At 55.9% G+C, this 57,671-nt stretch carries 50 protein-coding genes and 1 tRNA gene (1 of these 51 running past the window's edge); 37 read left to right on the plus strand and 14 right to left on the minus strand.

From position 1 onward, the window contains the following. Positions 1 to 713 precede the first annotated feature (713 nt). The 8 genes from K9N21_12470 to K9N21_12505 all read left to right on the plus strand — a co-directional run bounded on the left by K9N21_12470 (position 714) and on the right by K9N21_12505 (position 8,158). Complete coding sequence (locus tag K9N21_12470; GenBank protein ID MCF8144723.1) at positions 714 to 1,094, plus strand: DUF433 domain-containing protein; 381 nt, start codon at positions 714 to 716, stop codon at positions 1,092 to 1,094. Next, a complete protein-coding gene (locus tag K9N21_12475; protein ID MCF8144724.1) occupies positions 1,091 to 1,441 on the plus strand; it encodes a DUF5615 family PIN-like protein in 351 nt (116 codons plus the stop codon). Before K9N21_12470 ends, K9N21_12475 begins: the two co-directional genes overlap by 4 nt. Positions 1,442 to 1,791: 350 nt before the next feature. Further along, entirely contained in the window at positions 1,792 to 3,420 is a 1,629-nt protein-coding gene (hcp, locus tag K9N21_12480; protein ID MCF8144725.1) for a hydroxylamine reductase, read from the plus strand. Positions 3,421 to 3,549: 129 nt separating this feature from the next. Next, positions 3,550 to 4,251 (plus strand): HD domain-containing protein, encoded by a 702-nt coding sequence (locus K9N21_12485; protein ID MCF8144726.1) that lies wholly within the window; start codon positions 3,550 to 3,552, stop codon positions 4,249 to 4,251. A 4-nt stretch (positions 4,252 to 4,255) separates the two neighbouring features. After that, positions 4,256 to 5,005, plus strand: a complete 750-nt coding sequence (locus tag K9N21_12490) for a 4Fe-4S binding protein (protein ID MCF8144727.1) — start codon at positions 4,256 to 4,258, stop codon at positions 5,003 to 5,005. Positions 5,006 to 5,140: 135 nt separating this feature from the next. Then, entirely contained in the window at positions 5,141 to 5,338 is a 198-nt protein-coding gene (locus tag K9N21_12495; protein ID MCF8144728.1) for a copper ion binding protein, read from the plus strand. Further along, on the plus strand, positions 5,331 to 7,808 hold the full coding sequence (locus tag K9N21_12500; GenBank protein ID MCF8144729.1) for a heavy metal translocating P-type ATPase: 2,478 nt from the start codon (positions 5,331 to 5,333) through the stop codon (positions 7,806 to 7,808). Before K9N21_12495 ends, K9N21_12500 begins: the two co-directional genes overlap by 8 nt. 32 nt (positions 7,809 to 7,840) lie before the next feature. Then, entirely contained in the window at positions 7,841 to 8,158 is a 318-nt protein-coding gene (locus K9N21_12505; protein MCF8144730.1) for a cupin domain-containing protein, read from the plus strand. A gap of 75 nt (positions 8,159 to 8,233) precedes the next feature. Here the strand turns inward: K9N21_12505 and K9N21_12510 are convergent, their stop codons facing one another. Further along, complete coding sequence (locus K9N21_12510; protein MCF8144731.1) at positions 8,234 to 9,112, minus strand: HEAT repeat domain-containing protein; 879 nt, start codon at positions 9,110 to 9,112, stop codon at positions 8,234 to 8,236. A 333-nt stretch (positions 9,113 to 9,445) separates the two neighbouring features. Here K9N21_12510 and K9N21_12515 point away from each other — a divergent pair, with 333 nt between their 5' ends. From K9N21_12515 to K9N21_12530, 4 genes are all read left to right on the plus strand, one after another. Next, positions 9,446 to 9,646, plus strand: coding sequence for a cold-shock protein (locus K9N21_12515; protein MCF8144732.1), 201 nt, complete (start codon positions 9,446 to 9,448; stop codon positions 9,644 to 9,646). Positions 9,647 to 9,944: 298 nt separating this feature from the next. Then, complete coding sequence (locus K9N21_12520) at positions 9,945 to 11,768, plus strand: hypothetical protein (GenBank protein MCF8144733.1); 1,824 nt, start codon at positions 9,945 to 9,947, stop codon at positions 11,766 to 11,768. Continuing rightward, a complete protein-coding gene (locus K9N21_12525; GenBank protein ID MCF8144734.1) occupies positions 11,756 to 13,534 on the plus strand; it encodes a hypothetical protein in 1,779 nt (592 codons plus the stop codon). Before K9N21_12520 ends, K9N21_12525 begins: the two co-directional genes overlap by 13 nt. Before the next feature lie 242 nt (positions 13,535 to 13,776). Continuing rightward, positions 13,777 to 14,301 (plus strand): HNH endonuclease, encoded by a 525-nt coding sequence (locus K9N21_12530; protein MCF8144735.1) that lies wholly within the window; start codon positions 13,777 to 13,779, stop codon positions 14,299 to 14,301. Positions 14,302 to 14,307: 6 nt separating this feature from the next. On the opposite strand, the gene K9N21_12535 is transcribed toward K9N21_12530, so the two are convergent. The 4 genes from K9N21_12535 to K9N21_12550 are packed head-to-tail and all read right to left on the minus strand — an operon-like array spanning position 14,308 to position 17,060. Next, a complete protein-coding gene (locus tag K9N21_12535) occupies positions 14,308 to 14,736 on the minus strand; it encodes an HIT family protein (protein ID MCF8144736.1) in 429 nt (142 codons plus the stop codon). Next, the gene (locus K9N21_12540) at positions 14,736 to 15,068 is read right to left on the minus strand and encodes a hypothetical protein (protein MCF8144737.1); all 333 of its coding nucleotides are present in this window, start codon (positions 15,066 to 15,068) and stop codon (positions 14,736 to 14,738) included. The genes K9N21_12535 and K9N21_12540 overlap by 1 nt, the downstream gene beginning before the upstream one ends. Positions 15,069 to 15,114: 46 nt before the next feature. After that, positions 15,115 to 16,161, minus strand: a complete 1,047-nt coding sequence (locus tag K9N21_12545) for a phosphotransferase (GenBank protein MCF8144738.1) — start codon at positions 16,159 to 16,161, stop codon at positions 15,115 to 15,117. Next, positions 16,158 to 17,060, minus strand: a complete 903-nt coding sequence (locus tag K9N21_12550; protein MCF8144739.1) for an NDP-sugar synthase — start codon at positions 17,058 to 17,060, stop codon at positions 16,158 to 16,160. Before K9N21_12550 ends, K9N21_12545 begins: the two co-directional genes overlap by 4 nt. A gap of 96 nt (positions 17,061 to 17,156) precedes the next feature. Here K9N21_12550 and nagZ point away from each other — a divergent pair, with 96 nt between their 5' ends. The 5 genes from nagZ (at position 17,157) to K9N21_12575 (ending at position 25,958) form a co-directional block, all read left to right on the plus strand. Continuing rightward, a complete protein-coding gene (gene nagZ, locus K9N21_12555) occupies positions 17,157 to 18,242 on the plus strand; it encodes a beta-N-acetylhexosaminidase (protein MCF8144740.1) in 1,086 nt (361 codons plus the stop codon). Positions 18,243 to 18,485: 243 nt separating this feature from the next. Then, positions 18,486 to 19,697, plus strand: coding sequence for a type II secretion system F family protein (locus K9N21_12560; protein ID MCF8144741.1), 1,212 nt, complete (start codon positions 18,486 to 18,488; stop codon positions 19,695 to 19,697). 9 nt (positions 19,698 to 19,706) lie between these two features. Then, positions 19,707 to 21,431, plus strand: a complete 1,725-nt coding sequence (locus K9N21_12565; GenBank protein ID MCF8144742.1) for a PAS domain S-box protein — start codon at positions 19,707 to 19,709, stop codon at positions 21,429 to 21,431. Between the two features lie 238 nt (positions 21,432 to 21,669). Further along, a complete protein-coding gene (locus K9N21_12570) occupies positions 21,670 to 24,192 on the plus strand; it encodes a TIGR03960 family B12-binding radical SAM protein (GenBank protein ID MCF8144743.1) in 2,523 nt (840 codons plus the stop codon). 224 nt (positions 24,193 to 24,416) lie between these two features. Then, complete coding sequence (locus K9N21_12575; protein MCF8144744.1) at positions 24,417 to 25,958, plus strand: Rne/Rng family ribonuclease; 1,542 nt, start codon at positions 24,417 to 24,419, stop codon at positions 25,956 to 25,958. On the opposite strand, the gene K9N21_12580 is transcribed toward K9N21_12575, so the two are convergent. Then, positions 25,955 to 26,182, minus strand: coding sequence for a hypothetical protein (locus tag K9N21_12580; protein ID MCF8144745.1), 228 nt, complete (start codon positions 26,180 to 26,182; stop codon positions 25,955 to 25,957). The two genes, K9N21_12575 and K9N21_12580, sit on opposite strands and share 4 nt — an antisense overlap. 322 nt (positions 26,183 to 26,504) lie before the next feature. On the opposite strand from K9N21_12580, the gene K9N21_12585 reads away from it, so the two are divergent. The 11 genes from K9N21_12585 to K9N21_12635 all read left to right on the plus strand — a co-directional run bounded on the left by K9N21_12585 (position 26,505) and on the right by K9N21_12635 (position 39,110). Then, a complete protein-coding gene (locus K9N21_12585) occupies positions 26,505 to 27,290 on the plus strand; it encodes a YdcF family protein (protein ID MCF8144746.1) in 786 nt (261 codons plus the stop codon). Between the two features lie 118 nt (positions 27,291 to 27,408). Continuing rightward, the gene (locus K9N21_12590) at positions 27,409 to 28,140 is read left to right on the plus strand and encodes a TVP38/TMEM64 family protein (GenBank protein ID MCF8144747.1); all 732 of its coding nucleotides are present in this window, start codon (positions 27,409 to 27,411) and stop codon (positions 28,138 to 28,140) included. Positions 28,141 to 28,158: 18 nt separating this feature from the next. Then, positions 28,159 to 30,165 (plus strand): transketolase, encoded by a 2,007-nt coding sequence (gene tkt, locus K9N21_12595; GenBank protein MCF8144748.1) that lies wholly within the window; start codon positions 28,159 to 28,161, stop codon positions 30,163 to 30,165. Positions 30,166 to 30,787: 622 nt separating this feature from the next. After that, positions 30,788 to 31,768, plus strand: a complete 981-nt coding sequence (locus K9N21_12600) for a MoxR family ATPase (protein ID MCF8144749.1) — start codon at positions 30,788 to 30,790, stop codon at positions 31,766 to 31,768. Between the two features lies 1 nt (position 31,769). Next, positions 31,770 to 32,645, plus strand: a complete 876-nt coding sequence (locus tag K9N21_12605; protein ID MCF8144750.1) for a DUF58 domain-containing protein — start codon at positions 31,770 to 31,772, stop codon at positions 32,643 to 32,645. Beyond that, the gene (locus K9N21_12610; protein MCF8144751.1) at positions 32,642 to 33,631 is read left to right on the plus strand and encodes a hypothetical protein; all 990 of its coding nucleotides are present in this window, start codon (positions 32,642 to 32,644) and stop codon (positions 33,629 to 33,631) included. The genes K9N21_12605 and K9N21_12610 overlap by 4 nt, the downstream gene beginning before the upstream one ends. Continuing rightward, positions 33,628 to 34,623, plus strand: coding sequence for a VWA domain-containing protein (locus K9N21_12615; GenBank protein ID MCF8144752.1), 996 nt, complete (start codon positions 33,628 to 33,630; stop codon positions 34,621 to 34,623). The genes K9N21_12610 and K9N21_12615 overlap by 4 nt, the downstream gene beginning before the upstream one ends. Beyond that, the gene (locus K9N21_12620; protein MCF8144753.1) at positions 34,620 to 35,624 is read left to right on the plus strand and encodes a VWA domain-containing protein; all 1,005 of its coding nucleotides are present in this window, start codon (positions 34,620 to 34,622) and stop codon (positions 35,622 to 35,624) included. Before K9N21_12615 ends, K9N21_12620 begins: the two co-directional genes overlap by 4 nt. Before the next feature lie 54 nt (positions 35,625 to 35,678). Continuing rightward, positions 35,679 to 36,542 (plus strand): tetratricopeptide repeat protein, encoded by an 864-nt coding sequence (locus K9N21_12625; GenBank protein ID MCF8144754.1) that lies wholly within the window; start codon positions 35,679 to 35,681, stop codon positions 36,540 to 36,542. Between the two features lies 1 nt (position 36,543). Next, positions 36,544 to 38,301 carry a BatD family protein gene (locus K9N21_12630; protein MCF8144755.1) on the plus strand — a complete coding sequence of 586 codons (1,758 nt, stop codon included), beginning with the start codon at positions 36,544 to 36,546 and terminating at the stop codon, positions 38,299 to 38,301. Further along, complete coding sequence (locus K9N21_12635) at positions 38,298 to 39,110, plus strand: tetratricopeptide repeat protein (GenBank protein MCF8144756.1); 813 nt, start codon at positions 38,298 to 38,300, stop codon at positions 39,108 to 39,110. The genes K9N21_12630 and K9N21_12635 overlap by 4 nt, the downstream gene beginning before the upstream one ends. 144 nt (positions 39,111 to 39,254) lie before the next feature. On the opposite strand, the gene K9N21_12640 is transcribed toward K9N21_12635, so the two are convergent. Further along, positions 39,255 to 40,073, minus strand: coding sequence for a response regulator (locus K9N21_12640; GenBank protein MCF8144757.1), 819 nt, complete (start codon positions 40,071 to 40,073; stop codon positions 39,255 to 39,257). Positions 40,074 to 40,272: 199 nt separating this feature from the next. Between K9N21_12640 and K9N21_12645 the strand changes: the two genes are divergently transcribed. After that, entirely contained in the window at positions 40,273 to 40,566 is a 294-nt protein-coding gene (locus tag K9N21_12645; protein ID MCF8144758.1) for a hypothetical protein, read from the plus strand. Between the two features lie 51 nt (positions 40,567 to 40,617). On the opposite strand, the gene K9N21_12650 is transcribed toward K9N21_12645, so the two are convergent. Next, the gene (locus K9N21_12650; protein ID MCF8144759.1) at positions 40,618 to 42,441 is read right to left on the minus strand and encodes a PAS domain S-box protein; all 1,824 of its coding nucleotides are present in this window, start codon (positions 42,439 to 42,441) and stop codon (positions 40,618 to 40,620) included. 60 nt (positions 42,442 to 42,501) lie between these two features. Then, entirely contained in the window at positions 42,502 to 43,215 is a 714-nt protein-coding gene (locus K9N21_12655; protein MCF8144760.1) for a CBS and ACT domain-containing protein, read from the minus strand. A gap of 869 nt (positions 43,216 to 44,084) precedes the next feature. On the opposite strand from K9N21_12655, the gene K9N21_12660 reads away from it, so the two are divergent. The 4 genes from K9N21_12660 to K9N21_12675 are packed head-to-tail and all read left to right on the plus strand — an operon-like array spanning position 44,085 to position 48,517. After that, complete coding sequence (locus K9N21_12660; GenBank protein MCF8144761.1) at positions 44,085 to 44,879, plus strand: biotin--[acetyl-CoA-carboxylase] ligase; 795 nt, start codon at positions 44,085 to 44,087, stop codon at positions 44,877 to 44,879. A gap of 9 nt (positions 44,880 to 44,888) precedes the next feature. After that, positions 44,889 to 45,449 (plus strand): biotin transporter BioY, encoded by a 561-nt coding sequence (locus K9N21_12665; protein MCF8144762.1) that lies wholly within the window; start codon positions 44,889 to 44,891, stop codon positions 45,447 to 45,449. Positions 45,450 to 45,485: 36 nt separating this feature from the next. Beyond that, entirely contained in the window at positions 45,486 to 46,427 is a 942-nt protein-coding gene (locus K9N21_12670; protein MCF8144763.1) for a methyltransferase domain-containing protein, read from the plus strand. A 32-nt stretch (positions 46,428 to 46,459) separates the two neighbouring features. Further along, entirely contained in the window at positions 46,460 to 48,517 is a 2,058-nt protein-coding gene (locus tag K9N21_12675; GenBank protein ID MCF8144764.1) for a molybdopterin-dependent oxidoreductase, read from the plus strand. Positions 48,518 to 48,686: 169 nt separating this feature from the next. Here the strand turns inward: K9N21_12675 and K9N21_12680 are convergent, their stop codons facing one another. Both K9N21_12680 and K9N21_12685 read right to left on the minus strand, forming a co-directional pair. Further along, positions 48,687 to 49,397, minus strand: a complete 711-nt coding sequence (locus K9N21_12680) for an outer membrane beta-barrel protein (protein ID MCF8144765.1) — start codon at positions 49,395 to 49,397, stop codon at positions 48,687 to 48,689. A gap of 172 nt (positions 49,398 to 49,569) precedes the next feature. After that, a tRNA-Val gene (locus K9N21_12685) sits at positions 49,570 to 49,644 on the minus strand. Between the two features lie 309 nt (positions 49,645 to 49,953). Here K9N21_12685 and K9N21_12690 point away from each other — a divergent pair. The 3 genes from K9N21_12690 to K9N21_12700 all read left to right on the plus strand — a co-directional run bounded on the left by K9N21_12690 (position 49,954) and on the right by K9N21_12700 (position 51,757). After that, complete coding sequence (locus tag K9N21_12690; GenBank protein MCF8144766.1) at positions 49,954 to 50,427, plus strand: SH3 domain-containing protein; 474 nt, start codon at positions 49,954 to 49,956, stop codon at positions 50,425 to 50,427. Between the two features lie 84 nt (positions 50,428 to 50,511). After that, positions 50,512 to 51,408, plus strand: coding sequence for a M48 family metalloprotease (locus K9N21_12695; GenBank protein ID MCF8144767.1), 897 nt, complete (start codon positions 50,512 to 50,514; stop codon positions 51,406 to 51,408). Positions 51,409 to 51,427: 19 nt separating this feature from the next. Further along, positions 51,428 to 51,757 (plus strand): hypothetical protein, encoded by a 330-nt coding sequence (locus K9N21_12700; GenBank protein ID MCF8144768.1) that lies wholly within the window; start codon positions 51,428 to 51,430, stop codon positions 51,755 to 51,757. Positions 51,758 to 51,951: 194 nt separating this feature from the next. Here K9N21_12700 and K9N21_12705 read toward each other — a convergent pair whose 3' ends face one another. Next, a complete protein-coding gene (locus K9N21_12705) occupies positions 51,952 to 53,130 on the minus strand; it encodes an MBL fold metallo-hydrolase (protein ID MCF8144769.1) in 1,179 nt (392 codons plus the stop codon). Between the two features lie 286 nt (positions 53,131 to 53,416). Here K9N21_12705 and malQ point away from each other — a divergent pair, with 286 nt between their 5' ends. After that, positions 53,417 to 54,985 (plus strand): 4-alpha-glucanotransferase, encoded by a 1,569-nt coding sequence (malQ, locus tag K9N21_12710; protein ID MCF8144770.1) that lies wholly within the window; start codon positions 53,417 to 53,419, stop codon positions 54,983 to 54,985. 84 nt (positions 54,986 to 55,069) lie between these two features. Here the strand turns inward: malQ and glgB are convergent, their stop codons facing one another. Continuing rightward, on the minus strand, positions 55,070 to 57,298 hold the full coding sequence (gene glgB / locus K9N21_12715; GenBank protein ID MCF8144771.1) for a 1,4-alpha-glucan branching protein GlgB: 2,229 nt from the start codon (positions 57,296 to 57,298) through the stop codon (positions 55,070 to 55,072). Between the two features lie 11 nt (positions 57,299 to 57,309). After that, positions 57,310 to 57,671: the 3' portion of an alpha-glucan family phosphorylase gene (glgP, locus tag K9N21_12720; protein MCF8144772.1), read on the minus strand. It continues 2,191 nt past the right edge of the window; 362 of the gene's 2,553 nt are visible here — the last part of the coding sequence; its start codon lies off the right edge, out of view; the stop codon is at positions 57,310 to 57,312.

Consider the following 57,671-nt stretch of genomic DNA (forward strand, 5'->3'; position numbering starts at 1 on the left):
CTCAATCAAGCACCATATGCCAATAGCCGAGGCTAAGAGCCCTTGGGTGTGACGACCTAACCGCTGGAATCGCCCAGTCAGAAAAATGAGCCCAGCGTCAGCACCAAATTAGGGCTCTAAGCCCGACAGGCTGCTAGAGTCGCACGCTTAGATACCCCCGGTCTTCTTTCCCGCGAGCCGCGGGATCATGATCCGGGGGATAGAAAGACGAAAGATCTTCAGGGACGATGGTGATCGTGAAGAGTTTATCGAACGGCTTTCCGATCTTCTGCCAGAAACCCGGCCCCAATGCCACGCGTGGTCGTTTTTATCGAACCATGCCCATTTCTTGTTTCGAAGCGGCCCTCAGGGGGTGGGGGTTGAGGGCCGGGATGGTATCTGACTTGGCGGAGCTGGATGGGTGTCCCTATTGCGGGCACAGCGCCTTGCTGGGAATAAGGAAGATGACGCCGCAGCATGGCCGCCTGCCTGGGGAAAAAGATCATCTGCCTGCCATCGGGGTCCCTTTCCCCAATAGCCCTCAAAAAAATCCGACAATTTAAACATGCAGGGTGTGCGGCAGTACGCCCGGTATTATCTGTGGCCGGCCCCTTGAAATGCCAGGCAACCATTGACATACTTTGAACGACATCGTAATATTATGTCATACATATTTCATACAATTCGGAGGCAGTATGGCAAGTATACAAAAAAGCATGCGGATTCCCGAGGAAATGTTGGAAGGAATTCAGGTAATTGCACGGGAAAGGAACATGGATTTCTCTACGGTAACAAAGGAACTTCTGGAGGAAGCGATCAAAATGCATCGCTGTCCGGGTATTGTATTCAATGCGGGGGTCCACGGACGAAGGGCCCGAATTGCAGGGACCGGTATAGAGGTTTGGGAAATTATTGCAGCCCACAAGAGCCTGGATGAGGACTATGACCGTCTTCAAGCTGCCTTTCACTGGCTGTCCGAACCCCAGCTGAGAAACGCTCTGGCATACTATCGGCTATATCCTGATGAAATCACGCATCTTATCGAGCAAAATGAAGCATGGACGCCGAAACACGTTTCCGAGACGTTCCCCTTCCTCGCTGGAAGCGTAGCATGAAATATTATCTCGATGAGGATATCAGCCCAGGGGTTGCCGATATATTGAGAAGCCTCCAGATTAGTGCGATCAGCACTCATGAGGTGCAAATGAAAGGGGCATCCGACCATGAGCAACTGAGGTATGCGGACTCCAAAGGCATGGTTATGGTCACCCGAAACAGAAATGACTTTATTCAATTGACGATCCAGTTTTTCAATGAAAACCGCCCCCATTTCGGGGTGCTAATCATTCCCTATTCCATCCCCGGCGACAAGTTTGATCTTATGGCGCAGGCTCTCAGGAGGTATGCCTCAAAACATCCCTCAGGGATGGAGGCTTACACGATTGATTTTTTAAATGTTTGAAAGCAACTGTGTGCTCGTGAGGTCCAAGGGCAAAAAAGGCTGGCAGCCACGCCCCAATCCCAATAAAATAGGCAATCGTCTCCATAAGTCCCTCATCCGGGGGAGTCTTTGAGAGGCGCGAACAAAAACATCCAGCCGGTGCAGAAGGAAGCGTTTTCACTCACCCGACAACACACCTGACAGGCATGCGGCGAAGCCGATGCGATGAAAAAAAAACGAAAAAATCGACATGAATTGACTTAAGTCAATGCACATCTCTTTCTCACCCCTCATAATGGGGGCAAGCTCGAACAAGAACCAGGAAGCATCACAACCAAAAACCAACCATAGCGCGTGAAAGGAGAAAAGCAATGTTTTGTTATCAGTGTGAACAAACGGCAAAGGGCGAGGGGTGTACCAAGATAGGGGTTTGTGGGAAACAACCTGATGTGGCAGCGCTCCAGGACCTGCTGATCTATGCCCTCAAAGGTCTGTCGCTTTATGCGGTGGAGGGTCGGAAGGTCGGCATCACTGACCGGGATGTTAATATTTTTACCTGCGAGGCCACTTTTTCCACGCTTACCAACGTGGATTTTGACCCGGAGCGATTTGTCCCGCTTATCCGTCGCTGCGTGGAATTGAGGGAAGGTCTTAAGGAGAGGGTGAAGGCCGCCGGCGGGAAGGTGGATTTTTCCGATGCGGCTGCCAGCTTGAAACCCGCTGCAACCCTGGAAGAGATGGTGAAGCAGGGCGAGGGGGTGGGGATCACCTCTGATTCCGAACCCAACGCGGATATCCATGCCCTCAAGTGGACCCTTGTTTTCGGCCTCAAGGGGGTTGCTGCGTACGCCGATCATGCCCGGATATTGGGCCAGGAAGACGACACGGTCTATGCATTTATCCACGAGGGCCTGGCCGCTACCCTCAACAAGGATCTGTCTCTGGAAGACTGGGTGGGTTTGGTCCTGAAATGCGGCGAGATTAACCTGAAGGCCATGGAACTGCTGGACGCCGCCAATACCGGTACCTACGGGCACCCTGTCCCAACATCCGTCCCATTGGGCGCTAAGAAAGGAAAGGCCATCCTGGTGTCAGGGCACGATCTCAAGGACCTGGAAGACGTGCTCAAACAATCCGAAGGAAAAGGGATAAACGTGTATACCCACGGAGAGATGCTTCCCTGCCACGGGTATCCTGAGTTGAAAAAATATCCCCATTTTTATGGGCACTACGGCACGGCCTGGCAGAACCAGGGAAAGGAGTTTGCGGAATTTCCGGGCGCGATCCTCATGACGACCAACTGCATCCAGAAACCGAAGGACACATACAAGGATAACATATTCACCACCGGCCTGGTGGGATGGCCCGATGTGACGCATATCAGCAATAAGGATTTCTCACTCCTTATTGAAAAGGCGCTTTCCCTGCCCGGATTTGAAGAAGACAGCGACAAGGGATCTGTCATGGTCGGGTTTGCCCGCAATGCCGTGATGGGTGTGGCAGACAAGGTGATCGAAGCGGTTAAGGGAGGTGCCATCAGGCACTTTTTCCTGGTCGCCGGATGCGACGGTGCGAAACCGGGTCGAAACTACTATACCGAGTTTGTGGAGCAGGTTCCGAAAGACTGCGTGGTCCTGACGCTCGCATGCGGCAAGTTCCGGTTTTTTGATAAGAATCTGGGCGACATCGGGGGTATTCCAAGGCTCCTGGATGTCGGCCAGTGTAATGACGCCTACTCTGCCATCCAGATCGCGGTGGCACTGGCAAAGGCCTTTGACTGCGGGATCAACGACCTGCCGCTTTCCATGATCCTTTCATGGTACGAACAGAAGGCGGTCGCCATCCTCCTGACCCTTTTTTACCTGGGGATCAAGGACATCCGATTAGGACCGAGCCTGCCGGCGTTCATCACGCCGAACGTGCTGGACGTGCTGGTCAAGAACTTCAACATCATGCCGATCAGTACGCCGGAGGAGGATCTGAAGGCCATCCTGGGGTAAGGCCCCGGGCAGAATCTGCAGGGTCACGGGGATGGTGGAAATGCGCTATCCCTGTGATCGTTCCAAAGGCCGGAGGGCTTAACGTTCAATCGGCCATATGAATGGTTCAGTTGAAAAAAGGGGGGTATCATGAAATGTCCGGGACAGGACAGCCAGTATTGGAAACCGGGGGCCATTTTTGAGGTCAAGTGCCCCAAATGCGGCAATGAGGTGGAATTTTTCAGGGATGACCCCACCCGGAAGTGCCCCAAGTGCGGTCATCGCTTTCTCAATCCGGACCTGGACTTCGGATGCGCCTCCTACTGCCCGCATGCGGAGCAGTGCATCGGGAATCTCCCCCCTGAACTCCTTGCCCAGAAAGAAAACCTGCTCAAAGATCGGGTCGCCATTGAGATGAAGCGCCATCTGAGACAGGACTTCAAGCGGATCGGTCATGCCAGCCGTGTGGCCCGGTACGCCGAGCAGATCGGCCGGGAAGAAGGGGGCAATCTGGCGGTCGTTTTGTGTGCGGCATATCTTCAGGACCTGGGGGCCGGTTCCGAGGAAAAAGAAGCGACCGCCCTGGCACGGGAGATCCTGACCCGACTGGGGGCCAAGGAGGCGCTGGTGGATGAGGTGTGCGACCTGATCGCCCTTGGCCGTGAGCCGGGGGGAAAAGATGCGATCAACCTGAAAGTTCTCCATGATGCCGATATGATTGCGCGGCTGGAGGAAAGGCAAAAGGAACATCCGGACGATGAAGCGGAACTGACCCGTGTCCTGAAGACGTCGTTTCTGACCGGGAGCGGCCGCAGGCTTGGAGAAAAAAGACTTTTGGAAACGAAAGGATAGTCCCATGAAGGTGATGCGAAAGATAATCGAAATCGATGATGAACTCTGCGACGGGTGCGGCCAGTGTGTGCCTTCCTGCGCCGAAGGGGCCATAGAGGTGATAGACGGCAAGGCCCGTCTGGTGGCGGAAAAATACTGCGACGGCCTGGGCGCCTGCATGGGGGAATGCCCTACAGGGGCGCTCAGGATTGTGGAGCGCGAGGCAGAAGACTTTGATGAGGAGGCGGTGGAGCAGTACCTCAGTGAAAAGCCAGGCAATGCGGAGCCGGTGCCCATGGCCTGCGGATGTCCCTCCAGCCAGATCCAGACCTTCATCCCGGAGGCTCCCTCCGGGGAGCCCTCGGCAACGGAACCGCAGGCCGGGACAGGGTCGGCCCTCAGCCACTGGCCGGTTCAGATCAATCTGATCCCGGCCAAGGCGCCATTTTTAAAGGGGGCCGATCTGCTGATTGCCGCGGATTGCGTCCCGGTGGCCTCCCCTAATTTTCACCGGGATTTTGTGAAAGGAAAGGTGGTGATGGTGGGGTGCCCCAAGTTCGATGATGTGGCGGGATATATCAATAAGTTTACGGATATATTCAAGATTGCGGGCATTCGAACGATCACCGTCGTGGTCATGGAGGTCCCCTGCTGTTCAGGACTGCCGATGGTGGTGAAACGGGCGCTTGAGGCATCCGGGAAAGAGATTCCGATGGAGGAGGTGGTGATCAGTACGCGGGGGGAGATTTTGAAAAGAAGAAAGATTGCCACGTAGCGATTTGACCTTATATTATCTAGAAATACTCAGACTTTTTTTGGATGTTTGATATCCCAAGGTCTATTTGAGACCGAATCTGAGTATCACCCAAATTCGGAATGCGCCGATTCAACAGGAAAGGGAGGTAGTGTTATGGCCACTGTCAAGATCAAGGGGATGTCCTGCAACCACTGCGTCATGGCCGTTCAGAAGGCATTGAGCGGGGTCGAAGGGGTGACGAATATCAAGGTGGATCTGGAGAAGGGTGAGGCCACATTTGATGAAGCCGCTCCCGTTGATACGAATACCATAAAGGAAGCGATCCAAAAGGCAGGGTATCAGGTTGGCTGACAAGGTCCAGCTCCAGATCTCAGGGATGTCCTGTGCGGCCTGCGTGCGACGGGTCGAGCAGGGATTGTCAGACCTGAAGGGCGTGTCATCGGCCTCGGTCAATTTTGCCACCCAGAAGGCCACCCTGGAGTATGACCCGGCAGAAGTGGGCCCGGATCAGATGGCCGCAAAGGTCAGGGACCTGGGGTACGAGGTGATCGGACGGGATGTGGGAGGGGAACCTGCGCTTCAAAAAACCACCGTTTCCATAGGAGGAATGACGTGCGCCGCCTGCGTCCGGCGTGTGGAATCCGCCCTCGGAAGCATCGAGGGTATTACCGACGCCGCCGTCAACCTGGCCACCGGGAGGGCGACAGTCCTCCACCGGCCGGATTGGGCCGGGCTTGAGGCGGTCCGGAAGACGGTATCCGATGCGGGGTATGAGTTCCTGGGCGCCTCTGAAGCGCTGCTCGAAGATCCGGTGGAGTCGGCCCGAATTACAGAAGTCAGGGACTTGAAGATCCGATTTTGGACCGGGGTGGTCCTGAGCATCATCATTTTTATGGGTTCCATGCAATCATGGTTCCCCTTTCTTCGTCCCATTCCCAGGCAGATCATGCTGGTGGCCCTTTTTGTTCTGACCACGCCTGTGGTCTTCTGGGTGGGTAGCCGGTTTATCGTCGGGGCGATCAAGGCGGCCCGGCAGAAGACCACGGATATGAATACCCTGGTGGCGGTGGGGGCCCTGTCCGCCTATTTCTACTCATCTTTGACGACCTTTGCGCCCCGGCTGTTCGTCGAGGCCGGCATGTCCTTTCATGTCTATTTTGACGGCGCTGCCATGATCATTACCCTCATCCTGTTAGGCCGGCTTTTAGAGGCCAAGGCCAAGGGAAAGACCACTTCGGCCATCAAAAACCTCATGGGGCTCAAGCCCCGGACGGCCCGCGTCATCCGAGAGGGGAATGCCACGGACATCCCGATAGAGTCGGTCATCCCGGACGATCTGATCATGGTACGACCCGGTGAAAAAATCCCCACCGACGGGGTGGTGGTTTCCGGATCTTCGGCCGTTGACGAGGCCATGTTGACCGGTGAAAGCATCCCGGTCTCCAAGGAAGCCGGGAGCGAGGTCTTTGCCGCCACCATCAACAAGAGCGGCAGCTTCACCTTCAGGGCCACCCGGGTGGGGGCTGAAACGGCCCTGGCACAGATTATCCGGCTGGTGGAGGAGGCACAGGGTTCCAAGGCCCCCATACAACGCCTTGCGGACAAGGTCGCATCCATCTTTGTCCCGGTGGTTTTCGGGATTGCCGTTCTCACCTTTGTGATCTGGTATGTTCTGGTCCCGGAACCCATCTTCAGCCGGGCCCTCCTCAATTTTGTATCGGTCCTGATCATCGCCTGTCCCTGCGCCATGGGCCTGGCCACGCCGACGGCGGTTATGGTGGGGACCGGCATCGGGGCCGAACGCGGGATCCTGATCAAGGGGGGTGAAAGCCTGGAAAACGCCTACAAACTGACCGCCATCGCCTTTGACAAAACCGGCACCCTCACACAGGGAGCGCCAGCGGTCACGGATGTGGTATCTTATGGGGAAAGAACCGAAGCGGATATCCTGAAGATTGCGGTTTCCATTGAATCGGTGTCTGAGCATCCCCTGGCCCAGGCGGTGGCAGCAAAGGCGGCGGAACGCCATATCTCACCCAGGGAAATTGCTGATTTTGAGGCCCTGTCAGGCCTGGGGGCCCGGGGCGTGATTGACGGAAAGGAATGCATTCTGGGCAATCGCCGACTGATGGATAAAGAAGGTATCGGTGTGGAGGGGCTTGAACAGACGGCCGATCGGCTTGCCGGCGGGGGCAAGACCTGTGTATTTGTGGCGGAGGAAGGCCGCGTGGCCGGTCTTATCGCGTTTCTGGATCCGCCCAAGGCATCTGCGGCAGGGGCTATCGCCGACCTCAAAGCCATGGGGCTTCGAACCGTCCTGATTACCGGGGATAACCAGAGGAGTGCCCGGGCCATCGGTGAACCCCTCGGCATGGATCAGATATTGGCGGAGGTGCTGCCGGCCGGAAAGGTCGATGCGATCAAGGGGTTGCAGGCAGAGGGGCACGTGGTCGGGATGGTGGGAGACGGTATCAACGATGCCCCGGCCCTGTCAACCGCGGATATCGGCATTGCCATCGGCGCAGGGACGGACGTGGCCATGGAGGCCAGCGACATCACCCTCATGAGGGATGACCTCCAAACCGTGCCAGAGGCGCTCAGGCTTTCATTCGAGACCATGAAGGTCATCAAGCAGAATCTCTTCTGGGCATTTTTCTACAACAGTCTGGGAATTCCCGTTGCCGCAGGGATTCTGTATCCCTTTTTCGGCATCCTGCTGAACCCTGTGTTTGCAGCCGGTGCCATGGCCATGAGTTCGGTTTCAGTGGTGAGCAATTCCCTGAGGCTGAGAAGAAGGGCGGCATTAAGAAGAAAAGAGTGACGCCCGGCGTTCGTTGAAAGGAGCAGAATATGATGAAAAAAATTGAGCTTTTCAAGGAAAACGAGTTTAACGATCTGCACATGAGCAGACTGCTGGTGCATGATTCCCCTTATTTCAAGATCCTCAATTTCAACTTCAAGGCCGGACAGGAACTCCCGATACACTCCCACGAGATAGATGGCCAGGTGAGCATCGCCGTGCTTGAGGGGGAGGGGGAATTTCTGGCAAAAGAGGGGGCGACCCTCCCTGCCCGTCCCGGGGATGTCCTCGTTTCCGATATCAGCGAACCCCACGGCATCCGGGCCAGGAGCGATCTGCGCGTGCTGGTGACTATTGTGCCCCCCATATGATGCGAAACCCGCCGGATGATTCACGTCAGGATGGACGGTGAACAGGGAACGGACCCGTATGCGAGAGGGTTTGCGCTACAGCTTCCTCAAGACCGCCATGGCCGCCCTCTTGACCCCCATCTCCGGATCCGAAAGCATCCCTTCGATCATCCCCTTAAGGGGTGAAAGGTCTTCTTTCCCGAATTCAGCCAGTTCTCTCAGGGCAAGGGCGCGGATCCGGGGGTCCGGATCCGAGAGGGACCGGACATACACCTCCAGATGGGACTTTGCGTCGGTTACCAGTCCAAGGAGCACCAGGGCATCAAAGCGGAGATCGTCATCATCATGATTTAGATATTCCAGATAAACAGAGACCACCTGGTTTCTCCTGGAATAGAATCGCCACAGGTTGAACAAAATGGCCCGCTTCTGGTCCCGCGACCCATGTTCCAGTCTTTCCAGCATGAGATTGAGGATCCGGTCATCGCGCAGATTGGCAAGAGCGTTGACCGCATTCTGCTGGACCCGGGTGTCCGGATCGTAGAGGCGTTCAATCAAGGGGATGGCGGCCTGGGCGTTTCCTTCCCAGCCCAAGGCAAAGGCGGCGTTCAACCGCATGAGGGGATCCTCCCGGGTCAGGTCTTGAAGGAGGCGGTCGATGATCGGCTGGGGATCTTTCAAAAACGGGAAGATGACGCTCAATTGAATGGAGGCGTCGTGCCGACTGCCCTCGGATTCATGGGGATCGATCATCATTTCGTAAAGGGGCCACGCCGCTTCCTGTTTGGCAAAGCTGCCGAGGAGCAGCATGATCTCGTGTTTCACACTGCGGTCGGCATGCTTCATTGCCTTTAGAAGCAGAGGGACCGCCTTATCCCGTTCCTCCAGAAACAGCTCTACGGAATCCAGATAGGGTTGGGCATGCTGGAGGACCTGCTCCCGGGTTTCAAAGGGTATCACCTTGATTCTGTTCATCTCAGCTCGTTTAGAAAGAGTTTGTTTCCGGATATCACATTGCCACCGAGGAAAACACCTCATATATTTTGGACCGCTACAGGGAATCGGATGCTGTTTTGGGCGAACATATGGTATTTTATTTTATTCCGCAACCCATTTTTCTTGGGCAAGACATAACAAACCACTCCTTTCTGCTTGACTTTTCGTGAAAATGGGTTTATTATTCATTTTAATCATAAATGGCCCGCCTTTTTTCGGTGGGTCGGTTTCGCTCTGAAGGAAAGCTCCATTTGCTAAAGTGGCAACCTGAAGTCTGGAACTATGAAAATTCTTTGAAAGGAGGGTGTCACAATGGCTAATGGAACTGTAAAGTGGTTCAGCGACCAAAAAGGTTTTGGATTTATCGAGCAGGAAGATGGGCCGGATGTTTTTGTCCATCATTCGGCGATCAATGCGTCGGGTTTCAAGTCCCTCAATGAGGGCGATCGCGTTACCTTTGATGTAGAGCAGGGTCAGAAGGGGCCGGCTGCGGCGAATGTCACAGTAGTTTAGACCCGAATTTGATTTTTATTTAAAGCGGAGGCATTCCATTGATATGATGGAATGCCTCTTTTTTTTGAAGGGCAATTGGTCTTGATCGGTTCCGATCAGAGCGGTTGTCCCACGGGATCCAGGTCCACGGTTTTGCCTGCCCTGTCTTTTTAGCGTAGCGTATCTTTGAATCCGCCCGGCTCTCCGGATGGGCGCTGCAGTACGGACATGGGATAAGGCAGGCGCAGAGGTGTGGACTTATGCCCGTTTGAAAGGCATAATGACCCCGGTATCCTGAGAATCAAATTCGTTGGTATTGATGAAAAGATCTCTTCTCCTCATTTCAATCTGCCTGGTAGGCGTGGTGCTGATCCTCAAGGAGGGCCGGATCGAGCGACCCTCCGGGGTATTGAAGGATGGGTGTCTCTTCTGCCATAAGGAGATGACAGATCCGGACCCCTCTCACCCGGTTCCTATCTTTGGATGTGCGGTGTGTCACCTGGGAAACAGGTATTCATCCGACCGGGAAAGGGCCCACTTCGGCATTGTTCGCAATCCGGGCGATCTCCGCATCGTAGACAGAACCTGCGGGAAATCCGGCTGTCACCCGGATATGGCGGATCGGGTGAAAAAGAGCGTCATGGCCACAAACAGCGGGATGATCCAGATTATTCAAGAACAATGGCTTGAGAGGGCCGGCCCGGAAGATGCCTCTCCCATGGTTTCAGGCCTTCATGTCAGCGACCTCTACGAAAATACGCCGCCGTGGAACCTTGCCATTGACCATTATCGAAAGATGTGCGGGGGATGCCACCTTTGGAAGCCAAGGGGAGACGGAGGGGGGGAAGTCGCCAGGCGGGGCGGCGGGTGCAGCGACTGTCACGCCCTGGATCAAGTGAAAAGGGAAGATCCAAACCTGAAAATGAACCAGCATCCTGTGATTACAACGAGGATCCCGTCAGCCAACTGTACCAAGTGTCACAACCGGTCTGCGAGGATCGGCCTCTCCTATTTCGGAAGATTCGAATCCGCGGGATACGGGACCCCCTACGAGGGGAGCGGCCTGAATCGCAGGAGGCTTTCCGGAAATCGATTTTTTATGGAACTTCAGGCAGATGTCCATTTCAGAAAGGCCGGCATGGAATGCATCGATTGTCATACGGCCACCGGATTGATGGGGGACGGAAATGCCTATGATCGCATGAAAGACCAGCTGGACATTACCTGTGAGGCGTGTCACTCTCCTATGTTTTCCCTGATTGAAACCAGTGACTCTCTCGCCGGACGACTGGCCTTTCTCAACAAACGAGTCCCGGGCGTTGCGGGAAGATCGGTGGGCTTCACCAAAAAGGGAACCCCCATCTACAACCTGCAGGAAGAAGGCGAGGGGATCTTTTTCTACCGTAAAATGGATGGCTTCCCCATTGAAATGAATGTGCCATCGCCGGAGAAGCCGCATCATCGTCTAGGGGGGCATGAACGTCTCTCCTGCCAGGCGTGTCACGCCGCCTGGATACCCCAGTGCTACGGATGCCACCTGACATACACGGAATCGGAAGCGCAGACAGACTGGCTGACCAGGGAAAAATCGCCCGGTAGATGGAAAGAGTCCCGTTCCTATATCCGGTTTTCAAGGCCTTCCCTCGGCATCAGAGATGATCGGGAGGCCTTCCCCCTCTCCCCATGCCAGATGTTTGTCTCTGTTATTGACGAGACAGGCGAATACCGGAAGGAGCGATCCTTCAAGGTCATTAATCTGTCGGCATTTGACCCCCATACCACCGCCGCAAAATCAAGGACCTGTATTGAGTGTCATGAAGATCCAAAGGTCATGGGTTTGGGTGAGGGCATCCTTCATCAGAAAAATGGGAGGCGTGTATTCAGACCGACCGGTGATGCCGCCGACTCCGGCATGGGGCTTTCACATCCTTTAGACGCTTACGTGAATCTAGACGGGAAACCCCTCCAGACGGGTTTCAAGAACGGCGTAAGGCCTTTCACCGGAGATGAGATCGATCGGATCCTCGGGGTGGTGCCATGCCTGGGATGTCATCCGGCCTATGATGACCCGATCTACCGGAACTTTCAGGAATCCAAGAGACGATTCCAAAGAGAAGAGGCGGGACTCCCATGTTTGAAATAAGGCCCCATCCCAGCAAGTCCGCCCTGAGGATCATGGCGTTCTGGCTGGCGGTGACAGGGATTATTTTATGGAGTTCCGGCACCTTTCCCCAGACCCCGGCCCCGGAAAAAATCGACTATGCCGACTGCCTGAGGTGCCATCAGGGGATTGAATCCATCAGTGACAGGCACCCGTTTCCATGTGCTGACTGCCACCTGGTGCCCGGGGACAGAGACGCCAAGTCCCTCCCGGGGCATCAGAAAATCGTGCGGAATCCTTCGGCCCCTGACCGGGCAGCGGTGTTCTGCGGTCCATGCCATGAAACCGAAATCAAGATGGTTCGCAATTCCCTTCATTCGACCATGGCCGGGGTGATCAATCAGACGCGTTACCTTTGGGGGGCACAGGAGACGGCGGCCCCGGCCGCTTACGGGCTGAGCGGGCCCCTCAAGCCGTTGCCGGCTCCCCAATCCCTGGTCTATCCGGAAACCCCGGCCATGCTGGTGGATGATTTTTTAAGAAGGCGATGTCTCAGGTGTCACATCCACGGAAAAGGCCCGGAGGGCCCAGGACTCTACAGGGCAACCGGCTGCGCTGCGTGTCACGTGCTGTACAATAACCAGGGTCGATATGCGGGTGGCGATCCGGCCATCGGTTCCTCCAGACCCGGATACCCTGCCAGGCACGCCTTTACCACCCGGATCCCCAACGATCAATGCCTCCACTGCCACGCCCAAAACCATGTGGGCGCTGATTACGAGGGGCTGTTCCAGCATGACACCAGCGACGTGTACCGGTCGCCCACGATAAACGGGAGCCCCGGACCGATGACCCATGGGCTGGATCATCACCGACTGGCCAGGGACATCCACGCGGAAAGGGGCCTCTGGTGTATCGACTGTCACACCCGGAGCGATGTCATGGGGGACGGCCGCGTGTACAGTTGCCAGATGGAGGTCCCGAAACGGTCGTGCAGTGACTGCCACGGCGGATTTGGTGAAAAGGCCGCGGATATGACGAACCCGGCGATCCGGAAGGAGCCCTCCGGGCATCTGTTTATTTCCAAGAGTCATGGAAGAGAACACCGGCTGCCGAGTTTCCGTCCGGATTCCACCGGCCACAGGATCGAGGCCCACTCCAGGGTCCGGTGCAGCGCCTGCCACGCCCAGTGGTCGTTTCAGGATTATGGACTGAGCGTCATACGTGAAGACCGGATCCATGACTACAAGTGGCGGGATCTCAGCAACCAGGGGGATCCCCGGCTTCAGAAGAAATTGAAGGCCTATGCCGAGGGCCCGGATACAGCCTATCCGACATCTGTCGATTATCTGTCCGATTCGGAAAGGGAAGGGATCTGGTCTGTGGGATGGCGCTTCAGGCGGTGGGAACCGATGCCCCTGGGCGTGGACCATGCCGACACATATGCCGTCCTGCGCCCCTTGTACCAGTACCTCATCTCCCACGTGGACCGCTGGGGGAATGTTCGTTTGGACAGCGTGGCCCCGCAAAGGGGGGACGGCTCAGGAAAGGGCTGGGCGTTCATGCCCCATGTGCCCCATACCACCGCCCCGTTCGGGCGGGCATGTACGGCCTGCCACATGAACCGCACGGCGGCAGGCCTCGGGATCCAGGATGCGCTGACCATGGACACGATCCTTTCGGTCCCTTCGCCCCCGCCGGTAAAGGGGATGCGCCTGTTGAGTCCGGAAGAGCAAAAAAGACTGATCTCGCCGCCGGTCCGGTGGCATCGAGAGAGACTGAAGGCCCTTGCCGGCCGAAACAGGTGACCGAAGTAAATGCCCTCACGGGGCCACATTACAGACTTTACGCACAAAATACCGGGGGGCGCTGCAGTCATGAACGGGCACTCGAATTTTATACTTGTCTTTTGGTTCCATTTGTGCTAAACTTATGTGTATCTATACCAAATGCATGTATGAAGGGGTATGTTTTGTATTACGTGGTTGCTGTCCGGTAAGGGGCACATGGTTTTTTTCAGCATTGGCACCGATTCGGCGGGTACAGGTATATGGAACAGGTCTTGCTTTTGAACATCACCTATGAGCCTCTCAAGATCATCAACTGGAAGAAGGCGATCACCCTCTCCATGCTGGGCAAGGTGGAGGTGCTTGAGGAATACGGGAGGGAGATCCATTCGGTCAGTTTTACCATCAAACTGCCGTCCGTGGTCCGGCTCCTCAGGATGGTCAAGAAGCCGAAAAACGCCGTGAAATTCTCAAGGCAGAATATATACGCCAGGGACAAATACCAGTGCCAGTATTGCGGCCGCAAACTCCCTGTGGAAGAGTTGAGCTACGATCATGTGATCCCCAAGTCCCGGGGAGGGAGGACCCTCTGGACCAATATCGTCACCTCCTGCATGGACTGCAACCGGAGAAAGGGGGGCCGCACCCCAAATGAAGCCAATATGACCCTGATCCGCCAGCCTGCCAGGCCCACATGGCTCCCCTCTCTCAGGATCACCATCGGGTTCAGGGAGGTCCCCACATCGTGGCGGGATTACCTCTACTGGAATGTTGAACTGATGGAATAAGGGAATTTATAGGGACTGTTTGATGGCCGCGGCAATTTTGGCCGCAGTCCCTTTGATCGCCTCCATGTCGCCCGGTTTAAGGTCCCAGGCTGCCACAGGAAGCTCAGGTCCTCCGGGGACCCTGGGGACCAGGTGAAGGTGATAGTGCAACACCACCTGGTTGGCACCGGGGCCGTTCAATTGAACGCAGGCCACCCCTGAAGGATTCAGGACCTTCCCTATCCCCTGAATCACCTTTTTGGATGCCAGATGAATGGCCGTCAGGTCATCGTCTGAAATCTCCCACAGATCTCTGGCGTGTCTCCTGGGAATGATGAGGGTGTGACCGGGTGAGATCGGATTGATGTCCTCAAAGGCCAGGACCTTCTCATCCTCATACACCTTGAAGCTGGGGATCTCGCCCTTCACAATTTTGCAGAAGATACACTCGTCCATTAACCTTCCTCCTTGTCAGAGGGCTCCTGTTGCCCTTTCAGCGTACCCATCATCCCTTTAAGGTGAGATTTTATTGCATCGGTCAGGTCGGGGGCCTTCTTGATGTTCATGGCTCTCATCACATCATATGTCCCATCCTCGAACAGGACCGGCACCTGAACCACATAGTCGGGATGACGGCAGCAGCCGGGTGCAAAATAGTGCCCCGGCCGTTTTCCTTGCTTTCGTCTGCTTCCGGCCGTTGCGAGCATTGCCTCGGAAATCACTATTCCGGGCTGTCCCGTAAATGCGGTTACCATGTCCCCTGTCTCGAACAGTCTCTTTTTCGCCATCAATCCTCCTTTCCGAGAGTAGTCTCCCGTCACCGACAAAAAAATCTTACCCCGATGGTCGAGGGATGTCGAGGATTTTCTTGTGGTGCGTCACCTCCCTTACCAGATGCCTGAGAGGGGAGATTTCCCGGTCGCTGATCTGATGGAGCAGGCCGTCAAGGGTATGTAACGCCGGGGGGATGTATGCCTCGAAATAAAGCTTGTTCATTACCTGTATCAGATGGGAAAAGGCTCCCAGCATCTGGAGGTTCCGTTGAACGGCGAGATAGGGATAGTATCTCTCAACTGCCCCGGCCCATGTAGAACTGTGGCCCTTGACCATGTCCAGATAATGCTCATAGATGGTTTGCTGGTGCACTCGGGAAAGCCGGGTGTAGGGATCGATGATCAGGGAGGCCAGATCATAGCCAAGGGGACCCAGGCGCCCCCCCTGCCAGTCCACAAAACCGATTTCCCCCTTGTTAATCATGATGTTCCGTGACTGGAAGTCGCGATGGAGAAAAAAGCATGAATCCGCCCTGGAAGCGGTTTCCGCCAGATGGCGAAATCCGTGATCCAGCCCCGGCACGTCTCCGGAGAGCCCCAGATAGCGGCCCAGAAAGGCGTCTTTGAAGTAGTCCGCCTCATATCGCAGCATGACGGTCCGGTCATAACGCCCGGTCTGGCAGCACCACGAAGGGTCAAAGCCCGCTGCCCCCTCGACCTGGAGGAAAAAAAGATGCCCCAGCACCTTTTCGTATATGGGCAGGGGGTCCTCTCCGGAGGTGGCCGCATCCTGCAGGTGCGTTGATCCCAGGTCTTCCATGATGAACCAGCCGGAGGTAAGATCGTATTCATAGATCTCCGGGACCGGAATCCCCTTCTGTCGGAGGTGCATGCCGATATTGAGATATGCATGGTTTTCGGCCCTGGCAGCGGGGTCATCAGGGGGATTGGACATGGCGATGAGAGAGATCCCCGGGTTCTGCGTGGCGATCCGCCAGAAGATGCGCCTGGAGCCGTCCCCGGCAAGCCGCTGGAACCTGATCCGGTCCGGGGCATGGCCCCATGCCGTCAGGCGGCTCAGGAAGGCGTTTTTCAAGTCGGAGTTCACAGGACGCCCCCGATGAGGTTTTCCGTCACTGTCCGGGATGACATCACCACGCTGTCCATCACCCGGACGCCCTTTTGGACGGTTACCCCTTCCCAGAGAACAGACCGGCCTATTTCCGCCGCCGCTTCGAGTATGGTTCCATGGCCCATGACCGCCCAGTCCGTAACCACGGCAGAGGGATGGATCCGGGAACCCGATCCGGACAGCCGGCGATTGCCGTGCAACGCCTCCTGGTTGGCGAGGAGATAACTGCGGATGGTCCCCACATCCCGCCAGTAATGCCCCTTTGAGACATGGGCCCGGATCGGATATCCCTTCCTGATCAGCCTCAGGTAACAATCGATGATGCTGGAGAACCCGGTCGCCGGGATATGGGAGAGAAGGCCCGGTTCCATGATATGAATCCCTGTAAAGGCCAGTCTGTCGGGGCCGGGGGCCGCAGCGATATCCAGAATGTCAAGATCATGGTTTATGCGCACCTGGTTGAAAGGTTGGCAGTCATGAAGGATGAGGGTGGCCAGGTTGCCTTTCTCCTGATGGAATCGGAATGCCCGGACCAGGTCGATATCGGTCAGAACGTCGCTGTTCATGACGATAAAGGGCGCATGATCCCAGAATCCCTCGGTGTTTTTGATGCCCCCGCCCGTTCCCAGGATGCGTGTTTCCGCCTTGACCTGGATCTTGAGCCCGAAAGGCCGCCCGCTGTCCAGATGGGCCGCCAGCTGCTCTTTGTGATGATGGGTGTTCACGATGAGTTCGTGAACACCGTATCGCCTGAGGTATTGGATGACCCGGTCGATCATCGGCCGGTTGCCCACCGGCATGAGGGGCTTCGGCCTTTTCAGGGTCAGGGGTCTCAGCCTCGTCCCGAGGCCGGCCGCGAGGATCATTGCCTTCATGACGTCTTTTTCCGTTGCATTTATGATGAAGTGATTATACACCATAAACAGGCATGTCAATGAATATTCCTCAAAAAATCGGAGGAACACCGATAGATGCATTCCACACTGGACCTGTCGGAATTGAATAGCTGGATCGGCAGGTTGTTCATGTCAGGAATCCCCGGACCCGAGATGGACAAAGGGACGGAGGCACTGATCCGGGACCGCGCTCTGGGGGGTGTCATCCTGTTTGCAAGGAATATCGAAACCCCCATCCAGGTCGCCACCCTTTGCAGCCGTCTGCAGGAGGCCGCCATGGACAGCCAGGGGATCCCCCTCTTTCTGGCCGTTGATCAGGAGGGGGGCCGGGTTGCCCGGTTGCAGGAACCGTTTACCCGGTTCCCCGGCAACAGCGTCATCGGAAACGACCCCCATGCCACGGAACGGGCCTTGGAATTCGGAAAGACAACCGCGAGAGAGATGGGACTGGTCGGCCTGAACATGGATATGGCACCGGTGGTTGACGTCCGGATGGGAGCGCTCGAACAACACCTGGACGGTCGGATATTCAGCCACGACCCCAAGAAGGTCGCCATGCTGGGACAGTGCGTGGTGAAAAGCCTCCAGGAAAACGGGGTGATGGCGGTGGCGAAACATTTCCCCGGCCTGGGCAGGGCCACCCGCGATCCCCACCACGACCTGCCCACCATCGAGGCGGATATGGATGAGATAGAGGAATCCCATCTCCTTCCGTTCAGGGCGGCCATGGAACAGGGGGTTTCCGCGGTCATGACCTCTCATGCCCTATATCCGGCACTCGATCCTGAATACCCGGGCACCCTGTCCCACAGAGTTGTCACCGGGCTGATGCGGGAAAGGTTGGGGTTTGACGGTCTTGTCGTCACGGACGACCTGGAGATGGGAGCTATTCAGAAGGGATGGGGCGTGGCTGCAGGCGCTGTGGCCGCATTTGTGGCCGGCTGCGATATCCTTTTGATATGTAAGGATCAGGGGGCTGTCTTGGAAGGGATGGCACGACTGAGGGATGGTCTCCTCCGCAAAGAAGTGCCTTTGGAGCGGCTCCATCAGTCGGTGAGAAGGGTGATGACGGCAAAGGACCGGTTTCTTGGCAAACCGCCCCATATCTCTCTGGATAGGGTTAGAGCGTATTTCAAGCGCAAGACGCCGGACAGGGCATAGGGTGGAGAACTTCCGGATCCGAGGCGACAGACCCGGATACCCAGCAATACCCAAGGCCGGTTTCAGCGTTCATATTCAGGTCCGTCGACAATGATCCGCCCCGGGAGGCTGGTCAGGTCCCTTGACAGAAGGGGCTATATTATCTATTCTCGGCCAAATTTTTCGGGGCTTAAAGGAAACCAAAGAGAATACAGCGGTGCTTGAGTATCCTGTCGGCTTGGAACCCTTTAAGGGAGGAGAGGAATGCCGGTCTATACCTGGGTTGCGGAGACACGGAAAGGTCGGGTGATAAAAGGAGAACTGGAGGCCGTGGATGAAAAATCGGCAGCCCTCCAGCTAAAACGGCGTAATCTTACGGTTAAGAAGCTTAAGGTCAAGCCGAAGGATCTCTTTGAAAATCTCTCTTTTATGAAGCCGAAGGTGACCAGCAAAGACATCGTCATCTTCACCCGGCAGTTTTCAACCATGATCGACGCGGGCCTTCCTCTTGTGCAGGGCCTTACCATTCTTGCGGACCAGACCGAAAACAAGACCTTTAAGGGCATCCTTAAGCAGGTTGTGAAAGACGTGGAAGGGGGATCGAGCCTTGCCGAGGCCATGGAGAAGCACCCCAAGGTGTTCGATGACCTCTTCGTCAATCTGGTCGCGGCCGGTGAGGTGGGAGGGATTCTGGATACGATCCTCCAGCGCCTGGCAACGTACATAGAGAAGGCGGAAAAACTCAAGTCCCGGATCAAAGGGGCCATGACCTACCCCATTGTCGTGGTCGCAATTGCCGTCATCGTTATCGCCGTGATCATGATCTTTGTCATTCCGGTATTTCAGGAGATGTTTGCAAGCTTTGGCAAGGCCCTCCCCATTCCCACGCAGATGGTGGTGGCGATGAGCAATTTTACCAAAGGCAATATTCACTACATGGTCGGTGGCTTCGTGGTCCTGGCGTTCTTGTTTAAAAGATACCGGGCCACGGCAAGCGGCAGGAAGACCACGGACACCCTGGCACTCAAGCTGCCCATATTCGGCCCCTTGCTGAAAAAGGTGGCGGTGGCCAGATTCTCCAGGACCCTGGGGACGATGATCAGCAGCGGGGTCCCTATCATAACCGCCCTGGAAATTGTTGCCAAGACATCGGGCAATGTGGTGCTCGAAGAGGTGATACTCGAGGTCCGTTCCAGCATCGCCGAGGGACAGCCCATTGCCGAACCCCTTTCAGAAAATGAGATATTTCCCAGCATGGTCGTTCAGATGATCGCGGTGGGCGAGGCGACGGGGGCGCTGGACACGATGCTCGGGAAGATCGCAGACTTCTATGACGACGAAGTGGATGCCGCTGTGGAGGCGATGACCTCCTTGCTGGAACCCTTGCTCATGGTATTCCTCGGGGGATCTATCGGTGGGCTGGTCATCGCCATGTACCTGCCCATCTTCAGTATGGCTGCTGCCATGGGATCGTAATTCCTGAACATGATCAGCCCCAAACAGAAAACACCTCAAGAGGAACTCCTGCGGGAACTTCAGATTCTGATGCTCTTGAGGGTGCTTTGCATTTCCTTTCTTTTGGGCGCCCTCATTTTTATCCAGGTTCGGGCGAGCCGCACCTATGTCGGGGACATCCATACCTCCCACTACCTTCTTCTGGCAAGTGTCTATTCTATCAGCATTATTTATGTATTTCTGTTGAAGCGGTCGAAGAATATCAGGCTGCAGGCATATCTTCAGCTGCTTGTGGACACCTTCATTATCACCGTCCTCATATACACGACCGGCGGCATTGAGAGCATCTTTTCCTTCCTTTATATCCTGAGCATATTCAGCGGAAGCATCCTCCTCTACCGGAGAGGCGGCATGATCGTGGCCTCCAGCAGCAGCATTTTTTACGGACTGCTGCTGGATCTTCATTATTATGGCGTCGTTCACCCCTTATCCAGCCGGTTGAGCTATCCTGATCAGTATCAGAGTTCCTACCTCTTTTTTACCATTGCTGCAAACATGGCCGCCTTCTATCTGGTTGCGTATCTCAGCAGCTTTCTCTCGGAGCAGACGAGAAAAAGCCGGGCCGCCTTGCGGGTCAGAGAAAGCGACCTCACCCGGCTGGAGGTCCTCAATGAAAGCATTATCGGGAGCCTGATGTCGGGGTTGATCGTTCTGGATGAGGAGGAAAGGATTATCCTATTTAATCCAGCGGCGGAAAAGATGTTCGGTTTAACAGCGGCCCGGGTCTGCGGGCATCCCATCCGTGACCATCTGCCCCGTTTGGCCACACACCTGGCCAGCCCCTTCTTGATTTCGGGTCCATCCGGCCTACAAACACAGCTGATCGATATCAGCTGCCCGAGGCCGGATGAAGAAGATATGCATCTACAGGTCTCCATCTCCCCTCTCCGGTATGCGTTGAGTGAGCAGAAAGGATGGATCCTCACCCTCCAGGACGTGACGCGAATGAAACAGATCCAGGAAGAGATGAAAGAGGTGGAAGGGCTGGCCCTTATCGGCGAACTTGCCGCGGGAATGGCCCATGAGATCCGAAACCCAATGGCATCCATCAGCGGATCCATCGAAATGCTGAGAGATGAAATCGAACAGACCGATGTCAACAGCCGGCTCATGGATATCATATTGAGAGAGACCGCGCGGCTGAACGATCTGGTGGCAGACTTCCTCCTCTTTGCCAGGGCCCAGAGGCCGAGGTTGACCGAATTCGATCTGAATCAATTGATCACTGAATCCCTGGAGTTGTTTAAGAACAGCCAGCGATTTCATCCGGGAATCGCCGTGGTCACTGATTTTCAAGATCCGGCGGTGATAGAATCGGATTCAGGACAGCTCAAACAGGTTTTCTGGAATCTCCTGCTCAATGCATCCGAGGCAATGGGCAAGGGCGGGACCCTCACCGTCACCACATCGTTGAACCGTAGATCGGCTGGCTCCGGAGCCACTCAGGTCACTGTGGTTATTCGGGATACCGGAGAAGGATTTAACGGAAAAGACCTTCCTCGCATTTTTCTCCCCTTTTTCACCACCAAGGAAAGGGGGTCCGGTCTGGGCCTGGCCATTGTGAAGCGGATCATTGACCGGCTGGAAGGGAAGGCTTGGGGCCGAAATCATCCCGGGGGCGGTGCTGAAATTACGATCGTGCTCCCTCTCCGATCAACGCTGAGTGAGGCGCAAGGCGTGAGGCGTGAGGCGTGAGGAAAAGGCGTGTTTTTATGGGCTTGCGCGCTGGACGTAGTTTCCAGCAACGAGCAACCAGTAACAGGGCGAAAGTTAAAAGCTGAAGGTAACCCGTAACCTGCCGCCATCCGTCGGAAGACAAGAAAACAAGAAGGTAAGAAGGTAAGAAGGTAAGAGGGTAAGAAGGTGAGAAGGTGATAAGTGTATCCGCGACCAGGAACCAAATAACCAGTAACCAGCAACGAGCACCCATATCATGTCCATATTAGATCAGAGCTGTTTTGCCGACATTTCCCGTCCGAGCCGTTATATCGGCGGAGAGATAAATACCGTCAGGAAAGACCTATCCCAAACAGAGGTGTCCATCGCCCTCGCATTCCCGGATGTCTATGAGGTGGGGATGTCCCATCTGGGCCTGAAGATCCTTTACCATATTCTCAATGCCGAGGCGTGGCTGTCCGCTGAGAGGGTCTATTGTCCCTGGATGGATATGGAGGCGGAGCTGAGGCGGTTGAAAATCCCTCTCACCACACTGGAATCGGACCGTCCCGTCAGGGATTTTGATATGGTCGGTTTCAGTCTCCAGCACGAACTCTCATATACAAACGTCCTCAATATGCTGGATCTTGCGGGCATCCCGCCCCTGGCCCGGGATCGATCTGACAACGATCCCCTGGTGATTGCCGGTGGGCCTGCCTGTTTCAATGCCGAGCCTGTTGCGGATTTTTTTGACCTGATGGTGGTGGGCGACGGCGAATCCGTGGCCCTGGAGATATGCCGCGCTGTGAGGGAGGCCAAACGCGGCCGGAGGATAAACAAAAAAGATCTGCTCCACACTTTGCGTCATGTGAGGGGCATATACATCCCTTCCTTTTTTGATATCCGTTATGGACCCTATGGCACGGTAAAGGAGATCGTCCCTGTGCACGCAGATTACGGGGAGGTGAAAAAGGCCGTCCTCTCCGATCTGGATGCCTATCCCTTTCCGGAGCATCAGATTGTCCCATTCACCGAGCTTATCCATGACCGGGTGGCCATTGAGATTGCACGGGGGTGTACCCGTGGCTGTCGTTTCTGCCAGGCAGGGATGATTTACCGCCCGGTGCGGGAACGAAGTCTCGCATCCATTTTGGAAAAAGCGGAAAACACCCTTAAATGGTCGGGCTATGAAGACCTTTCGCTGCTCTCCCTGAGTTCCGGCGATTACACCTGTATCGCCCCCCTGCTCAAGGCGTTGATGGACAGGCTGTCTCCCAGAAACATCGGAGTGAGTCTTCCCTCCCTTCGAGTGGACAGCCTGGATCCAGAGATGATGGAAGAGATCAAACGGGTCAGAAAGACAGGCTTTACCCTGGCGCCCGAGGCCGGTAATGACCGGCTCAGAAGAATCATCAACAAGGGATTGACCCAGGAGGATATCCTGGAAACGTCGCAGGCGGTTTACCGGGCCGGTTGGAACCTGATTAAGCTTTACTTTATGATCGGGCTCCCATATGAAGAAGAAAGCGATCTACTGGATATTATCCACCTTTCCAAGCAAATCACCCGGCTGGAGGGGAGAAAAGGGAAGAAGGCCAATCTGAACGTGAGCATCTCGACATTCGTACCAAAGGCCCACACCCCGTTCATGTGGACCTCACAGGTCCCTTTGGCGGAAAGCAGACGGCGGATACATCGGATCCAGGACGGCCTCCGGGGAAGCCGGATACGAGTGAAATGGAATCAACCCGAATTGAGCTGGCTGGAGGGAATTTTTTCACGGGGCGACAGGCGGCTGGGCCGCGTGGTCATGGAGGCGTGGCGTCTCGGGGCGAAATTCGATGCATGGGGAGAACATTTCAACAAAGAGGCCTGGGAAGAGGCCTTTTCCCGCTGCGGGGTGGATCCGGATTTCTATCTTTATCGTGAAAGGGACTTGAAGGAGACCCTGCCGTGGGACCATATTCAATCGGGGGTCACCAAGGCGTTTCTCAGAAAAGAATGGAAAAAGGCCGCAGAGGCGGATCTGACCCCCGACTGCAGGCACCACTGCCTGGAGTGCGGTGTTTGTGATCATCAGGAGGTGGATCCGGTCTTTTACCCATGTCCCGGGATAGCCTCCGCTAAAGCCACCGGCGGTGGCATTGGGTCTTCACCCGAATCTGTCAAGAGATACCGCATTACCTACCGGAAGCTTGACAGGGCAAGGCATCTCAGTCATCTGGAGCTTGTCCGGGTTCTCGTCCGGGCCTTTCGCAGGGCCGGACTGGCGCCGGCCTGTTCCAAGGGGTACCACCCCATGCCCAAGGTTTCGTTTTTTACCGCCCTCCCGGTGGGGACCGAAAGCATGGAAGAACTGATGCAGGTGGAATTCCTCCATCCGGTGGATGTCTCTACGATAAAGGAAAGAATTAATGCGGAGCTTCCCGAGGGCGTGGATGTGACTGTTGTGCAAGAGATTCCCCCCGGTGAAAAAAGAGTCCACATCAGCGAAAGCCGGTTTCTGATAACCCTTGATCTGAGAAACAGGGAAAAAGATCTGGAAAAGTTCCTTCGGTCAGAGCATTTCCCAATGGTCAAGAAAGGCAAAAAAGGAGAACATGAGATCGACGTCCGGTCCCTTGTGAGCGACATTTCTCTCATCCCTCCGGATAAGGCATGCCTGATTTTAAGGGAGCGGGAGGGTCCGGGGCTGAAACCGACGGAGATTATGAAAGGCATTTTTTCCCTGAAAGATGAAGATCTCCGGAACATGAAGGTGATGAAGACGGGCCAGACGTTGGAGCAGTCAGGGGTCTGATTGCTCGGGATTCACCAAGATGCCCGGAGCAGGCTGCAGGAGGTCCATACCCCGACCCCCTCCTGGAAAGCCGTTTGTACTCAGGCAGAGAAGGCAGGGCTGATCCCGCCCGCGGCCGGGAGGATCTCAAGGACGATGTCGATTGCCGCTCCAGGACGCTGTTCTGCACCTGGTGCGTGTTACAAATTCGGCAATGACGATTTAAGGCCAAGGAGGCATCCCTCATGCCCAATGAACTGATTATTAATGCCAGACCCTATGAGACCCGGGTCGCCCTTGTAGAAGATAACGCGGTGGTAGAACTCCACATCGAACGAGATACCGGGCAGGAGTTGACCGGAAATATTTATCGAGGTCGGGTCGCCAGGGTCCTGCCGGGGATGCAGGCCGCATTTGTCGACATCGGGCTGGGCAGGACGGCCTTCCTCTATGTATCTGATGTCTACAAGGATTTTTCAGACCTTGAAAAGATGATGCTTGAGAACAGCCAGGCCGGGGAGGAGGTCGGACAGGGCGAGGAGCCGGACTCCGAGGCCTTGCAACCTGACATCCCCCATGAAACCTCTTTGCAGATAGAGGAACTGCTCCATGAAGGTCAGAATATCATGGTTCAGGTGGCCAAAGAACCGTTGGGAAATAAGGGCGCCCGCCTGACTTCTCATATTTCCCTTCCGGGAAGACACCTGGTCCTCATGCCTACGGTCAATCATATCGGGGTCTCCCGAAGAATAGAGGACAAAGAGGAACGGGAACGGCTGAAGGGGATTATCCGGAAGCTCAGGCCTGATTCTCTCGGGTTCATCGTGAGGACCGTTGCAGAGGGCGGGACCAAAGAGAAACTGGCGGCCGAGATGGACTTCCTTCTGAAGCTCTGGGGCAACATTCAGGGGAAAATGGAAAAGGGGTCAAACCCCGGTCTCCTATATAAGGATCTCTCCATTTCCCTGAGAGCGGTGCGGGATCTGTTCACAAGAGAAGTGGACCGTCTGGTCATCGATTCGGAGGAAGAATATGAGACGATCATGGAGTTTATCGATACCTTTGCCCCGAAGCTTAGGTATTCGGTCGAGTTGTATGAAGGGGCGGATCCCATCTTTGACGCGTTTGGGGTGGAAATAGAGATTTCCCGTGCGCTGGGGACTAAGATATGGTTGAAATCCGGGGGGTATATCGTGGTCGAACCGACAGAGGCCCTTACCTCCATAGATGTGAACACCGGGAGTTACGTCGGAAAGAGGAATCTGGAAGAAACCATCCTTAAAACCAATCTGGAGGCCGTCAAGGAGATCGCCTTTCAATTGCGGCTCAGGAACATCGGAGGGCTGATTGTCATCGACTTCATAGACATGGAAAAGGTCGCCAACCGCCATCGGGTGTTCATGGCCCTCAAAGAGGCGTTAAGTAAAGACAGGGCCAAGACAAATGTCTTGCCCATGTCCGATTTAGGGCTGATCGAGATGACCCGGAAGCGGACCCGGGCGAGCCTGAACCGGTTGCTGAACGACACCTGCTTTTATTGTGAGGGTCGCGGTACCCTCAAATCGGCCAAGACTATCTGCTACGAAATATTCAGGGACCTGGAAAGGGAGTGCGGAAACCCTGAAGAGGGGGGGAAAGTCTACATCCTGGTAAACCCGGAAATTGAAAAGGCCCTCAAGGAAGAAGAACAGAAGTCCATTATTGACCTGGAAAAAAGGATCGGTAGAAGGATCATCATTATGGGCAAGGAAGATTTCCACATGGAACAGTATGAGATAAACTTTTAGGGCCTCTTGCGTTTTTTTCGAAGTCCGGAAAGCCCTTCTTCGATCTCGTTTTTGGTGAATGTCTTCTTGCACGCGGTACATTGATACCGTTCCTGCACAATTTTGTCATAGATCAGGTCATCAGAAAAATTAACTCCATGAAACCGGAGACAGAAGTTGTAAACCAGATTGAAATCCTTATTGGAACAGGCATCACAAACAAAAAAGTCTAAAATATCGTCCATCAGCATCCCCCTGGAAATAGTCGGCCCGCGCAAGGCTGGCGGCACTCGGCGCAACCATAGGCGGATTGTTTGTATCTTTTTTCCCCTCGCTTTACAATAGTTTTTTGCGACTCGGGCGGTGGATGGGTCCAAGATCGCGACTTCAGGAGATGGCTTATTGCCGAATGATAAGGATGGATGATCCGTGTCTCGTTACGGATGTGGATTTTTTAATTCGGTTGATTCGGTTATCTCAGCTCGCCTCAGGCACTTCTTTTTCCAGGTGCCGGATGTTGACGTGGCTTTTTAATTATCAATCGATAATCCAAAAGGAATTTCAAGGATGTTTCTTCTCAAAAAGATCATCGGTTCGATGTTGCTTCCCTTGCCGGCGTGCCTCCTGATCTCCCTTGTGGGCGTTTTTTTGCTGTGGCGCGGAAGGAAGGTGATCACCGGAAAGATCCTGGTAACGCTTGGCCTGGTTTCCCTTGCCATAATGAGCTATCTGCCGGTGTCCAGGGCCATTGATGATCCTTTGAAAAATCCCTTTGAGGCCTACATGCCCGAAAGGACATCGATTCCGGATCCTGCTGCTGAAGGGGAGATAGATTACATCGTGGTCCTTGCCGGAGGACATGCCGCCGATCCGTCCCTCCCCGTCACCGGCTGGCTGACCTGTCACTCGCTCCTTCGACTCATGGAAGGCGTCCGGATATTCCGTCAACATCCCGGAAGCAAGCTTGTCCTATCGGGATGCGGGGCCTTTGATCCTGTGCCTGAGGCCCAGGTCATGGCCGATGTGGGCCGCTTTCTGGGAGTGGACCGCCGCCATATCATTCTTGAGTCCGGTTCCAATGATACAAAGGACCAGGCGCGCCTGATCCGGCCGATTGTGGGGGACCGCCCGTTTGTGCTGGTTACCTCGGCCGTTCACATGCGGCGTTCCATGGCGCTCTTCAGAAATCAGGGCATGCGCCCGATCCCCGCACCCGCCGGGATGACAAGGGACAGAGAACCGGTTGTGACGCCTGCATGGTTTTTCCCCAATGTGGACGCCCTGCAGGACTCGACTGCCGCAGTGCACGAGTACCTGGGTCTTGCCTGGGCAAAACTGAAGGGGCAGATCTGACCGGATGCGGGGTACTGGATGGGTGGATGATGGGATGGCGCTTTGCTGCCTCTGCCCTCTGACTTCGGAATTTGATCGTTGATTACCCGTCAAAAAGCTGGTAAAGAGGACCCTGCCGATGGGTATCTCTGCGATGAAAAAAATGTTTGATTCAAAAGAAACGGTCACCCGGAAGATGATTGGGAAGTTCCTGGTCCTCGTCCTCTTTCTGGCAGGGACCGTCTGTTTTTTTCGGTTCACGCCTGCAAAGGACCTGCTCACCCCCGATTCTCTGGGCCGCCTTCTGAATGCGACAGGGGGGTGGGCCCCTGTTTTGTTCATTCTCCTCGAGGCCGTGGCCATATCGCTCTTTGTCCCGGCGAGCATCCCGATCCTCCTGGGCGCCGGGCTCTTCGGGGCCTCATGGGGCTTTTTCTGCGGATGGCTGGGCGCCATGGCCGGGGCGAGCATGGCCTTCTTTGTGGGAAGGACATTGGGGAGGGATTTTGTCGCCTCCATGATCGGAGACCGGCTGAAGCGATATGACGATGCCATCGAGAGAAACGGGTTTACAACGGTGCTTTATCTCCGTCTCCTCAATTCCCCCTTCACCCCGATGAACTATGGCCTGAGTGTGACAAAAGTCCATTTCCGGGATTTTTTCATCGGAACCGGATTAGGGGTCGCCGTCTCCATCTTTGTCCTTACTTTTCTGGGCGGGATGCTGAAAAATGTCTGGGTTTCAGGGCGGTGGAACGACCTTATTTCTCTGGAAGTCGGTTTTGCCGCGGCGATTTTTATTTTTTCCTTTTTTATTCCGATGATTCTCAAGAGGGTGCGGGGGACGGCATCCTACTCCAACCCGAATTGAAAGGAGCTCGACCGGAAAATGATATCAGAATTGGATGCGTTGTGCGTCAATACCATTCGGATGCTCTCGGCGGACGGTGTGGAAAAGGCGCGCTCGGGACATCCCGGCATGCCGATGGGGGCTGCCCCGATGGCCTATGTCTTGTGGACCCGTTTTCTCCGGCACAATCCCCGCAATCCCCGATGGACTGACAGGGACCGGTTTGTCCTCTCTGCCGGGCATGGTTCCATGCTTCTCTACAGTCTCCTCCACCTGACCGGATATGATCTCTCGCTGGACGATCTTAAGGCATTCCGCCAGTGGGGGAGCCGGACCCCGGGCCACCCGGAATATTCCCTTACCCCCGGAGTGGAGATAACCACCGGCCCCTTGGGTCAGGGGTTTGCCGGCGGCGTGGGCATGGCCATGGCCGAGCGGTTCCTGGCCGCCCGTTTCAACCGCCCCGGATATCCGATCGTAGACCACTTTACTTACGGGATCGTGAGTGATGGAGACCTCATGGAGGGGGTTTCCCACGAAGCGGCCTCGCTGGCAGGCCATCTCGGCCTGGGGAAATTGATCTATCTATACGACGACAACCATATTTCCATCGAGGGTTCCACGGACATCTCCTTTACCGAGGCGCGCGATCTCAGGTTCGAGGCCTATGGATGGCACGTCGCGCGTGTGGCGGACGGAAATGACCTGGAGGCCATCGAGGCGGCCATTGAAACCGCCCGGCAGGTTGGGGATCGTCCCTCGCTCATCGCCGTCAGGACCCATATCGGTTACGGGAGCCCCAACAAGGTGGATCGTTCATCGGCCCATGGAGAACCTCTGGGCGAAGAAGAGCTTCGACGGACCAAGGAGAACCTCGGCTGGCCCGCAGAACCTTCTTTTCTGGTCCCTGACGAGGTGCGGGATCACTTTCGATCCGCAATCGAAAAGGGGAGAGAGAACGAAGAGATCTGGAAGGAGAGAGTGGGTTTATACGCCGAGGCGTTCCCCTCTCTGGCAAGCACATGGGAGGGCTGTATGGACGGCGTCCTCCCGGAGGGGTGGGATCAAGAGATCCCCGCATTCGATGCAGACCCCAAAGGGATGGCCACGCGGGTTGCCTCGGGCAAGGTATTGAATGCCGTTGCGCGGCATATCCCCAACCTGATGGGCGGTTCTGCGGACCTGGCCCCCTCCAATAAAACAGAGATCGCAGGTGAAACGGATTTTCAGGCGGATGCGTACGGGGGCCGTAATCTGAGGTTCGGGGTGAGGGAGCATGGGATGGGGGCCATACTGAACGGGATGGCCCTTCACTCCGGCGTGATTCCCTATGGAGGGACCTTCCTGATTTTCTCCGACTACATGCGGCCGGCGATCCGGTTGGCGGCACTCATGGGCCTGAAGGTCATCTACGTCTTTACCCATGACAGCATCGGTCTGGGCGAGGATGGGCCGACCCACCAGCCGGTGGAGCAGCTGGCCGCACTCAGGGCCATTCCCGGATTGACGGTGATCCGTCCCTGCGACGGCAATGAAACCGCCGAGGCATGGAAGACGGCCCTCCGATCGACCGGGCCGGTTGCCCTTGCCCTGACCCGGCAGGGCGTGCCGGAGCTGGATCGTTCTCTTTATACCGGAGCCGACCACCTGGCCCGGGGGGCCTACATATTGAAAGACGCCCCCGGCGGCGTGCCCCATCTTATCCTGATCGCCACCGGGTCCGAGGTCCACATCGCCCTGAAGGCGGCCGAGAGACTGCATGAGAAGGGGATCACCGTGCGGGTTGTCAACATGCCGTCCTGGGAGCTGTTCGAAAAACAGGATGCGTCATATTGTCGCCGGGTCCTCCCCCCCGACATCAAGGCCCGTATTGCCATCGAGGCGGGGGTTTCGCAGGGGTGGCATCGCTATGTGGGGGATTCGGGGAGGATTATCGGGATGGACCGGTTCGGGGCATCGGCGCCGAGTGCGGTTTTGTATGAGAAATTTGGATTTACCCCCGACCATGTGGTTGAAGAGGCCCTGGGCATGCTGCAGAAGATGTGAATTCGGTTTCGGCCCCCTGCCGGAAACCGGCCATGGTCTGCTTCAGGGGCGGCCACATGCCGCCGGATGCCGGTCTTTTTGCCCGATTCCCCCTGCCCATGTGCACCCGGGGGAACTCACGGCAAAGGGATATCCCCTCAGTCATTAACCTAACGCCTCTCCTCTCAGCCGCCTTATGGTGTCGCTGTAAAGCGGCCAATCGCCCCCGGCGGCATCTGCCCTCCTCCGAAAGAGGTGTCCTGTTCCTGTCAGGGCGTTGCCCCGGAGTTAATGGATGCCGCCCCAGCAATGCCGGGGCCTGTGGAACCTGCTGAGATACATGGACGCAGCGGTTCTCATTTTTTGAAACGATGACCTTTGGGAGTGGTTTTTCAGCCGCGAAACGTCGTGGCAGGATGCCACCCGCACGGCATTGTGACTGCAAGGGCGCATCATAATGAGAATGGCTGCCGTAAACGGTAATGCCTTGACAACCCGGATAAAGTGTTTATTGTGTTGTTGAAAACTTGTTAGCTTAATTATATCAATTGGTTATATTGTATTCCCCCCGGAAGCCGATCGACTGAATGGAGACGACGGGAGACCGGGGAACACCCCGGCGCGACCAGGAGGAGAAGAACGGATGGATATACAGGAAATCACACGCAAGGTCGAAAAAGAGAGTCTGATGGTCAGGCAGGTGATGGGCGGGATCGAAAAGGTGATCGTGGGCCAGAGGCACCTCATCGAAAGGATGATGATCGGGTTATTGTGCGACGGTCATCTCCTGTTGGAAGGCCTTCCGGGACTGGCCAAGACCACGGCCGTCAAGACCCTGGCGGCCTCCATACGTACCACATTTCAGAGGATCCAGTTCACCCCCGACCTCCTCCCCGCAGATATACTAGGAACACAGTTCTACCGGCCGGATACCTGCACCTTCGAGATCAAGCAGGGGCCCATCTTTCACAACATCATCCTGGCGGATGAAATCAACCGTGCCCCGGCAAAGGTCCAGAGCGCACTTCTGGAAGCCATGCAGGAGAGGCAAATCACCATCGGCGAGACCACCTTTCCGCTGGCGCATCCCTTTCTGGTACTGGCCACTCAGAATCCCATTGAACAGGAAGGGACCTATCCCCTTCCGGAGGCCCAGATCGACCGCTTCATGCTCAAGATCAAGGTGGATTATCCGTCAGCCGAGGAAGAAAAGGAGATCATGGCGCGGGTCTATGCCGGATTGGATGAGGAGATGGAAGGCGTGGTGGCGGTGGAACAACTACGGTCGGCCCAGGAGATCATGAACCAGATCCACATGGAGGAGCGCATTGTGGATTACATCGTGCGACTGACCGCGGCCACCCGCCGGCCGGAGGAGTTCGGCCTTGATATCGGGCCCATGATCAGCTACGGGGCCTCCCCCAGGGCATCCATCTGGCTCGGCATGGCCGCCCGCGCCCATGCCTTTCTGAGCGGTCGAGGCTATGTGACGCCCCAGGATGTCAAGTCGATGGCGCCGGATGTCTTTCGGCACCGGATCATTCTCAGCTATGAGGCAGAGGCTGAAGAAAAGCAGGCAGACGACCTGATAAAGATCCTGTTGGAACGAATAGAGGTCCCCTGAGATGCTTTCAGAGGCGGTATACAAGAAGATTCAGCGATTCCACTTTACGACCAAACGGAGGGCCAATGATCTCTTTGCAGGCCAGTACGAGAGCGCTTACAAGGGTCGGGGGATGGAGTTTGCCGAGGTCAGGGAATATCAGATGGGCGATGATATTCGGACCATCGACTGGAATGTATCGGCCCGGTTCGGCCGTCCCTTTGTCAAGGTCTTTCACGAGGAGCGGGAGTTGACGGTTATCCTGATACTGGACCTCTCGGGATCCCATCTCTTCGGCACCCGGGGAAAATTTAAGCGGGAACTGCTGGCCGAGGTGGCCGGCATGCTGGCCTTTCTGGCCATCCGGACCAACGACAAGGTGGGGGCCATCCTCTTCAGCTCCGGGGTGGAGAAATACATCCCTCCCAAGAAGGGGGCATCTCATGTGTGGCGCCTGATCAAGGAGATCTTTACCTACGAGCCCCAGGACCTGAATACCGATATCAACGCGGTCCTGACCTATCTGAACCGGGTGGCAAAGCGCCACTCGATCGCATTTCTCATCTCCGATTGCATGGATACCGGTTTTGAGAGATCTCTGAGGCTCACGGCCAAGAAACACGATCTCACGATTATCCAGGTGACGGATCCGGCCGAAGAGGTCCTTCCCGAGGTGGGGCTGGTGGCCCTCAGAGATCCTGAAACCGGCGAGACCGCGCTTTTGGACACCCGCAGCAGACGGCTCAGGAAAAGGTGGCAAGACTACCGTACAGAGCAGCGGGCGTACCTGACCGATCTCATGAGGCGGGCGGGGATCGACCACGTGGAACTGACCACCGACGGACCGGTGGTGGAACCCCTGACCCGGCTCTTTGAAATGAGGAGGCGGCGGCAATGAGGGGGGGAATGGACCGCCGTTTCAAGAGGTTGACCATGCTCTGCCTCCTTTTCTGTGTGCAAGGGGCCTGGGCAGGCGGTTCAGACCTCCCCGAACCCCGGTTGAAGACCCGGTTCATCCCGGATTCAGCCCGGGTGGGGAGCATGGTCGAACTGGCGCTTACCTACCGGCTTCCGGAAGGGGCAAAACTCCCCCCGGAACCCTTGATCAAGGGTCTCGAAGGTCTTGATGTGGTGGGTATCCAAAAGAATAATGGAGAGATCCGGATCCGGCTCCTGGTGGACCGGCTGGGCGAATTTAAGACCGGCCCCCTCTCTCTGGCCTTTCTGACCCCGGAAGGGAGCACGGAATTTCTTCACACAGACCCTGTCGGCCTGACGGTCCTCTCAAACCTCGGGGAGCGGCCGGACGAGGCCCGGATCAAACCGATCTACGGAATTATCCCCACGGGCTCCGGCTTCATGGAGTCCCTGGGTTGGGGTCTCGCGGCCCTGGGGGCCTGTGCGGCAGGTCTTGGCATTTTTCTGTGGCTGAGAAGGCGCCGGAAGAAGCGGGGGCTCCCCCGGGTTCAGGTCCCCCCGCACCACCTGGCGGAGAAGGAGATCCATGCGCTGGCATCCCAGGAGATTTTTGAAAAGGGCCATGTCAAGGAATTCTATTTCCGATTTTCTGAAATCCTGAGACGCTATCTGGAATCTCTCAGGGGATTTCCTGCGGCGGAGTATACCACCCAGGAGATCGCCCTTTCGATCCAGGCCCCCGAGGACCGGAAGATCCTCCCCCTGCTGCAGGATGCGGACCTGGTCAAATTCGCGGACCTCATCCCGACGCCCGCCAGGAAACGGGACGAGATCGAACAGGCCCTCGCATATATCCGCGAGACCGGTTCGGCCTTTGAAAAGGATCCTGCCGATCACAGCGTCAAGGGCCGGGGCATCGGAATCGGCGGTCGACGGGCAATTCAGAATGAGGGGGCGGCCCCATGATGTTTCGGCTTGCCTACCCCGTCCTCCTCTTCCTCCTGGTGGCGGCGGCCGCGTGGACGGCCTTTGCATTCCGGCGGCGGCCTGCGGCCATCACCTACTCCATGACCTCCAGAATGGTCCCCATGGCCGGTGCGCGAAACCAGGTCCTGGCGAGGCTGCCCGTGATCCTGAGGGGATGCGTCCTGGTCCTTCTGGTCCTGACCGCGGCCAGACCCCAGCTGTATAACGTGTCGCGGGATGTCCGGTCTCCGGGTGTGGACATTATGCTCTGCCTGGATACTTCGGGCTCCATGGAGGCCCTCGACTTCAAATTGGGGGATGAACCGGTCACCCGGCTGACTGCTGTGAAGAAAGTGGTCAGCGATTTTATCAAGAAGAGAGAAACCGACCGTATCGGGCTTGTGGTATTTGGCGAAGAGGCCTTTACCCAGTCGCCCCTTACCATTGACAAGGGACTCCTGATGGGGCTGGTGGACAAGATGGAAATCGGGATGGCCGGCGACCGAACCGCCATCGGATCGGCCATTGCCATCGGCGGAAAACGGTTGAAGGACCTGAAGGCCAAGTCCAAGATACTGGTCGTCCTGACAGACGGCCGTAACAATGCGGGCGAGATCCCCCCCCTGGCAGCGGCAGAGGCGGTCCGGGCACTGGGCGTCAAGATCTATACCATCGGTGTGGGGGGAAAGGGACCGGCCCCCTTCCGGGTAAAGACCCCTCTGGGAACCCGCCTGGTGCATCAGCAGGTGGATCTGGATGAAACGACCCTCAAGAAGGTGGCGGAGACCGGAGAAGGGAGGTATTTCCGTGCCGCTGACAGCCGGGAACTGTCAGAGATTTACGACATAATCGACCGGGCCGAAAAGACCGATGTCAAGGTCAAGGAATTCTTTCATTTTAAGGAGCTTTACGCCTGGTTCCTCGTCCCGGCGCTCATCCTGTTCGGGCTGGAGATCCTGCTCAAGACCTGGATTCTGAGGGTGATCCCATGAATTTTGCCTATCTCTGGATGCTCCATTTTTTATGGCTGGCGCCCCTGACGGCCCTCCTCTTCATCGTCTACAACCGGCAGAAGACGCGGGCCATGGAACGGTTTGCCGACCCGGAACTCCTCAGCCGGTTGTCAGGAGACATCCAAAAGGGAAGGCGAATTCTCAGGTCCGCATGCCTGTTGGCGGCCCTGATCCTGATGATTCTGGCCCTGGCCGGTCCGCGGTGGGGGAGCCATTATCAGGAGGTCAGCCAGAAGGGGGTGGACATCATGATCGTCTTGGATGTCTCCCGAAGCATGCTGGTGGAAGATGTGGAACCGGACCGGCTGGAGAGGGCCAAGCGGGAGATCTCGGATTTTATTCGCGTGGTTCAGGGGGACCGGGTGGGTCTGGTGGCCTTTGCAGGGGCGGCCTTTACACAATGTCCTCTCACCCTGGATTATGGCGCCCTGGCCATGTTTCTGACTGCCCTGAGCCCGGATATGGTGCCGGTCCCGGGGACCGATCTGGGGGCGGCGCTTCAGAATGCCATGTCTTCCTTTGACGCCGCATCCGAGACCGACAAGGTTATTCTCCTGATCACGGACGGCGAGGACAACGAGAACCGGGGACTTCAGGCGGCCCGTGAGGCGGCCAAAAAAGGGATCAAGATCTTTGTGTTCGGGATCGGGGATCCGTCCGGAGGCCCCATCCCTTCGGCCGACGGGAAAGGCGGGTTCAAAAAGGACGCTGAGGGTCAACTTATCCTGTCTAAGCTGGATGAAGAGGGACTCACGGAAATCGCCTCGGCCACCGGCGGGACCTATGTCCGATCAATGGCCGGTGACCTGGATCTGGATCTCCTCTATTTCGATGGGATCAAACAGCGGACAGAGGCCGCCGAACTCAAGAGCGGCAAGATAAAGGTGTATGAGGAACGGTTTCCCCTGTTTGTTCTGGCCGCCTTTGTCTTGCTGCTGGTGGAAGGCCTGATTCGTGAAGTGGGAAAGGAGCGCATCTGAATGCGGAATGCGGAATGCGGAACGCGGAATGCGTTAAGGGGAAAGAGACGCCTGATGCGTATGGCTGTGTGGGCCGGGGTATTTTTTGGCTCCCTTGCTCATGGGGCGGAGGACCCGGATGAGCTGTACCGGAAGGGCCGGTTTACCGAGGCGCAGAAGATCTATTCCCAAGCGGACATGGATCATCCCAGGGACCTGAGATATCGCTATAACCGGGGGTGTGCCGAGTATCAGGCCGGCGACTACAAGGGGGCCATGGCGGCATTTTCCAGTGTTCTGAGAAGGGGGGAAGAACGGGAGATCCGTTTCAGGGCGGCCTACAATCTGGGCAATGCGGCCTTCAAGGAGGGCGATGCCGCCTCGGCGGCCGAGTATTACCGGCAGGCCATTCGGATCGATCCAAACCAGGAGAATGCGCAACACAACCTGGAACTCGCCCTCAGGGAATTGAAAAGCCAGGAAAAAGAAAAAGAGGAGAAAGAGAAATCTTCGGGGAAAGAAGGGGGTCAACAGGACCCCTCGAAAACAGAGGGTGAAAAGGAAAAGCCCCTGGAGAGGCCTTCTCCGGACGCATCGCCTGACAAGGATGGCGATCAGGAAAGAGACACGGACGGGAAAGACGCCGGGACCCCGCCTGAAGAAAAGAGAGGTGAGGATGAGGGGGAAAAGAGCGGACAGGATCAGGACGAGAGGCCTGACCGTGAGTCCCCCAAAGACCTGTCAAAAGAATTAAAGCCCCGCGAGGCCTTGCCCGAACCGTCTCAAGAACCAGAGGGCGGCCCTCCGGCCGCCTCTTCGATGGATAGCAAAAAAGCCGAGGCCCTGTTGGACAACGTAACCGAAGATCGCTCCAGATTCCTGCAGCTTCAAATGCCCGAAGAAAGACGCCGCGGGGCAGTATCAGGAAAGGATTGGTAGGATGCACAGACTTGTATTCTTGTTGGCGGTCCTTATGGCAGTACCGGGATTTTCAAACGCCTATGCAGAAGTTTCCATCACTCTGACCCTGGACAGGCAGGAGGCGACGCCCTCCGATTCCATACGCATGGTGGTCAGCGTGACCGGCGCCAGACAGACTGACGCCCGGCCGGTGATCGAGGGGGTGGATCGGTTTCGGGTGACACAGGGGGGGAGTTCGAGCCGGGTGGAGATCAGCAACGGCACCATCCGTTCAGGGGTCGATTATACCTATTTTCTTACGCCGTTACAGCCGGGGTCTTTTCAGGTCGGACCGGCCAGGATCCAGGTGGACGGGGAGATCCTTGAGAGCAATACGGCGCCCCTGACCATTGTCAAGGCGCCCTCCCGGGCATCTCCCGGCAAGAACCCCATTTTCCTGAAGGCGGCCCTTTCATCAGAAAAGGCATATGTTGAGGAACAGCTTCTGTACACGCTCAGCCTTTATCTGAGGACCAGGGTCGCCAATATCTCTCTTGAGCTTCCGGAGCAGGATCATTTGACCTTTCAGCAGTTGGGCAAGCCGAGGGAATACCAGGGAGTGCTGGATGGGCACACCTATCGAATCGTAGAGGTCACTTATGCGGTGATGGGCCTTAAGGACGGGGATTACCATATCCAACCTGCCCAGATGGATATGACCGCCTATGGATCCGGACAGCGGTCCAGACGGGGATTTTTCGACGATCCCTTCTTCTCAGACCCGTTTTTTAGAACCGGACAGCCGGTAAGCGTCTCCAGTGAACCGCTTGAATTGACGGTTATCCCCCTCCCCGAAACAGGAAAGCCGGAGGGTTTCAGCGGGCTCGTGGGCAGCTTCACCATCGCCTCTGAGCTGTCTCCGGCCAAGATACGAGCGGGTGAATCCGCCACCCTGACCGTAAAGGTGAGCGGCAGGGGAAATGTCCACCGCATTCCAGACCTCAAGATGCCATCACTGGATTCGTTGAAAATCTATGCAGACCAACCGGTTTTTGCGGCAGCCCACGATCATGATGGCCTGGCCGGTTCCAAGATAATGAAATGGGCCATCGTGCCCGAATTGCCGGGCGATTATCCAATTCCTCCCCTCACTATCAGTTTTTTCGACCCCAAGGGAGGTGAGTATCGGATCCTCCAGAGCCCCGGACACTCCCTGGCCGTTATCCCGGGGAAGGGAAAGATGATCATGGTGGAAGCCGGAGAAGAGAGACAGGATGGGGGTCACGGACCGGAAAAAAAGGAGATTCGGGAAGTCGGACATGATATCCTCCCCCTCCATACCTCTGTCAGAAATTTGGGAACCCAATCATTGCCGCGAAGCAACCTGTTTTTATGGACTGTCCTTTTTCTGCCGGTCTTTGTCTATGTCTCTACATTCCTGGGACTACGGCTCCGGAAAAGGTCGCTCCAGACCCTGCCTGCCCAGCGGGCAAAGCGGGCGGCCCGCAATCTGATCCGGGAGTGCCGGCAATCCGAGGGAAATGATGCAGAACGCTTGAACCTGGGGATAAGGGATTATTTCAATGACCGCTTCGGCCTGGCCCTGGCCTCTCTGACCCCTGAGGATGCGGTCGGCATATTGGAATCCCGGGGGGTGAGTCCGGAAACCGCCGGAAGGCTCCGGGATATCTTGCAGCGGATGGAAAATGCAATCTACGCGGGGAGGGGCCGGGGATGGGACAGCTTCAGCCGGGAGATCCCCGGGGTCGTCCGGGAGATCGAGAGGGAGATCCGGTGAGAAAGAAGAGGATCTGGTTAATCATAGTCCTCCTCACGGTCGGGCTGTCTGTTGTGTCAGACACATGTGCAGACATCGGGTGGGAGGAGACCTTTTTCAGAGCAAATCAGGCATACCGGGAGGGTCATTTTCAAGAGGCCATCGACGGCTATCTATCTCTCATCCGTTCGGGAAAGGAGGGCGGTCCGGTCTATTACAACCTGGGCAACGCCTATTTCAAATCAAACCAGCTCGGCCGGGCCATCTGGGCCTATGAACGGGCCCTCTTGCTCACGCCGAGGGACCCGGATCTCCGGTTTAATCTCTCCCATGCACAGGATCAGACCCGGGACGCCATCGAAGATCCCCGGGGAGCCATTGAGATGATATTTTTCTGGCTGAGATCATTCAGTCTCCGTGAGCTGTTCAGGGGCTTTGCTGTCTTGAACCTCCTCTTCTGGTCCATCCTTGTGGTCCGGTTTTTCAATCGATCGGAATGGCTCTACTATCTTTTTCTGTTCGTCATCTCATTATGGTTTATCGCAGGGCTTTCCTTCGGCCTCAAATATTACCGGATCAGCACTGATGACCGGGCCGTTGTCCTTCAGAAAGAGGTCGATATCCTGGCTGGTCCTGACACGACCGATACCGTGCTTTTCAAGCTCCACGAGGGAACAGTGGTACACCATGAGAGATCAGAGGATGGGTGGTCCCTGATCCGTGTATCCGAAAAGAACCGTGGCTGGACCACGGCAGGGGCCATCGGCCGCATCTCGGGCGAGGCGACCCTGCCCGATGAAGAAGAGGGAAAGGCCTTAAGTGGTGGGTGAGCGCCTTCCGCTGATCCCCTCGATATTCCACCCTTCCAATATTCCCTCATTCCATTCTCAGGGTCCGCAAGCCTGTTCAAAAGGAACGTTTTCTACGGTCTCCCCCATAATAAACAGAAGCTTTCAAGTCACTCTGGATAGCCTTCACGGGAGGGTATTCTCGGGCCAGCCTTTCCGGATATCATAGTCCTCCGCGGCCTCTATGGCGGTCAATGCCTGAACAGCGGCCTTATGGTCCCATGACGCCTTATAATTGGCATAGATCCAATCGGTCATGGCCGCATGAAAGGCAAGTACATCGGCCTTTGTCATGGGGATGTTCTGATTGTCCGATGAACGCCAGGCAAAACCGGCCGGCAATCCAGGGTCGGCCACGGCCGTCCTGGCGGCGACCGCGGCCAGGGCGCAACGGCTCCTTTCACTGCTGTCGAAGGCGTTTCCCCTGAAGACAACCCCTCCCTCTATCTTTCGGGCACGCAGGGCATTGATCTGGCTGCATTTTTTTTGAACCACCTCTTCCAAAGTGATCAGTACATCATGAATCACGGCCATGAGGGCTTCCGGCTCAATCGGTTTTTCCAGGAATGCATCCGGCCTGGTCTCGATAAACCGGTTCAATACCTCTTCTGTGGGCCTGTCCCCCAGCGATTCAATATCTTCATGAAAGTCGCGCAGTTCGGCCAGGTGCTTCAGGAATCCTCCCTCGCCGGTGAGAATAATTACAGGTATGTCCCGGTATTCCGGCGACTTCTTGAGTTCGTTGAATACGAATATCCCACTCTTTTTGGGCATCCGCAGGTCCAGGAGGATCAGCCCGGGGGAGACCTCCGCGACCTTGGCAAGCCCTTCTTCTCCGTCAAAGGCACTGGAAATGTCGGCAAAACCGTTTTCTTCCAGTATGGTGGTCAAATAGCGCACATTTTCCTTTTCATCATCAATGATCAATACCTTTGTTTTTTTCATAATTTCCTCCTTGTATAAATTTTTGCGTAAGCGGTTCCCCTTCTCTTGACAACCATTCTTTCCGGTGCTACCAAACTGCATAGATGCATTGACGGTCAGGGCTCACAACAATACCGTGGGTCCTTGCCGTTTGTGGTGAATACCCGGGGCCCGATTCCTTGTGAAGACAACCGTCAGGGGCCGTTATCAGAGCAATCCCATGTCCATCGCATATTCGGTAATCAACGTATCCGTCACCACTGTTCTTGCCCTGGAACCGTTCCGGGTGAGTGTCGGATCTGTCTGGACCACCGGCAATCTCCTCTTTCGCGCCCAGTTTTGCGGTCGAGACATTGTCGCCTGCATGGAACGATGGGCAGGCGCCGTAGACAGGACCGGCCGCGCCTATATCCTCTACCCTGCGGATCACCCCAGGGCAGAAGGTCTGGTGATTCAGGCCCTGGACAGCCGCTACTGTTTTGAGGTGTTTCCCTCCAACGGCAATGCCGCCTGAAAAGGCCATGAACCCCGGGGGAGACGGAATCATACGCCCAACCCAAATTCGTCATTGTATATCTTCAATTCGAATTGTAAAGACCGAACCTTTGCCCAGTGACGATTGAACCGAGATATTCCCCCCATGCTCTGATACCATCTTGTCTGACACACACAGACCCAATCCTGTGCCATGGCCGTCCTTGGTGCTGAAAAACCGGGAGAAGAGTTTGCTCCGGGTCTCTTCGCTCATCCCAACACCGTTATCCGCAACAATAAAGCGGACATCCCCTTTGTCCCGTTCCACCCGGACGTCAACCGTGGGGGTCTCTCCTGCCGGATAGGCCTTTTCCCTGCACGCATCCATTGCATTGGAAACGAGGTTTAAGAGGGCGCGGCCGATGGTCTCGGGATCCAGCTTCACCAAAGGCCCCTCCTCCCCGCTGCAAGAAATATGGATCCCTTCCTGTTGCGCGGCAGTCGCCACCAGGTCAACGGTCTCCCGGGCCAGTTTCAGAGGATCCGTGGGGCGTCGCGCCGGTTCTCTCTCCCGGCAATAACTGAGCATGTCCAGGCTGAGCCTGCTGATGCGTTCGATCCCCTTCTGGACGGTCCCCCACCCCTCCTGCAGCAGTTTGTCATCTTTCCGCTTCAGACCCACATTCAGCATGTATGAACCGCCCTTGAGCCCATTGAGCACGTTCTTGATGCAGTGGGTGATCCCTGCAACCGTTTCCCCCACTGCCGCAAGGCGTTCCTGCTCCATGAGCTGTTGACGCAACCGGTTTTCTTCGGTGACATCCCTGCTGATCCCGACGGTTCCCAATATGCGGCCATCGCTGTCTTTCAATTGCGACAGTGACAGACTGACTTCCACCTCGTCCCCACCCTTGGAAAGAAGCGTTGCAGGGAAATTGTTTACAGCGCCCCTTGCTTCCACCTCAGCCATCAGCTTCCGGCGTTCATCCGGTGCCTTCCACAATCTGTCAATCCCCTGGCCGATGATGTCATCCCTGCCGTAGCCCAGCATCCGCTCGCCTGCCGGGTTGAAGGTGACGATACGGCCCTTGAGATCGGTGGTGATGATCATATCGGAGGAATGAACAAGGATGTTTTCCAGATACTCCTTATGCTGTCGTACCGCTTCCTGAAGTTCGATTTCCTCGGTCATGTCCCTGGCCATGACGGCGAATGACACCATTTCCCCCTGCTCGTTCCAGATAGGGAAGCGGACGGTATGGAAATGGAAGGTCTGTCCGTTGACCTCCATTTTCTCGTTAAAAAAGAGGGTTCTTCGGTGATCGAGGACCTGTTGATCGTGGGCGGCCATGGCCCTGGCCAGCGGGGCCTTGAAGATCTCCGCATCGGTTTTGCCGATCACTGCTTCCTGGGGCATTCCGATGTAGTGAACCGTGGCAGGATTGACATAGAGATAGCGGCCTTCGAGGTCCTTGATACAGATAATATCCTGGGCAGACTCCAGGAATTGACGGAGCTTCTGCTCCCCTTCCCGCTGCACCTGCTGCTTTTCTGTTTCAATCTGTACCAGATCCCACAACAGGCGAGCCCCCCGATGGTCAATGGAGCTGATATCGAGGGGTTTGGTTCGGATGATTTGTTCCCGCACCTCATTGGATCCGGTCAATTCGATGAGCAGATTCAACCCCGGGATGTCATACAGCTTCTTGAAATCGTCGGTGGTAAAGATCCCCATCCCCTGGGCGCGTAGAATGCCCGGGGCAGTGGGGGTGCGATCGGCAACGCCCACGATCTCCATGTTCAACCGTTTCAGCCGTTCCTGACTCAACAGGATCAGGAGGTCGTCACAGGCCTTGCCCCCTCCGATAATGGCGGCCTTGAGGGGCACCCGGGATTGGGCGCCTCTTCGGATCACAGGAGGCGCGGTGGCCTCCTGGTTTGCTTTTTTATTCCGGTCCACCCCTTTTTCGCCCCCTTATCCAACGATCCATTCGCCGGGTGGTCTGGTGTAATCCTGAAAGACCTCCTTTGTTTTTTCCCGGCGGTCCACCAGATAGAGCAGTTTGGCCTTGGCTTTCAAGGCCGCTTTCATCTCTTCCATTCGTCCCCTGTCACAGTCAAACACCCTTATGTAGACATGCCTGGTGCCTTCAAGACCGGCAGTGGAACTCAGGATGCTGCCCACGCGACAGCCGTAGCTGCGAAGAATATCCGCTACTTCTTTGATGGACCCCGGCCTGTTTTCCAGCAAAAAAGCAACCTGTACGCCCTTTTCCCGGACGCCTGTCAGCGAAACCAGCACCTGGAAGATGTCCGTCTGGGTGATCATCCCCACCAGTTTTCCCTCAGGATCCACCACAGGGGCCCGCGACAGCTTGTGATCAAGGAGGACCTCGGCGGCCTCCTCGACCGTGAAATCGACGGGGATGGTGATCGGATCCTTGGTCATGATATCCTGGACCTTGATCCTCGAGACCAGGTACAAAAGCTCATGAATATCCAACGTGTTGGCATCGGAGGCAGACGCCCTTTTCAGATCTCTGTCCGTCACTATGCCTACCAATTTCCCTTTTTTCATAACCGGCAGTCCTCTGAAATGATGCTCTTTCATCAGCCTGGACGCGTCCGACATAGAGTCGTTTACATCGACCGTGATCACCTCTTTGCTCATCCAATTCTTGACTAACATGGGTATGCCTCCTCTCGTTAATGCGTTCATAATAATTAACCTACTTTATCCTAAAAGCATGCAGGATGTCACCCGGAATCGTAAGTTGAGGGATTGGGCCTTTTTGCGATCATGATGTCTTCTGTTTACACCTTCGAAAGCGCTGTATTCCCTGAGAGCATATCGGCCGCAACCAAAAAGGTATTGGTGCTTACCCATAAGGCACCAACTTCTCCGCATGGTCCAGAGAAGTTACAACCAAAGGTTCTAAAGCGGATAACCGCAACCAAAACGGCTGGTGCTGTCCCGTCATTCCGGCATGCCCTTAGCCGGAATCCAGTCCATCGTATTTCTGGATTCCGGCTAGAATCGTGCCGGAATGACGGAAGGCTAAACGTGCAGTGGAAGGACGGCCATATTTTCTTGTTTTTCATGACAGAAGACCAGGGAATAAGGTTCTAAATGGCGGGCTCACCCCGCCGGCCGGAATCCGGGTCTCTTATTCCTCTGGTGAGCAGCTGGATGCAGGATCCGGAGGATCCGGTGCGGATCGGTGGGGGATCCGTAAGCACGCGGGTTTTGACGGCCCTGTCAAAAGATGTTAAGATGATATTTTTTGATGCAGCCGCCCCGGTCAAGAGGAGCCCAAAAAATATCATATGGAGACACAACGCCGCTTTTTGAACAGATCGTGTTGCTCTGGGCCGGTCCTGACAGCCGCCGGTCCTTTCCTCGCAAGCTGCCGGCATCATAACGTCACAAATGCCAAACGCATCCAAGAGAATACTCCTTGAGATCTTTTTGCTTTTATGGCTTGTATAAAAATTTACCGGAGGTGCCTATGCTGGAAAAAGGACAGCCTATATGTGGATTGCCGAGGACAGGGTGTGATGAATGATTCGGATTCGCTCCTCCCCCGGGAAATTGTGAAAGGACTTGACACGGAGGTCTTGGGAAGAAAAGAGATCGTCCATCTCGTGGAAACAGACTCCACAAATGCCAGGGCCAGGGAATTGGCTGAGCAGGGGGCCCCGGAAGGGACCCTCGTGGTCGCCGAAAGGCAGACTCAGGGAAGAGGACGGAAAGGGAGGGCCTGGTTTTCACCTTCCGGCGCCGGCCTTTACACCTCTCTCGTCCTCAGACCCTCCATGCCCCCCAATGAGGCAACCCGGATCACCTTCCTGACCGCGGTTGCCGCGGCCGAGGCCCTTCTCCATCTGACAGACCTGAATGTGAGAATCAAGTGGCCCAACGATATTCTCGTCAACGGGAAGAAAATTGCCGGTATCCTGACGGAAATCAGCACAGGGCGGGGGGGTGTGGATTACGCCGTGGTCGGTCTGGGGATGAATGTCAATACGCCGGGCTTTCCGGACGACATCAGCGAAAAGGCCACCTCCGTATTTATCGAAACCGGTGAACGATTTCCGAGGGCGGTCCTTCTCAGAGAATATCTGAGACAACAGGAGGCATGTTTCAGGCGGTTGCGGACATCGGGGTTTGAGCCGATTTTGGGGCGTTGGAAAGAGCTGGCAGACAGTATGGGAAAGGAGATCAGGGTCCGGATGATGGAGAATACCTATGAGGGGTGGGTTGAGGATATTGATCCGGAAGGCATTTTAATTCTTAGAGACAGGCAAGGGATCTCTCGCCGGATACTGGCGGGCGATGTCTCTTTTGTGTGAGTCATACCCATGAAACAGAAGAGGATATCCCCACGGGGAATGGTTTATGCGTCGATCTTCGGCGCTGTGACCGCGGCAGGGGCCTACCTGATGATACCCCTCCCTCCGGTGCCCATTACCCTCCAGACCTTATTTCTCTATGTGGCCGCGGCCCTTTTGGGCGGCCGGCTGGGTGCATTGAGCCAGATCGTATATCTGCTGATCGGGATCATCGGGCTCCCGGTTTTTTCCGGCGGCAAGGGGGGCTTGGGGGTCTTACTTGGGCCTACCGGGGGATACCTGGTGGGATTTGTTGCCGGGGCGTATGTCATCGGCAGATTGGTGGAAATGAAAAAGACCCCGGGGCCTGTCTGGTTCGTGTTCGCATTGGGTGCAGGCACGGTGGTGATTTACCTGTTGGGCGTGATGCAGCTGGTACTGATTGCAAGGTTTTCCATATACCAGGCGATTACCGTGGGGGTTCTCCCCTTTTTGATCGGCGATGCCCTGAAGGTGGGTCTTGCCATCTTTATCACCATGAAATTGCGGAGCCGGTTAGGCCTCCATGAACTGGAGATCATGCGGGGATAGACCGATTCTTTCACTGGATTATCCATAAGGGGTAAAATGAAGCGCGTACTTTTAAACCTGCTGATCTGTCCTGCCTGCCTTCCTGCTGAAATCGTCCTCGGCAGCAGGATCATCAAGGAGGAGGGAGAAGATATCCTGGAGGGGTCGTTATCATGCCCTCAATGCGGCAATGTCTACCCGGTCAGGGAGGGCATTGCATTCCTGGACCCGGTATCTCCGGCAAGGGCGGCCAAACATGATTCCAAGTATGAGACTGCCCCGGTCCTGTCCTCCTACCTGTGGAGCCATTACGGAGATATCCTGAAAGATCCGGAGGCAACCCCTGCCTATCGTGAGTGGGCGGATCTGATGGCCCCTCATGCGGGAATGGCCGTGGATGCCGGATCTGCAGTGGGGCGGTTTACCTTTGAGATGAGCTTGAAGAGCGACTTTGCCGTGGGCGTGGACAATTCCCTTTCGTTCATTCGCTCGGCACGGCGGTTGATGATGGATCGAAGTATGAAAATCGATCTGAAAGAGGAGGGACATTTCACAAGAGAAGTCGTCCTTTCCCTGCCCGAGGCATGGGACAGCCGCAAGGTGGAGTTCATTGTGGGAGATGCCCAGTGTCTCCCCTTTCCCTCCGGGACTTTTTCATCCCTTGCCTCTCTGAATCTGGTGGACAAGGTCCCGGTCCCTCTCCGGCATATGAAAGAGCTGCATCGCCTGGCCGCGGAACAGGATGCCCAGCTCCTCTTATCCGATCCTTTTTCCTGGTCTGAAGATGCGGCGCCCCAGGAAAACTGGCTGGGCGGAACGGAAAAGGGGCCTTTTACCGGAAGGGGGATGGAAAATATCATGGCGCTTCTTGCAAATGAAAAAAACGGGTGGTCCCCGTTGTGGAGGGTGGAAAGGCATGGACACATCTGGTGGAAGATACGGACCCATGCCAATCATTTTGAACTCATTCGAAGCTGTTTTGTGAAGGCGGTCAGATGAAACATAGTCAAGCATCTGCTGGAGGGAAACAGGTGAAAAGAGACACCGTGTGTCGCCTCTGTTCATCGTGTTGCCCGGTCGAGGTAATACTGGAAGATAACCGGCTGATAGCCGCTGTGAGGAAATCGTCTCCTCTTGGGGAACGCGCTTCCTGCCCAAAGCTCAAGGCCGCGGCCGACATTGTATATTCCCCGGACAGATTGAAGGCACCCCTTGTGAAGGAAAAAAGGGACGGCATTTTCAAAGAGGCCTCATGGGATGACGCCCTGGACAGGGTCGTCGACCGGTTTCACTATTTCAAGAAAACCTACGGCGCGGAATCTATCTGCTGGTTGCGGGGGATGGCCGCAGACTGGGGCGCGCCGTGGGATTATGTCAACCGGCTCATGAACCTTTTCGGCTCCCCCAACACCATCGGCAACGGGTCTGTCTGCCATGTGGCGCGCGAAATGGCCCATGTACTCACATACGGGGCCATGACGGCTTCGGATCAGAAGAATTCGGGCTGTATCATTGTCTGGGGAAAGAATGACCGGGACACCAACCCGGCCGCATTCGAAGGGATCCGTCATGCAAAGGACCGAGGCGCCAAACTCATTGTGGTAGATCCAATCCGCACCGAACTGGCGGCAATGGCGGATATCTGGCTCCAGATAAAACCGGGCTGCGACGGCCTGCTGGCCATGTCCATGATCCATGAAATCATTTCCAACGGGCTTTATGACCGGGACTTTGTCGAAAAATGGACCGTCGGTTTTGACTCCCTGAGAAAGGCGGCCGCCAAGTATCCCGCGGAAGCCGTTGGCAGGGGCATCTGGCTGGCCCCGGATGCGATCCAGGCGGCCGCCCGTCTATATGCCACCCAAAGGCCGGCTTCCATTATCGAGGGAAACGGTCTGGACATGCAGCTCAATATCTTTGACAACACCCGGGCGGTCTGCTTTTTGAGGGGATTGACCGGCAATCTGGACAGGCCCGGCGGCGATCTGATCCCGCAGCCGATTCCGGTGAGAAATATCCAGATGAAGGATCGCCTTCCCGAAGATGTCAAGTCGATTACCTGCGACTACCCCCTGTTCAACGAATTCCACGAGACCTGGGGCCGGCATGTCCAGTCCTGCGTGATCGACGCCATCCTGGATGAAACCCCTTACCCCGTCAAAATGCTGGTGGTTCAGTCCGCCAATCCGGTGGTGACCATGACCGACTCCAGGAGGGTGATGCGGGTCCTTGAACGGCTCGAATTCCTGGTGGTCATCGACCCGTTCATGACCCGGACGGCCCAATTCGCCCATGTGGTCCTCCCTGCAACCAGTTGCTTTGAAAAGACCCAGTTGAACCGCGCCTTTCTGCGCAACAACCCGGTGGTCCTTCAGAACCAGGTGATGGACTGTGTGGGCGACAGCTGGCCCGACTGGAAGATTACCTTTGAACTGGCAAGGAGGCTGGGTCTGGAAGAGGAATTTCCCTGGCAGAGCGCAGAGGAGGCCATCGATTATCAACTGGCGCCTGCGGGCATCACCGTGGATATGTTGCGGGAAAACCCCGGCGGGATCCGTGTGGAAGACATCGCCTATGAAAAGTACACCACCAGGGGATTTGATACCCCCTCAGGCAAGATGGAATTTTATTCCAGGACCCTTGAAAAACACGGCTATCCTCCTGTTCCCTCTTTTGACCACGATGCGCAGAACCAGATCAGCTTTTACGAACAGCGAGACGAATTTCCCATGCTGGGCATCAGCGGCGCCCGCTCGCGGTGTTTCACCCATTCCCAGTTTAAATTTGTCCCGTCTCTTTTAAACCACGAGAAGGAATGCGCCATCGATATCCATCCCGCCGACGCCCGTGAAAAGGGGATTTCCGATGGAGACAGGGTCAGGGTGGAGACGCCTCGGGGGCACATCACCATGAAGGCAAGGATCTCCGATGTGGTTCATCCGGAGGCCATTCGGATTGCCTGGGGATGGGGCGAGTTCAGCAGTGATTACAATCTCAACAATCTGACCGATGATGACCGGAGAAACAGGGTCACCGGAACGCCATCCAATAGGAGTTTTATGTGCAGGATAACAAAGGTGACTTCCTGACAGAACGCAAGCGGCACGGGCGCAACTGACAATGCCGCACGCAACGCCATCAAGCCACAAAGAAGTTTTATTGTATGAGACTCCCAAGGATAAACTGCCTGGATTGATAACATCGTGAGAATCCAAAAAAAGGGATCTTTCTGAGGGGACGGGGTCAAGGCGTGTGGTTTCAGAAATAGAATTGTATACCCGCTTGAACGGCATGGGTGTGAATGGGATCCCCGTGCAGGGGCACCCCTCCGGTTTCATAGTCCTGTTGTCCCCCTATTCCCATAAAACGATATCCCAGGATAAGGCGCCATGCATCTGTAAGGGCGTAAGAAATCCCTGCCATGAACCTGTACGTGAAGAGCGTATTGCTGCCACAGGTCGGCGGGAACCCGGTCAGGGTGATATCGTGGGCCTTGAAACGGATGCCGCCCAGACCCGCCCCCACATAGGGCCTGAATCTGGCGCCAACGGGGATGTCGTAAAAGATGTTGACCGTCGCCCCCCACATGTCATAGTACCCTGAGAGGTCGCCGCCTCCCCCTGAAAAACTGACATGATCCGCATCGCTCCGCCCGTACATGACCTGGCCCTCGACCCGGAAGTCATTGTACCGGTATCCCAGTCCTCCGTCGATGGCAATCCCCCATCGGGTCTTGGTTGTTCCCGGTGAAAGGTCTGGCGAGGTGGTATCTATGGAAAAAGGGCCCACGGCAGACGGGGTGAATGAAATATAGAATCCGGTCTGCGGGGTTGTCCCCTCTTCTTCATCCGCAGCCCGCAATGTCTCTGCCATAAGCAAGAAAAAGACGCCGGAAGCCATAACCGCAATGATTTTAAGGGCGGTCTCCTTGTTCTTCCCGATCCTGAACAGGAATGTTCTCAAAAACACGAAACCCTCCACGATGATGGTGTAAAATTCCCCGTTCTCTCTGCACGGGTCGCAACGTGGCGGCAACCCCGCCGGACCACCGTTGCCGAGATCCACTCCGGTCTCACACATCGCGACCAAAAACCCAAAAAAAAGGCCGCTTGGAAAAGCGGCCTAACCCTTGATATAATTCTGGTAGGCACGAAGGGATTTGAACCCTTGACCCCTACCGTGTCAGGGTAGTGCTCTCCCCCTGAGCTACGTGCCTATAATCTAAAATTTTTATCATTTAGCCACAGGGATGTCAAGATGTATCTTCAACAGACACCGATTCTCATTTGGGGTCTCATGGACTCTGGAAGAAGGCTCGGCCAGGCATCCTTATTTCTTTGGAAGATCCTGATGCTGTTGAACGGGGAAAGGCCCCCTGGGGCGGGCCGTTCGAGGATTCAGATGCGGAATTGAAAAATCGCTCCGATTGGATTTGAAAAAATCCGGCAGAGGCGTTATGATGGTGGGAACAGCAAGGAGGTGTATGTCCATGAAACAGATACTCTTCTTTTCGGCATGGGTGGTCATGGCGGGATTTTTCATGTCCCCGGCCTACGGAGCGGAATCCCTCTGGGTTGCATCCGAGGGCGCCAAACTCAAAGCCGAGCATTCGGCGTCGTCCAAGACCGTCTCAGACCTGCCCGTAGGGGCGGAGTTAAGGGTCCTGAAATCGGAAAGCCGGTGGTACCGGGTCCGGACCGCCTCCGGTAAGGAGGGATGGATCTACCGGGGCAAGGTTTCGGATACTCCTCCTCAAAAGGAGACCGAGGACACGGGCGATCTTTTTGCAGGGATGCAGGGGAGCCGCATCGGCGCGGATGAGGCCCAGACCTCGCGCAGTATCCGCGGGCTGTCCAAGGAGACTGAGGCCTACGCCAAGGAGCGCGGCACACCCGAGGCCTATAAAAAGGCCCTGGACCAGGTCCTGGCTGTCACAGTAACTCCCAAGGAGCTTGAGATTTTTCTGCGCAACGGAAAGATTGGAGAATATGCTCAGTAACCCGCCGGGTGGACATGCCGTCTTACCCCGGCAGGCCTTAAGGTGGAGAGAAGCGATATGAAAAGGAAAGTTCTTGCATGGTGCATGGCGGCCGGGTTAGGGTCGCTGGTGTGGTGTTTCGGTCCCCCTGTTGCTCTTTGCGAAGCGCCCAAAGCCAAGGAACAGTCCAAGGACTCCGGCGGCCTTTTTCAGAAATTGATGGATCCTAAATCCAAGGAAAGACAGATTCTTCAGGGCGTCGGCGCCATCCTCGGCTCGACCTCGGAGATGGACTATGAATCGGAACGGACCATCGGGGAAAGCCTTGCCCTGGAGGGATTCCGGCGGTACGGGATGCCGGTCAATAACCCGATCATCCAGAAATACGTCAATCTGGTGGGAAACGCCGTGGCCCGCAATTCGCTGCGGCCCAAAATCCCCTACAGCTTCGTTGTGGTGGACAGTCCGCTCCAGAATGCCTTCAGCTGCCCGGGGGGGATCATCTTTATCAGTGAAGGTCTCTTCAAGACCATCCGGGATGAGGCCCAACTGGCTGGCATCCTGGCCCACGAAGTGGCCCACGTGGGGCATAAGCACGCCCTTCAATCCATACAGCGGGCCCAGTTTTTCCAGGGCGTAGGCAAGATCACCGCAGCAACCATGAAGGGGGAGAAGGGGAAGGAGTTTGAGGCCATGATCGGAAATCTCCAGGAGACCTTGTTCGACAAGGGACTGGATCAGAACATGGAATTCGAGGCGGACAAGAGCGCCATGGAGACCGCCTACCGGACCGGTTATGACCCGGTCGGAATCATCGAGGTCCTCAAGGCGCTCAAGAAAATCGAGGCCCAATCCAAGAAACAGGGATCATGGTTTTCCACCCACCCCCCCTTGAGCGAGCGGATCCGGAGATGTGAGGCGGAGAAGGGCCAGTATCCCGATGCCGGATCCCTGGTGCGCCTCCCGGAAAGGTACCAAAGGGCGAACACGATGACCCCCTGAACCCTTCGAAAGGCAGGCTGTGGGAGAAACGATAAGACAAGATGGCGGGTATCTTAAGGCCTATTACGAGTTCAGGGAATCGGTCGATTTTGCCCAGGGCGGGTTCCTGCCGGACCTTGATAATTTGGTCTGGTATCTGCTCGTCGGGGTGCCGCCGGTCCCTGCGGATGGAGATGATTCGGAAGAAGGGAAGCTCGCGGCCCTGGACCAGCGGCTGAATATCCTGAAGGCGGTATTCGTGGAACTGAACCGGAACATGCCCGATCCCTTTCTGGATCAAGGCCTCGGCATCTATGACACGGCCGGAAAAAACGCCCGGGAAATGATCCGAGAAAAGTGCCTGAAATGATCTAAGGGGGACGTACCCGGACGTACCCGCAACCCAATTTTGTCCCTTAGCTCGAAGGTTGGGAAAGGAACCTGGATCACCCAGGAAAGGTTTTTTCCTTAAACCCATTATTCCATCATTCCATACTTCCATTATTCCAAATTAAAGACGTCACCCTCTCCCAGTATCCAGCATCCAGTATCCAGTATCCAGCATCAAGCATCCGGCTTCCAGAAATGCGTTTCCCCATGTTCCAGGTGCACCAGCCGATCGGAAAGACCTGCCCTCTCCAGTTCCCGCCTCAACTCCACCGGAGGAAGGTAAACCGGTTCGTCGCCCAGGCGAAAGGTCCCCCAGTGGACGATGAGGAGTCGTTTGGCCCGGAGTTTCAAAAATGCCTGCACGGTCTCCCGAGGGTTCATGTGGCTCGGGCCCATGAACCAGCGGGGTTCGTAGGCCCCCAGATTGAAAACGGCCAGGTCGATGGAAAAGGCCTCTCCGATTTCGGCGAAGCCGTTGAAGTAGGCCGTATCACCCGAGATGTAGAGGGTCGGTCCGGCGGTGGTTTCGATCAGAAAAGACCCCCACAAGGCCTTGTTGGGGCCGGTCAGGGGATTGCGCATGGTCCAGTGATTACAAGGAAGAAGCGTGATCTTTTGCTTTCCGTCTTCAAAGGAATTGAACCAGTCCAGAGAGGTTCGTCGCTTCATCTCCAGATGCTCGAAAATATCCTCATATCCCAATGGGCTGATAATGTGGGTGTCCCTGTCCAGCACGTCCAAAGAGGCCGTATCCAGGTGGTCATAATGACCATGGGTGATCAGTACGTGATCCGGACGCGGCATCAGGGCCATATCCGTAACAATGGGGGTGTAATCCTTGATAAACCAGGTGAGATCGAAAAAGACAGGATCCACCAGGATATAGTGATCCAGGTCCTTTATCATCAGCCCGCAGTGCTTGATAAAGGTAATGGAAAGCCAGTTCTCCTGCCGGACGGCCTCCCAGTCAATGTGCACGGGGGTTACCCGCTCCCGGTCATAATCATCTCTGAACCGGTTTTCGCTGAAGATCTTCCAATGGAGAATCTCCCAGAGGTTCTTCCGTCCCGCCTCCCCGAAAGGGTTAATGAAGTGTCCGTTGCCGTGATGAAGCCTTCTGCGGGCGATTTCTTTGAGGCTGAGGCCCTCCGACCGGTCTCCGGTTGGGTCCGCATTATCCCCTGCCCCGGCATGCCTGGAAAGCGGCCCCCATGAAAAGAACTGTGCCATGACCATCATTTTACCCCATTGAAGGAGTCGCTTGATAAGATGTCGGCGGGTCATCGGGTTGCCGTCTCCCTTATCTCTTGAAATGATGCGAAGAATCTTATCCTGGAAAATCATCTGGTTCATTTATACATTATAGCAGCAGGACAATCATATCTGTTCAGACCAGGCAGGTCAAATTCTTATCTGATCGGATTACCCCTTGCGGCCGTTCCTCTCTGGTTTCCAATATCGACAACCGCAGCCTTACCGCGACACAACGGACAGGACATGCAAAACATCTTTATGGTAGAATGAGCATCGATGTGTTGCCCCATTTTCATTTGACATTTCACACCTTGGTAACGCATGCTGAAGGTACATGGAAGGCAGGTCAATGCCAGTAGCTATGCCCAATGGGAGGGAGTTCGGAATGGGATCAAAGACAAGAGGAAGCGGGGTGTTGCTCCATATCGCCTCGCTGCCGGCGCCTTATGGGATAGGGGATTTCGGGGCGGCGGCTTACAGATTCGCGGATTTTCTGGCCCGCACCGGACAGACCTCCTGGCAGGTCCTCCCCTTGAGCCCCACGGACCTCATGTGCGGCAATTCCCCCTATTTCAGCCGATCTGCCTTTGCCATGAATCCCCTTTTCATCGGGATAGACCGCCTCATAGAGGAGGGGCTCATCTCTGAAACGGACATCCCGGCACTCCCCTATTTTTCCCCCGGGCGCATCGATTATTATCAGACAGGCGCATATAAGGCCGCTATTCTTGAAAGAACCTTTCGGCAGTTCAAAAAATCACCGGTCCCTGACGACTACAGGGCATTTTGTGCAACACACTCAGGCTGGCTGGATGACTTCGCCCTGTTCACCGCCCTCAAGACCCGGTTCAAGGGAATGGTCTGGAGCAGGTGGCCCGAGGAGTTGCGGGACAGGGAGCCTGAGGCCCTCAAGGAGGCCTCGGAATATCTGAAAGAGCAGGTGGACAAGGAAAAATTTGTCCAGTACCTCCTGTTCAATCAGTGGACTTCGCTCAAATCCTACTGCAACAAGAGGGGGATAGAGATTATCGGGGATCTCCCCATCTATGTGTGTTACGACAGCGTCGACGTATGGGTGAACCCCCATATCTTTAAACTGGACAGGGACAAGGCCCCCACTGCGGTGTCCGGGGTCCCGCCGGATTATTTCAGCGAAACCGGTCAGTTGTGGAACAACCCGGTCTATAGATGGGACGTGCTGAAGGAGACCGGGTATGGGTGGTGGATCGAGCGGATGGGTCATACCTTCAACTCCTTTGACAGGGTGCGGATCGATCACTTCCGGGGGCTTGTGAAATACTGGGAGGTTCCGGCGGGCGAGGAGACCGCCCTGGATGGGGTGTGGAAAGCGGTCCCCACGGAACACTTCTTCAAGACCCTGATCGAGTGGTTTCAGCGGTTTCCCGTAATTGCCGAAGACCTGGGGTTTATCACGCCCGATGTCTATGAGGTCATGGAGCGGTTTCAGTTCCCGGGGATGAAGGTCCTCCTCTTTGCCTTTGGCGACGACGACCCGATGCACCCCTTTCTCCCCCATACATACCCCAGAAACTGTGTGGCCTATACCGGTACGCACGATAACAACACGCTTCGAGGATGGTTTGAAAACGAGGCCTTACCTGTAGAGAAGAAGCGGCTGTTTCGTTATCTGTACCGGAATCCCCCCGCCCATGAAATCCACTGGGAGATGATCCGGCTGCTTATGATGTCGGTGGCGGATACCGCTGTTTTCCCCATGCAGGATATTTTGAATCTGGGCGAGGATGCGCGGATGAACCGGCCATCCACCCCGTCCGGCAACTGGACATGGCGGCTGGCGCCCGGACAGATTACCCCGGCGATTGAAGATACCCTGTCGACGATGACAGAGACCTACGGGAGGGCACCTGAACCGGTGGCAGATGATCCGGAGTGCGAGGCAAGCGGGCCGGAGGATGAGAATGTGAGAGGCTGAGAACATGCCGGACCTTTCAGCTTTCTGCCTACTGCCTACTTCCTACTCCCTACTTCCTACTCCCTGCTCCCCGCTCCCTGCTCTTTACGCCTCCGGCTTCAATATGAGCATTCCGAGGGGGGGGAGGTGAAGGCTCACGGAAAAGGGCTGATTGTGCCAGGGCCGGGAATCGGCCGTCACTCCGCCGCCAAGCCCCATGTTGCTCCCGCCGTAGCAGGCGGCATCGGAATTCATCAACTCCTGGTAGTGACCTTCCCGGGGAACCCCTATATGGTAGTCGATCCGGGGAACCGGCGTAAAATTGAAGACAAAAACCAGGGCCTGGCGGGGAGACTTCCCCCTCCGGATAAAGGATACCACATTGGCGTCCGTGTCACTGAAATCGATCCATTCGAAGCCGGAGGGATCAAAATCCAGTTCGTAGAATGCCGGTTCCGAGAGATAGAGCCGGTTGAGGTCGCGTATCAGGCGCTGAATCCCTGCGTGCATGTCATACTGAAGGAGATCCCATTGCAGCTGTTGGTCATGATCCCATTCAGACCATTGACCCAGTTCCCCGCCCATAAAAAGCGTCTTCTTGCCCGGCTCTCCATACATGTACCCGAACAGGAGCCTTAGGTTGGCAAATTTCTGCCAGCTGTCCCCCGGCATTTTTGACAGGAGGGAGGCCTTTCCGTGGACCACCTCGTCGTGGGAGAGGGGGAGGATGAAATTTTCATGAAAGGCGTAGAGGAGGGCAAAGGTCAATTTTTCCATGTGAAAACGACGATGGATCGGATCCTTGGACATGAAGGTAAGCATGTCATGCATCCAGCCCATATTCCATTTAAAGAGAAAGCCGAGCCCACCCAGATGAACCGGCCGGGTCACCCCGGGCCAGGCAGTGGATTCTTCGGCAATGGTGACCACCCCCGGAAACCGGCCGAAGACCTGGGTATTGAGCGTCTTAATGAATTCGATGGCTTCGAGATTTTCCCTTCCGCCGTAACGGTTGGGGATCCATTCCCCCTCTTTGCGGGAGTAATCCAAATAGAGCATGGACGCCACTGCATCCACCCGCAATCCGTCAATATGATATTTCTCGAACCAAAACAAGGCATTGGCCACCAAAAAATTTCTTACCTCATTTCGGCCGTAATTGAAGATAAGGGTGTCCCAGTCCTTCTGTATTCCCTGCTTGGGATCCGCGTGCTCGTACAGATGGGTTCCGTCATAATACTCCAGGGCATAACTGTCTTTAGGGAAGTGGGCCGGAACCCAGTCCAGGATCACACCGATTCCCTCGGCATGGCAACGGTCCACGAAGTAGCGAAGGTCGTCTGGGGTGCCGTAGCGGGATGTGGCTGCATAATAACCGGTAACCTGATAGCCCCATGATCCATCGAAGGGATGCTCGGCCAAGGGGAGAAACTGGATGTAATTAAATCCCATCTCCTTGACATAGGGGATCAGTTCCTCGGCCGCCTCCCGGTATGACAGCCATGCCTGAGACGACTCTTCCGCCTCCCCGCGGCGTCGCCATGATCCCAGATGCACCTCGTAGACGGCCATGGGCCGGGTCAGCGGCTTCCCTGCAGACCGGGATGTCATCCAGTCCTGATCGGTCCACTCGAACTGACTCAGATCGTAAACAATGCAGGCGGTCTTGGGCCGTTTTTCAAAACAGAATGCAAAGGGATCGGATTTAATGAGAATCGTGCCGTCGGTCGTGCGGATCTCGAATTTATACAGAAGCCCCGGCCCTAACTGGGGGACAAAAATCTCCCATATCCCGGATGCCCCGCGGGAGCGCATGGTATGTCGCCTGCCGTCCCACTGATTGAAATCGCCCACCACGCTCACGCGCGCGGCAGATGGGGCCCAGACCGCGAACAGGACCCCTGGGACACCCTGATGGCGAATGGCATGGGCGCCCAGTTTCTCATAGATCTCGTAATGGGTGCCCTGGTTGAACAGGTAGAGATCATATTCCGACAGGACAGGGGAAAAGGAATAGCTGTCATAGAAGGTGGACGTCAGGCCTCCGCCGAAATCCGCCCTGAGCCGGTAGGGCGCAATCTCTCTCTTTCCCTCCAGGACCAGCTCAAATAGACCGGCCTCTTCAATGAGAGACATCTCAGTCTCTTTTCCCGGATCGAGGTCCAGAACAGCGACCTTTTGCGCCCCGGGGAGAAAGGCCCGGGCCACCACTCCGGGGCCGGAGTCCAGTGCAACCGGGTGAACCCCTAAGACGCCGAATGGGTCTTTTGTTTTACCGGAAAGGAGGTCCTTTAGTTGTCGAGTTTTTAATGTGACGCCAGATGCAGCGGACATCTCAATCCCCCTCACGCCCATGTCACCAGGCCCATTACGAACCTGTTTTCAAGCCGGTGCTGGCTGGGCATGACCCGCACGGTATAGCCGAAGCGGCCGGTCTTGCGACACGGGACATACCCGCGATACAGGTGAAGGCCGTCGGAAGATTCAACCGGCTCCAGCGGGACGGTATTCCGCTCCGCGAAATCACCGTTCGGGTCCATGCGGCCGTAATAGGCATCCACGGTCACGTCTTCGGGCGACATGGCGCCCAACCTGATCCGGGCGGACACCTCAACCCGGTCTCCCACCGGTCTTTCCCGTACATGATCGGAGAGGATTGCTTCCACGGCGACCTCATGCCATCCTGTCCTGACCTTCTGGACCCACC

The organism is Deltaproteobacteria bacterium, assembly GCA_021737785.1.
Taxonomy (GTDB): domain Bacteria; phylum Desulfobacterota; class DSM-4660; order Desulfatiglandales; family Desulfatiglandaceae; genus AUK324.

Excerpts from the sequence above, each read along its gene's own strand:
- K9N21_12475 (MCF8144724.1), top strand. The coding sequence starts at position 1,091 with ATGAAATATTATCTCGATGAGGATATCAGCCCAGGGGTTGCCGATATA.
- tkt (MCF8144748.1), top strand. The coding sequence starts at position 28,159 with ATGATATCAGAATTGGATGCGTTGTGCGTCAATACCATTCGGATGCTC.
- hcp (MCF8144725.1), top strand. The coding sequence starts at position 1,792 with ATGTTTTGTTATCAGTGTGAACAAACGGCAAAGGGCGAGGGGTGTACC.
- K9N21_12665 (MCF8144762.1), top strand. The coding sequence starts at position 44,889 with ATGAAACAGAAGAGGATATCCCCACGGGGAATGGTTTATGCGTCGATC.
- K9N21_12565 (MCF8144742.1), top strand. The coding sequence starts at position 19,707 with ATGATCAGCCCCAAACAGAAAACACCTCAAGAGGAACTCCTGCGGGAA.
- K9N21_12605 (MCF8144750.1), top strand. The coding sequence starts at position 31,770 with ATGCTTTCAGAGGCGGTATACAAGAAGATTCAGCGATTCCACTTTACG.
- K9N21_12535 (MCF8144736.1), bottom strand. The coding sequence starts at position 14,736 with ATGGACGAGTGTATCTTCTGCAAAATTGTGAAGGGCGAGATCCCCAGC.
- K9N21_12610 (MCF8144751.1), top strand. The coding sequence starts at position 32,642 with ATGAGGGGGGGAATGGACCGCCGTTTCAAGAGGTTGACCATGCTCTGC.
- K9N21_12515 (MCF8144732.1), top strand. The coding sequence starts at position 9,446 with ATGGCTAATGGAACTGTAAAGTGGTTCAGCGACCAAAAAGGTTTTGGA.
- K9N21_12670 (MCF8144763.1), top strand. The coding sequence starts at position 45,486 with ATGAAGCGCGTACTTTTAAACCTGCTGATCTGTCCTGCCTGCCTTCCT.
- malQ (MCF8144770.1), top strand. The coding sequence starts at position 53,417 with ATGGGATCAAAGACAAGAGGAAGCGGGGTGTTGCTCCATATCGCCTCG.
- K9N21_12585 (MCF8144746.1), top strand. The coding sequence starts at position 26,505 with ATGTTTCTTCTCAAAAAGATCATCGGTTCGATGTTGCTTCCCTTGCCG.
- K9N21_12505 (MCF8144730.1), top strand. The coding sequence starts at position 7,841 with ATGAAAAAAATTGAGCTTTTCAAGGAAAACGAGTTTAACGATCTGCAC.
- glgB (MCF8144771.1), bottom strand. The coding sequence starts at position 57,298 with ATGTCCGCTGCATCTGGCGTCACATTAAAAACTCGACAACTAAAGGAC.
- K9N21_12550 (MCF8144739.1), bottom strand. The coding sequence starts at position 17,060 with ATGAAGGCAATGATCCTCGCGGCCGGCCTCGGGACGAGGCTGAGACCC.
- nagZ (MCF8144740.1), top strand. The coding sequence starts at position 17,157 with ATGCATTCCACACTGGACCTGTCGGAATTGAATAGCTGGATCGGCAGG.
- K9N21_12510 (MCF8144731.1), bottom strand. The coding sequence starts at position 9,112 with ATGAACAGAATCAAGGTGATACCCTTTGAAACCCGGGAGCAGGTCCTC.
- K9N21_12495 (MCF8144728.1), top strand. The coding sequence starts at position 5,141 with ATGGCCACTGTCAAGATCAAGGGGATGTCCTGCAACCACTGCGTCATG.
- K9N21_12570 (MCF8144743.1), top strand. The coding sequence starts at position 21,670 with ATGTCCATATTAGATCAGAGCTGTTTTGCCGACATTTCCCGTCCGAGC.
- K9N21_12705 (MCF8144769.1), bottom strand. The coding sequence starts at position 53,130 with ATGAACCAGATGATTTTCCAGGATAAGATTCTTCGCATCATTTCAAGA.
- K9N21_12490 (MCF8144727.1), top strand. The coding sequence starts at position 4,256 with ATGAAGGTGATGCGAAAGATAATCGAAATCGATGATGAACTCTGCGAC.
- K9N21_12640 (MCF8144757.1), bottom strand. The coding sequence starts at position 40,073 with ATGAAAAAAACAAAGGTATTGATCATTGATGATGAAAAGGAAAATGTG.
- K9N21_12575 (MCF8144744.1), top strand. The coding sequence starts at position 24,417 with ATGCCCAATGAACTGATTATTAATGCCAGACCCTATGAGACCCGGGTC.
- K9N21_12645 (MCF8144758.1), top strand. The coding sequence starts at position 40,273 with ATGTCCATCGCATATTCGGTAATCAACGTATCCGTCACCACTGTTCTT.
- K9N21_12520 (MCF8144733.1), top strand. The coding sequence starts at position 9,945 with ATGAAAAGATCTCTTCTCCTCATTTCAATCTGCCTGGTAGGCGTGGTG.
- K9N21_12470 (MCF8144723.1), top strand. The coding sequence starts at position 714 with ATGTTGGAAGGAATTCAGGTAATTGCACGGGAAAGGAACATGGATTTC.
- K9N21_12525 (MCF8144734.1), top strand. The coding sequence starts at position 11,756 with ATGTTTGAAATAAGGCCCCATCCCAGCAAGTCCGCCCTGAGGATCATG.
- K9N21_12690 (MCF8144766.1), top strand. The coding sequence starts at position 49,954 with ATGGCGGGATTTTTCATGTCCCCGGCCTACGGAGCGGAATCCCTCTGG.
- K9N21_12485 (MCF8144726.1), top strand. The coding sequence starts at position 3,550 with ATGAAATGTCCGGGACAGGACAGCCAGTATTGGAAACCGGGGGCCATT.
- K9N21_12580 (MCF8144745.1), bottom strand. The coding sequence starts at position 26,182 with ATGGACGATATTTTAGACTTTTTTGTTTGTGATGCCTGTTCCAATAAG.
- K9N21_12590 (MCF8144747.1), top strand. The coding sequence starts at position 27,409 with ATGGGTATCTCTGCGATGAAAAAAATGTTTGATTCAAAAGAAACGGTC.
- K9N21_12695 (MCF8144767.1), top strand. The coding sequence starts at position 50,512 with ATGGCGGCCGGGTTAGGGTCGCTGGTGTGGTGTTTCGGTCCCCCTGTT.
- K9N21_12625 (MCF8144754.1), top strand. The coding sequence starts at position 35,679 with ATGCGTATGGCTGTGTGGGCCGGGGTATTTTTTGGCTCCCTTGCTCAT.
- K9N21_12655 (MCF8144760.1), bottom strand. The coding sequence starts at position 43,215 with ATGTTAGTCAAGAATTGGATGAGCAAAGAGGTGATCACGGTCGATGTA.
- K9N21_12660 (MCF8144761.1), top strand. The coding sequence starts at position 44,085 with ATGAATGATTCGGATTCGCTCCTCCCCCGGGAAATTGTGAAAGGACTT.
- K9N21_12530 (MCF8144735.1), top strand. The coding sequence starts at position 13,777 with ATGGAACAGGTCTTGCTTTTGAACATCACCTATGAGCCTCTCAAGATC.
- K9N21_12620 (MCF8144753.1), top strand. The coding sequence starts at position 34,620 with ATGAATTTTGCCTATCTCTGGATGCTCCATTTTTTATGGCTGGCGCCC.
- K9N21_12615 (MCF8144752.1), top strand. The coding sequence starts at position 33,628 with ATGATGTTTCGGCTTGCCTACCCCGTCCTCCTCTTCCTCCTGGTGGCG.
- K9N21_12560 (MCF8144741.1), top strand. The coding sequence starts at position 18,486 with ATGCCGGTCTATACCTGGGTTGCGGAGACACGGAAAGGTCGGGTGATA.
- K9N21_12630 (MCF8144755.1), top strand. The coding sequence starts at position 36,544 with ATGCACAGACTTGTATTCTTGTTGGCGGTCCTTATGGCAGTACCGGGA.
- K9N21_12600 (MCF8144749.1), top strand. The coding sequence starts at position 30,788 with ATGGATATACAGGAAATCACACGCAAGGTCGAAAAAGAGAGTCTGATG.
- K9N21_12540 (MCF8144737.1), bottom strand. The coding sequence starts at position 15,068 with ATGGCGAAAAAGAGACTGTTCGAGACAGGGGACATGGTAACCGCATTT.